Source organism: Rhodothermales bacterium (assembly GCA_017643395.1).
GTDB lineage: Bacteria > Bacteroidota > Rhodothermia > Rhodothermales > UBA10348 > JABDJZ01.
Genome location: JAEPNP010000001.1, coordinates 1 through 57,671, shown reverse-complemented (window position 1 = coordinate 57,671; position 57,671 = coordinate 1). Strand labels below are relative to the sequence as shown.

42 protein-coding genes (1 of these 42 running past the window's edge) are annotated in these 57,671 nt (G+C 64.0%); 9 read left to right on the top strand and 33 right to left on the bottom strand.

The genetic code is table 11. The features are described 5' to 3' along the window. From JJ896_00210 to JJ896_00185, 6 genes are all read right to left on the bottom strand, one after another. Positions 1 to 951, bottom strand: partial view of a DUF1501 domain-containing protein gene (locus tag JJ896_00210; protein ID MBO6778049.1) — the 5' portion only. 654 nt of this gene lie to the left of the window's left edge; the window shows 951 of its 1,605 coding nt (coding positions 1-951); the start codon lies at positions 949 to 951; its stop codon lies off the left edge, out of view. 1 nt (position 952) lies between these two features. Then, the gene (locus JJ896_00205; GenBank protein MBO6778048.1) at positions 953 to 2,617 is read right to left on the bottom strand and encodes a DUF1800 domain-containing protein; all 1,665 of its coding nucleotides are present in this window, start codon (positions 2,615 to 2,617) and stop codon (positions 953 to 955) included. A gap of 1 nt (position 2,618) precedes the next feature. Beyond that, a complete protein-coding gene (locus JJ896_00200) occupies positions 2,619 to 3,506 on the bottom strand; it encodes a FecR domain-containing protein (GenBank protein MBO6778047.1) in 888 nt (295 codons plus the stop codon). After that, complete coding sequence (locus JJ896_00195) at positions 3,503 to 4,066, bottom strand: sigma-70 family RNA polymerase sigma factor (protein MBO6778046.1); 564 nt, start codon at positions 4,064 to 4,066, stop codon at positions 3,503 to 3,505. The genes JJ896_00200 and JJ896_00195 overlap by 4 nt, the downstream gene beginning before the upstream one ends. Positions 4,067 to 4,102: 36 nt before the next feature. Further along, on the bottom strand, positions 4,103 to 6,949 hold the full coding sequence (locus tag JJ896_00190; GenBank protein MBO6778045.1) for a carboxypeptidase-like regulatory domain-containing protein: 2,847 nt from the start codon (positions 6,947 to 6,949) through the stop codon (positions 4,103 to 4,105). 83 nt (positions 6,950 to 7,032) lie between these two features. Further along, entirely contained in the window at positions 7,033 to 7,956 is a 924-nt protein-coding gene (locus tag JJ896_00185; protein ID MBO6778044.1) for a hypothetical protein, read from the bottom strand. A gap of 148 nt (positions 7,957 to 8,104) precedes the next feature. Between JJ896_00185 and JJ896_00180 the strand changes: the two genes are divergently transcribed. Next, a complete protein-coding gene (locus JJ896_00180; protein ID MBO6778043.1) occupies positions 8,105 to 9,595 on the top strand; it encodes a deoxyribodipyrimidine photo-lyase in 1,491 nt (496 codons plus the stop codon). Here the strand turns inward: JJ896_00180 and JJ896_00175 are convergent, their stop codons facing one another. Genes JJ896_00175 through JJ896_00165 form a run of 3 tightly spaced genes read right to left on the bottom strand, consistent with a single transcriptional unit; the run spans position 9,596 to position 14,645 of the window. Next, complete coding sequence (locus JJ896_00175; protein ID MBO6778042.1) at positions 9,596 to 10,975, bottom strand: hypothetical protein; 1,380 nt, start codon at positions 10,973 to 10,975, stop codon at positions 9,596 to 9,598. Continuing rightward, complete coding sequence (locus JJ896_00170; GenBank protein ID MBO6778041.1) at positions 10,972 to 13,005, bottom strand: cation:proton antiporter; 2,034 nt, start codon at positions 13,003 to 13,005, stop codon at positions 10,972 to 10,974. The genes JJ896_00175 and JJ896_00170 overlap by 4 nt, the downstream gene beginning before the upstream one ends. After that, positions 13,005 to 14,645: an FAD-dependent oxidoreductase gene (locus tag JJ896_00165; protein ID MBO6778040.1), complete on the bottom strand. Its 1,641-nt coding sequence runs from the start codon at positions 14,643 to 14,645 to the stop codon at positions 13,005 to 13,007. The genes JJ896_00170 and JJ896_00165 overlap by 1 nt, the downstream gene beginning before the upstream one ends. A gap of 131 nt (positions 14,646 to 14,776) precedes the next feature. Here JJ896_00165 and JJ896_00160 point away from each other — a divergent pair, with 131 nt between their 5' ends. Together JJ896_00160 and JJ896_00155 are read left to right on the top strand one after the other, a co-directional pair. Then, a complete protein-coding gene (locus JJ896_00160) occupies positions 14,777 to 15,805 on the top strand; it encodes a T9SS type A sorting domain-containing protein (protein MBO6778039.1) in 1,029 nt (342 codons plus the stop codon). A 117-nt stretch (positions 15,806 to 15,922) separates the two neighbouring features. Then, positions 15,923 to 16,837, top strand: coding sequence for a serine hydrolase (locus tag JJ896_00155; protein ID MBO6778038.1), 915 nt, complete (start codon positions 15,923 to 15,925; stop codon positions 16,835 to 16,837). 22 nt (positions 16,838 to 16,859) lie between these two features. Here the strand turns inward: JJ896_00155 and JJ896_00150 are convergent, their stop codons facing one another. Together JJ896_00150 and JJ896_00145 are read right to left on the bottom strand one after the other, a co-directional pair. Continuing rightward, a complete protein-coding gene (locus JJ896_00150; GenBank protein MBO6778037.1) occupies positions 16,860 to 18,095 on the bottom strand; it encodes a hypothetical protein in 1,236 nt (411 codons plus the stop codon). Continuing rightward, positions 18,092 to 20,989, bottom strand: a complete 2,898-nt coding sequence (locus tag JJ896_00145; protein MBO6778036.1) for a hypothetical protein — start codon at positions 20,987 to 20,989, stop codon at positions 18,092 to 18,094. Before JJ896_00145 ends, JJ896_00150 begins: the two co-directional genes overlap by 4 nt. Positions 20,990 to 21,061: 72 nt before the next feature. On the opposite strand from JJ896_00145, the gene JJ896_00140 reads away from it, so the two are divergent. Then, entirely contained in the window at positions 21,062 to 22,579 is a 1,518-nt protein-coding gene (locus JJ896_00140) for an MFS transporter (GenBank protein MBO6778035.1), read from the top strand. Positions 22,580 to 22,592: 13 nt separating this feature from the next. Here JJ896_00140 and JJ896_00135 read toward each other — a convergent pair whose 3' ends face one another. The 3 genes from JJ896_00135 to JJ896_00125 all read right to left on the bottom strand — a co-directional run bounded on the left by JJ896_00135 (position 22,593) and on the right by JJ896_00125 (position 28,396). Further along, the gene (locus JJ896_00135) at positions 22,593 to 25,691 is read right to left on the bottom strand and encodes a hypothetical protein (protein ID MBO6778034.1); all 3,099 of its coding nucleotides are present in this window, start codon (positions 25,689 to 25,691) and stop codon (positions 22,593 to 22,595) included. A gap of 734 nt (positions 25,692 to 26,425) precedes the next feature. Next, the gene (locus tag JJ896_00130; GenBank protein ID MBO6778033.1) at positions 26,426 to 27,085 is read right to left on the bottom strand and encodes an OmpA family protein; all 660 of its coding nucleotides are present in this window, start codon (positions 27,083 to 27,085) and stop codon (positions 26,426 to 26,428) included. Between the two features lie 360 nt (positions 27,086 to 27,445). Then, entirely contained in the window at positions 27,446 to 28,396 is a 951-nt protein-coding gene (locus tag JJ896_00125) for a hypothetical protein (GenBank protein ID MBO6778032.1), read from the bottom strand. Positions 28,397 to 28,479: 83 nt separating this feature from the next. Between JJ896_00125 and JJ896_00120 the strand changes: the two genes are divergently transcribed. After that, positions 28,480 to 29,661 carry a hypothetical protein gene (locus JJ896_00120; protein MBO6778031.1) on the top strand — a complete coding sequence of 394 codons (1,182 nt, stop codon included), beginning with the start codon at positions 28,480 to 28,482 and terminating at the stop codon, positions 29,659 to 29,661. A gap of 161 nt (positions 29,662 to 29,822) precedes the next feature. On the opposite strand, the gene JJ896_00115 is transcribed toward JJ896_00120, so the two are convergent. The 15 genes from JJ896_00115 to clpX all read right to left on the bottom strand — a co-directional run bounded on the left by JJ896_00115 (position 29,823) and on the right by clpX (position 49,360). After that, entirely contained in the window at positions 29,823 to 30,527 is a 705-nt protein-coding gene (locus JJ896_00115; protein ID MBO6778030.1) for an SDR family oxidoreductase, read from the bottom strand. Beyond that, entirely contained in the window at positions 30,524 to 31,894 is a 1,371-nt protein-coding gene (locus JJ896_00110; GenBank protein MBO6778029.1) for a dipeptidase, read from the bottom strand. Before JJ896_00110 ends, JJ896_00115 begins: the two co-directional genes overlap by 4 nt. 50 nt (positions 31,895 to 31,944) lie before the next feature. Further along, positions 31,945 to 32,589, bottom strand: a complete 645-nt coding sequence (locus tag JJ896_00105; GenBank protein MBO6778028.1) for a hypothetical protein — start codon at positions 32,587 to 32,589, stop codon at positions 31,945 to 31,947. After that, a complete protein-coding gene (locus JJ896_00100) occupies positions 32,586 to 33,164 on the bottom strand; it encodes a hypothetical protein (GenBank protein ID MBO6778027.1) in 579 nt (192 codons plus the stop codon). Before JJ896_00100 ends, JJ896_00105 begins: the two co-directional genes overlap by 4 nt. Next, the gene (locus JJ896_00095; protein ID MBO6778026.1) at positions 33,161 to 33,889 is read right to left on the bottom strand and encodes a class I SAM-dependent methyltransferase; all 729 of its coding nucleotides are present in this window, start codon (positions 33,887 to 33,889) and stop codon (positions 33,161 to 33,163) included. The genes JJ896_00100 and JJ896_00095 overlap by 4 nt, the downstream gene beginning before the upstream one ends. Then, positions 33,889 to 35,130 (bottom strand): 4-hydroxy-3-methylbut-2-enyl diphosphate reductase, encoded by a 1,242-nt coding sequence (locus JJ896_00090; GenBank protein MBO6778025.1) that lies wholly within the window; start codon positions 35,128 to 35,130, stop codon positions 33,889 to 33,891. The genes JJ896_00095 and JJ896_00090 overlap by 1 nt, the downstream gene beginning before the upstream one ends. 12 nt (positions 35,131 to 35,142) lie before the next feature. Beyond that, on the bottom strand, positions 35,143 to 36,273 hold the full coding sequence (tgt, locus tag JJ896_00085) for a tRNA guanosine(34) transglycosylase Tgt (protein ID MBO6778024.1): 1,131 nt from the start codon (positions 36,271 to 36,273) through the stop codon (positions 35,143 to 35,145). Between the two features lies 1 nt (position 36,274). Further along, positions 36,275 to 36,859: a hypothetical protein gene (locus JJ896_00080; protein MBO6778023.1), complete on the bottom strand. Its 585-nt coding sequence runs from the start codon at positions 36,857 to 36,859 to the stop codon at positions 36,275 to 36,277. Continuing rightward, positions 36,856 to 37,929, bottom strand: coding sequence for an MCE family protein (locus tag JJ896_00075; protein ID MBO6778022.1), 1,074 nt, complete (start codon positions 37,927 to 37,929; stop codon positions 36,856 to 36,858). Before JJ896_00075 ends, JJ896_00080 begins: the two co-directional genes overlap by 4 nt. 33 nt (positions 37,930 to 37,962) lie before the next feature. Continuing rightward, positions 37,963 to 38,703 (bottom strand): ATP-binding cassette domain-containing protein, encoded by a 741-nt coding sequence (locus JJ896_00070; GenBank protein ID MBO6778021.1) that lies wholly within the window; start codon positions 38,701 to 38,703, stop codon positions 37,963 to 37,965. After that, the gene (locus JJ896_00065; GenBank protein ID MBO6778020.1) at positions 38,700 to 39,506 is read right to left on the bottom strand and encodes an ABC transporter permease; all 807 of its coding nucleotides are present in this window, start codon (positions 39,504 to 39,506) and stop codon (positions 38,700 to 38,702) included. Before JJ896_00065 ends, JJ896_00070 begins: the two co-directional genes overlap by 4 nt. A gap of 25 nt (positions 39,507 to 39,531) precedes the next feature. After that, positions 39,532 to 44,496, bottom strand: coding sequence for a translocation/assembly module TamB (locus JJ896_00060; protein ID MBO6778019.1), 4,965 nt, complete (start codon positions 44,494 to 44,496; stop codon positions 39,532 to 39,534). Beyond that, complete coding sequence (locus tag JJ896_00055) at positions 44,496 to 46,640, bottom strand: BamA/TamA family outer membrane protein (protein MBO6778018.1); 2,145 nt, start codon at positions 46,638 to 46,640, stop codon at positions 44,496 to 44,498. The genes JJ896_00060 and JJ896_00055 overlap by 1 nt, the downstream gene beginning before the upstream one ends. Continuing rightward, on the bottom strand, positions 46,624 to 47,571 hold the full coding sequence (locus tag JJ896_00050; protein MBO6778017.1) for a YihY/virulence factor BrkB family protein: 948 nt from the start codon (positions 47,569 to 47,571) through the stop codon (positions 46,624 to 46,626). The genes JJ896_00055 and JJ896_00050 overlap by 17 nt, the downstream gene beginning before the upstream one ends. Positions 47,572 to 48,085: 514 nt before the next feature. Beyond that, the gene (clpX, locus tag JJ896_00045) at positions 48,086 to 49,360 is read right to left on the bottom strand and encodes an ATP-dependent Clp protease ATP-binding subunit ClpX (GenBank protein ID MBO6778016.1); all 1,275 of its coding nucleotides are present in this window, start codon (positions 49,358 to 49,360) and stop codon (positions 48,086 to 48,088) included. A gap of 197 nt (positions 49,361 to 49,557) precedes the next feature. Here clpX and JJ896_00040 point away from each other — a divergent pair, with 197 nt between their 5' ends. Genes JJ896_00040 through JJ896_00030 form a run of 3 tightly spaced genes read left to right on the top strand, consistent with a single transcriptional unit; the run spans position 49,558 to position 51,843 of the window. Then, positions 49,558 to 50,496 carry an RsmB/NOP family class I SAM-dependent RNA methyltransferase gene (locus JJ896_00040; GenBank protein MBO6778015.1) on the top strand — a complete coding sequence of 313 codons (939 nt, stop codon included), beginning with the start codon at positions 49,558 to 49,560 and terminating at the stop codon, positions 50,494 to 50,496. A gap of 40 nt (positions 50,497 to 50,536) precedes the next feature. Next, complete coding sequence (locus tag JJ896_00035) at positions 50,537 to 51,154, top strand: methyltransferase domain-containing protein (GenBank protein ID MBO6778014.1); 618 nt, start codon at positions 50,537 to 50,539, stop codon at positions 51,152 to 51,154. Continuing rightward, the gene (locus tag JJ896_00030; protein ID MBO6778013.1) at positions 51,151 to 51,843 is read left to right on the top strand and encodes an NAD(P)H-binding protein; all 693 of its coding nucleotides are present in this window, start codon (positions 51,151 to 51,153) and stop codon (positions 51,841 to 51,843) included. Before JJ896_00035 ends, JJ896_00030 begins: the two co-directional genes overlap by 4 nt. Before the next feature lie 2 nt (positions 51,844 to 51,845). On the opposite strand, the gene JJ896_00025 is transcribed toward JJ896_00030, so the two are convergent. From JJ896_00025 to JJ896_00015, 3 genes are read right to left on the bottom strand one after another with little or no spacing between them, the layout of a single operon-like run. Next, complete coding sequence (locus JJ896_00025) at positions 51,846 to 52,679, bottom strand: EcsC family protein (GenBank protein MBO6778012.1); 834 nt, start codon at positions 52,677 to 52,679, stop codon at positions 51,846 to 51,848. Between the two features lie 36 nt (positions 52,680 to 52,715). Continuing rightward, positions 52,716 to 54,611 (bottom strand): hypothetical protein, encoded by a 1,896-nt coding sequence (locus JJ896_00020; protein ID MBO6778011.1) that lies wholly within the window; start codon positions 54,609 to 54,611, stop codon positions 52,716 to 52,718. 1 nt (position 54,612) lies between these two features. Then, positions 54,613 to 55,257, bottom strand: coding sequence for a deoxynucleoside kinase (locus JJ896_00015; GenBank protein ID MBO6778010.1), 645 nt, complete (start codon positions 55,255 to 55,257; stop codon positions 54,613 to 54,615). 190 nt (positions 55,258 to 55,447) lie between these two features. Here JJ896_00015 and JJ896_00010 point away from each other — a divergent pair, with 190 nt between their 5' ends. Further along, on the top strand, positions 55,448 to 56,350 hold the full coding sequence (locus JJ896_00010; GenBank protein ID MBO6778009.1) for a c-type cytochrome: 903 nt from the start codon (positions 55,448 to 55,450) through the stop codon (positions 56,348 to 56,350). Positions 56,351 to 56,987: 637 nt separating this feature from the next. Here JJ896_00010 and JJ896_00005 read toward each other — a convergent pair. Then, positions 56,988 to 57,671: transposase (locus JJ896_00005; protein MBO6778008.1), on the bottom strand; the 684-nt coding region annotated here is incomplete at its 5' end.

Sequence of the window (57,671 nt, the reverse complement as noted above, 5' to 3'; positions counted from 1 at the left end):
ATACGCATGTGCTTCGGCCTGTTCGGAATGGGTGTCGAAGCCATCCAGCGACACGTGGTACACACGACTGTCCAGGCCTCCTCGAATCAGGCGCGCCACCGCGGCCAGTTGTTCGCTCAGCTCATCGTCCTGAAACGTTTCGCGATTGCTCCCCGCCTGGCCAGCCGCGCGAATCGCATCGGCATAGCGAAACGAGCTGTTGGCGACTGTGCGCAGAAACGCCATCTCCTCGCCGTACGTGGTGCCGGGTAGCGTCGTCACGTCAAACGGGTTGCCCCCGGAGAATTGATCCAGCCCTTCCACGCCCGCTATGCGCATGCCCAGGTTCGCCTCCCGGCCACGAAACATCATGGCCGCGCCGCCCAGTTGCACAGCCACAGGAGATTGTGGCAACGCCTGGACAAAGTCCGGATGCAGGGTTTCCATGGCCCGGCCGCCCCATCCCGAACGGTCGTACTCGCTGGAATCGCTCGCGGAGACCCAAATGTCCGTCGAGCGGAAGTGGGACAGGTCAGGCTCGGGATATCCCACTCCACGGACGATGGCCAGATCGCCATTCTGAAACCGGGAGGCCAGTTTGCTCATGGCCGGATGCAGGCCGACATCGTCCGCAATCCGAAGGACATCAGAATCGCGCATCCGCAAGCCCGGCCTTGCGCGATGATAGGCGTCGTCCCTGAACGGCACGACGGTATTCAGGCCATCATTGCCACCCTCGAGCTGCACCAGCACGAGGATGCGGTCGGTGTTCGAACCCGCCAGGGCTTGAAGAAACGGCGTGTGACCCATCGCCCTCATGGGCAGTGATCCGGACACCAGGGTGCCTCCCGCAGTGGCAATGCCGAGCGTCGACAGGAATCGACGACGAGTCCAGGCCTCATGGTCGGCGGCATGGGCGGCACCGTGCTGAACGCGGCTGCCGAGTCTGCTGTGATCGTCTGAACGGCACATATCAGGTCAACTGGAATTCCGGAAGCCGGGTGAGATAGGCCACGAAGTCGCGCATGACGTACGGGGCTTCCTGGCGATGGGGGGTCCACTCGTACCAGGGCAAGCCGGCAAGGAATCGCCGGACCAGGGCCTGCTCCGGCGCACTCCACTGCAGTACTTCCGGCGGGATGGGAAACTGAGCTAGATTGCCTCCGAACGCATGGCCGCCGTCATCCACGGAGAGTTCCTCGGGCGAGACGGGGAGCAGGTGTCTGGTGAGTTCCAGCGGTAGCCGGAATGCAGCCAGCGGGTCATTCACGTCCGCAAGCTCGGTGGCCAGCGCTACCACCAGGTCATCGTGTTCCTCTTCCCCGTGGTAGGCCAGGTAGCCGGTCACTTCCCAGCGACCAGGCAGGGTGGTTGTATCTATCCAGGCCCGCTGCCCGGGCCATCCGGCGACATTGGGAGGAGAAAGGATCCACTGGTCCAGTTCCACCGGCACCCAATACAGCTCTGGCGCGAGCTCGTCGTCCATAACGAGCCCGAACTCCGAGACGAACCCCGCCATGAGGGTGATGGGGTCCTTGATGCGGGCCCCGATGAGGTCCGGCGAAAAGAAATGCTCACTGCTCAGGAGCGTCTCCAGGACCGGGCGGATATCCCACTCCGAGGCCTGCAGCAATGCGCTCAGTTCCTGGACGACGACCGGGTTCGGTACTTCAAAGACCACATCCCGGTAGAGCTTGTCTGCTACAAACCGTGCAATCTCCCGGGGCCTCTCCTGAAACAGCAGGTCGACGGCACCCGCGTAGTCGAAGGTCCCCGTGCGTCCAAGGATCGTCTTCGTTCCGGCGTCGTGGAGCTCCGGCTCGTACACCACCTCCAGGGTATCCCAATCCACGGTCCACCCCGTCAGGGCACGGGCCAACTCCGCCACGTCGTTTTCGGTGTAGTTGGCCTGGCCCGAGGCGTCCCGGGCACCCATGGTGAACAGCTCCATCAGCTCCCGGGCATAGTTCTCATTCGGCGCCTCGTTCTCATTCAGCGCGCCGTCGAGGTAGATCAGCATGGCCGGATCCAGTCCGACTTCGTTGACCAGCGTGCGGAAGTTGCCCAGGGCGTGCCGCTCAAGCAGATTCCAGTTGCGCCAGCCGAACTCGGCCAGGCCGTAGGATTCGAAGCTCGTGACAAAGTGGTTGTGCCAAGCAAGCGTCAAGCGCTGCCGGAGGCCACCCTCGGCCATGGACACAGCAATTTGCGGCCCGAGGCCGTCGAGAAGCCACTGCTCGTTCAGTTCAAAGTAGGCCTCGAACTCGGCATCCGATGCCGACTCCGGTGGGGGAAGAGTGCCCACCCACGCTGGTTCGGGCAACGGCGCCGCTGAGCTCGCTTCCTGCACCAGGATCTGCGCCGCCTCCGCGGCAGGAAGGCCGGTAAAGCGCCGCACGTCCGCCAGTCTGGCTCCGAAGCCGGCGCGTCTCAGCAAGTGGCGGGCTTCTGCTTCCGTCAGCGGGGCAAGGCGGCGGCTCAAGCCGGCTCCCCGACCTCGGGTCTCTCTAGCGGGGAATGCTCCGTTTACGGGCGATGGGCCTCGCGGCGGGGCCGCTCTGCGGGTGCGAAATCGCGCATGCAGGTCCGCCGGTGATGGTACCGAGCGCTTGCGGGCGGGCAGGGAAGGTCGCTTCATGTCAGGGTAGGACAAGTCTGTATCCGCCGGCCACGGCTTCGTACTGTACTCCGAGGGCAACCGTGAGGTCATCCAGGACGGCCTCGGGACTGGCGGGGGCCGTGAGCAGCAATGTCATGCGACGGTCCGACACGGCGACTGGGATCTGGACGCGGATTCCAAACCGCCGCTCCAGGTCTGCCAGAATGGTGCTTACCCAGACATCCCGGTATCGAAAGTCCCCATTCCTCCATGCCGGAGCGTCCAGGGCGGCCTGGACCGGAAGGGGAGTCGGCCCGGAATCGGTGATCCTGGAGGCCTCTCCAGGCGCCAATTCCAGCGTTTCCGGGCTATCGAGTGCCCGGAAGGCCACTCGGCCCTCAACCAGCGAGACGGTCGTGCCGCCGTCCCGCTCATCGCCCCAGGCACGCACGGAGAATTCCGTACCGAGCACCTCAACTTCGGCGTCGTGGGTTCGCACGATGAACCGGGCGTTGGAGGAGGTGACCGAGAAGAACGCTTCGCCGCTGAGACGTACGGTTCGGGTACCGAGGAAGACGCGGTTGTGGCGGAGGGTGGACCCGCTGTTGAGCAGCACGGTCGATCCGTCCGCGAGCTCCACCGTGCGCATTTCAGCTGCGGGTGCGGTCACGGAGACCGGGACAAAAAAGAAGAGGAGCGTAGCGGCCAGCGCCAGGGCAGCAGTCGCACTGCCTGCCCAAACCAGCCGCATCCGGGGTCCGCGACGAGTGTGGGCCTCCAGCGCTCGCCACACGTCCTCGCCATGCTCGCCTTCTCCGGCGGTGCCCAGCGTGGCCATGTCCCAGACTTCACGCAGAGCCTCACGGTCTTGGGCAGGTACCTGCGACAGTACGCGATCCAGGTTCGGATGATTGTTTTCTGGTGTCATGTGGCCTCCTGGCGGTAGTTCGTCAGCCGCTCTCTGAGGAATTGAAGGGTGCGCAGGATGTGGGCGTCCACGGTCTTTTCCGTCACTCCCAGCACCCGTGCAATCTGGCGGTGGGTCAGGCCATGGTCCCGACTCAGCAGAAAGGCCTCCTTTCGTCTGGGAGGCAGCTCATCCATCCAGCGCTGGAAGAACTGCTGCATTTCCCGGCCCTGCGCGGGGTCGAACACTGGCGCCGCCGACTCTGCGACGACGGTCAGTTCGGCGGACGGCCTGCGGCGCCGAATCAGGCTGATGGTGCGGTTGCGGACCATGGTGTAAAGGAGCGCCTCGGCCGAGCCGGTGGACCGGAGCCGACGACGGGTGTCCCACAGTTTCATGAAGACGTCCTGCAGCACATCGAGCGCGAGGCTCCGATCTCCGCACATCGATGTGGCATATCCGGTCAGCTTGGCCTGGTACCGGCGAAACAGTGTTTCGAAGGCATCGCGGTCTCCTCGGGAGACGGCCTGCAGTAGCTGGTTGGAGTCCGAATCGGAGATCATGGATTCAGGCGTGTTCATGACCAACACGCAGGAGCCGTTGCACACACCACACTGCTACCAGGAAAAAGTGACAGTGAGCAGAGGCTGCCGCGGGATCATGGTGCGGGCTTTTCTCGCGGTTTGCAGCTGAAACGGCTGCGTGCCGGATCGCCAGGACTCCAGGTTCTCCTCGGACCAGTCGGTGTCATCGGCCAGTGACCAGCCGGAGATGTTCTCCCGCCCGAGGGCGTTGACCAGCTGGAGGTGCACAGACAGCGAGCCGCGGTCGAGTCCTTTTCTGAAACCGACCCCCAGGTCGAGTTGGGCAAGCGTAGGCAGGCGATGGGTATCAGGACGCCTGAAGTTGATGCCCGCCACCTCAGCCAGGTCGGGGTGCACGCCAAAGAAGTCGTAGTAGGCGCGCCGGTACCCCCAACTGCGTCCCTCCTCGACAACTAGCTTCGCAGACAGTGACCAGGCGCCTGATAGCACCTGCTGCCCAAAAAGCACAAAGCGGTGCGGTACGTTCCATGGTGTCGCGATCAGGGCGCCCTCAAAACGTCCGGCAATACGGCGGAGGCTGCGTGCGTGGTCGTAGCGCGCATCCAGCCGGGTGCGGGCTCGGTCCAGGGATGCGCGAATCGACACGCCGGACGCGGCGCCGTTCGCGGAGCGCAGAAAGCCCGACGCCGCCTCGGGATCACTGTCCTCGCCCTGAATTATGGACGCGTAGTCCACGACCAGGGTGTGGGGGATGGCCTTGTGGTAGGCCTCGATGCCCAGGGACAGAGCCGGGCCTGGTCTGAACAGGATGTCTCCGACCAAATGCCAGGCTTTGGGGGGGCGGTTCTCGCCCCGAAGTGGCAGCCACACCCGATACCCTGGTACCAGCGCATTGAACTGGTACGTTCCGACGTCCAGCTGCTGCGAGAACTGGCGGTAGAGTCCACCGCCCACCTGTACGGCAAGCTGCCGGCTCCCCCGAAGGCGAGCGTCGTGCCGCACACTGATGCGCGGTTCAACGAAGATGTCGTCATAGTGGGCCAGTGCGGTCAATCGGGCGCCGGTCTCGACCACCGTGCGCCTGCCAAGTTCGATCCGGTGGGTAACGAACGCCGCTGCCCGCATGGCGGGATCGCTGGCAAGGAACAGCTGCTGCAGGTCCCATCCCTCCGCAAATCGGGGCAAGGTGACCTGGAATTCGCTTACGGTCTGCACAATTTCTACGCCTCCAGCCAGCGTCTGCCGGGCGCCCGCCGCGAGGTCGAATCGCGCGGCGGCTCCGCGCTCCTCCATGCGGTTGCGATCTTCCGTCTCGAGGTCCGAAAGCCAGTCCAGCACGTCGTCGGCAGACTCGTCCTCGCTCAATACCTCCTCATCGGTGAGGTCAATGAGGGCGAGCTCGTAGTCAATGGGATGCTCAAGCAGGTAGCGACTCCACCAGCCCTGGATCGAGAACAGGGCGCGCGAGCCCAGCACCGACTCGAATCGGGACTGCAGTACGTCGTTGTTCCACCGGTAGGCCTCTCTGCCGAACGAGTCGCCCAGTTCGCTGAAATCAACGGGGAGGAGGTCCGTTTCGCCTCCGAACTCCAGGCTGCGGCCCATGTCCGATCGACCGCGATACCCGGACACGTGGAGACTGGAGACGGGCGATGGGCGCATGCGGACGGAGGCATGGAAATCGCTGAATCCGATGTCGAAAGATTCGGATTTCACTTCGAACAATTCCTTGTCTTCCGAATCGCCCTCTTCCTCGAACTCTGCCAGCAGATCCTCGAAATCCTGCTCCCAGAACTGCAGGAAGGGTGCCTCGAACAGGAAGTCGTCGGGCTGACTCCAGACCTCGATCTGGTCCAGAAACACCGCCGGAGACCAGCGCTGCAGCAGGCTCCGGCGGCCGGACGCCATGAGTGCCAGGTCGCGCCCCTTCCAGCGCACATTCTGGCTGACCCGACCGGAAAACGCCACCGGATCCCATTGAACATGAAGGACCTCGTCCGAGGGGGCGGCCTCATGGGAAGCCTCCAGCACACCGGAAAGATGGCTGCCACCGTCGACCCCGAACCCGGCCCTTCGAATAACGATGCGGTCCAGCGCCAGGGGACTGAACGGGCTGATCAGGCCTCCCAGCTTCAGCGGCACAAATACCGTCGCACCGTCGAGGCGGAATTGGTGCTCTCCGGAATCTCCGCCCTGAAGGTGCACGCCGACCAGCGCATCCCCGGTACGTACGCCGGCGAGCAGCCCTACTCGTTCGAGCGGGTCAACCTGCGGGATCGGCTCCTCATTCAGTCCGGACTCGGTACCAAACGGGATGCGTCGCCGCATCCCGTCCACCACCACCGGCTCAATCCGGACCGGTGCCGGGTTCAGGCGGAGCGCGGCCTCGGCGCGCTCCGCCTTGCGCACCGACACGAGCATGGCACGGTCCTCGTACCCCACGTAGGAGGCAGACACCCGATAGTCGCCGTCGAGCACGTCTCCGAAGACGAACCGCCCGCTCTCGTTGCTGACGGCCCCGATGTCGGGCCCGGACAGAAACACATGAGCGTACGGAAGGGGCGCCCCGGAATCGGCATCAACCACAATGCCCACCAGCGTGCCGAGCGCATCCGGGAGCTGGGCCGCCTTGATCAGCACGTAGGTGCCGGACGAGAGCACAATGAAGTCCAGACCGGTGCCTCGCAGCACGCACTGCAGGACTTCGCCTACCAGAGCGTCAAGGATTCCGCAGGACACCCGCTTCCCTGCGACAAGGTCTGAGGTGAACGCCAGGTCGATCCCGGAGGTCGCGGCTACCTGGCTGAGTGCTTCTTCCAGCGGCACGGCGGTCAGCCGGAAGCTGTACCGCTGCTCCTGGCCCTGGGCCGGCGTGGGCCGGACCAGGGCCAGGAGCAGCAGAACGGTGGCGAGTCTCATCATTCCAGGGGGCTGCAGACCCAACGACGGAAGGGAGGGGCGGATTCGCCCCTCCCTTCCTGGTCGACACCTGGCAGTCGGAGTCAGTCCTCCCACGTCTCCAGCGACACATTGACAAACGCCCCATCGATTGTCAGCTGCCGATCGACCACGTACTGCCCGGTCAGTTCGTCGAACTTCATCTCCAGACGCTCCCAGATTTCTTCGAGCGCCTCTTCCCAATCATCATCGCGCTCCTCAAGCAGTGCCTTCACTTCCTCCGGAGTCATGGCCAGTTCTTCAACAATTACGGCGTCGAGTGCGGCCTCCAGTTCGGCCATCTGGGCTGCGGTCATGCACAGGCATTTGCTTGCACCCAGCTGAAAGGTGCCCGAAAGCACTCCATTTTCGAGTGAGGTAAGCGTCAGCGAACCGGTGGAGATTCCGTACTCCTCGAAGCCGCCGTCGCCGGTTTCGCGGAAGTAGTCGGCCCAGGCCTCGATGAGGCCATCGTCGGAGTCGTCTCCGTCATCGGAATCGTCCCCATCGTTGGAATCACCGCTGCCATCGGAATCGCCGTCGTCGTCGCCGAATTCAAACTCGCTGATGGCATAGGTGCCCAGTGCTGGGTTGCCCGAGATGCCCTCGATGGCAAGGATGACGGCCTCCTCGGGTTTGGTGGAATCGCCCACAACGCCGTCGGGGATGAGTTCGAGAAGCAGGATCTGTCCGTCATCGTCGGACATGCAGTCTTCCAGGTAGCCGCCGTCGTCATCGTCCATGTCATCGTCGTCGTCCTCGAACATGCCCTCATCGCAGCCGAGCGACGCCAGGAAGGCGGATCCGCCCCAGTCCCCGGAGCCACTGACCACGGAGCCCGAAAGGCGGGCCGAGAGCGCACCGGACAGCTGGGCTTCGAACGTACCACTGCCGGAGGAGCGGTCATCGGAGGAGAGGGAATCGCTGTCGCAGCCAGCAAGAAGTACAAGGGCTGCCAGCAGGGGTATACAGTGCAAGAGTCGGTTCATGGATGCGAGTCTGTTCGGTTGGTTTGCAGGGGACACGCTGCGCGCATCCCAAACACCACAGGCTCCCCCGATTTTTTCGCTCGTCGCTCCGTAACGCGCGCTGTCGATGGGGTATCGACAGCGCTGCCGGGCCCCACTACCCTCCGGCATGATCGACATCGTCTGGTTCAAGCGAGACCTGCGCGTGCGGGACCACCGGCCACTCGTTGAGGCGGCAGCCTCCGGGCGCCCGTTGCTGTGCCTATATGTCTACGAGCCCGGCGTGCTGCGATCAGACGGGTTCGACCCCAGCCATCTGGTCTTTATCAACGAGTGCCTACAGCAGCTGGCGGCAAGGCTGAACAATCTGGGGAATCGCCTGGTCACGACCGTGGGAGAGATGTCGGAGGTGCTGCCCGCACTCCACGCACAGGTCGGCATCCATACCATCTGGAGCCACGAAGAAACGGGCAACCGCGTGACATATGATCGCGATCTGGGTGTGGCAGCCTGGGCGCGGACGGAAGGCGTTCAATTCCGGGAGATTCCCAATCACGGCGTCTTTCGGCCCCTGAAGACTCGCGACGGTTGGGCCGCCCGCTGGAGAAAGCGCATGAACCAGCCGATCACGGCCACGCCGACCGTCCTTCCAGCGAGCCCGGCGATTCGCAGCGCAGGTATCCTTGGCCCACCCGCGCTCGGTCTTCCCGCATCCACCAAGCACACCGTGCAGAAGGGCGGAGAGTCCCTCGCCCAGGAGACCCTTCATGATTTCCTGAGACGCCGGGGTGTGAACTACCGGAAGGATATGTCCAGTCCGGTGGAGGGCTGGACCGGGTGTAGCCGAGTCAGCCCGTATCTGGCGTGGGGTGCCATTTCAGTGCGCGACGTGTTTCAGCAGACGCGTGGCAGGGTACTGGAGCTGAAGGACGATCCCGAAAGGGATTCGCGATGGCTTTCGAGTCTCTCCAGCTTCGAGAAGCGACTGCGCTGGCATTGCCACTTCATACAGAAGTTGGAGGACGAGCCCGCCATCGAGTTCGAGAACATGAACCGGAGCTTCGACGGCATGCGGGAGGACGAATTCCGGGACGACTGGTTTGCAGCCTGGTGCGCCGGACGGACAGGCTATCCGATGGTGGATGCCTGCATGCGTGCGCTGCTCGCCACCGGGTGGATCAACTTCCGCATGCGAGCGATGCTGGTAAGCTTTGCATCCAATCACCTTTGGCTCCACTGGAGACCCACCTCGGTCTTCCTGGCGCAGCACTTCCTGGATTTCGAGCCGGGCATTCACTTCAGCCAGTTCCAGATGCAGTCGGGCACCACCGGCATCAACACCGTGCGCATTTACTCTCCGACCAAACAGGCCAAGGATCAGGACCCGGAAGGCCTATTCATCAGAGAGTGGGTGCCGGAGCTGCGCAAGGTGCCCACCGGCTGGATCGCCGAACCCTGGACGATGCCGCCGCTGGTGCAGCAGGAGGCCGGGTGCGTGATCGGACGGGACTATCCCGCGCCGATCGTGGAGCACGGTCCGGCGTACCGGGAGGCCCGCACACGGGTATGGGGCTGGAAAGCGAAACCGGAGGTCCGGGAAGAGTCGCAGCGGGTATACGAGCGGCACGGCAGTCGGCGGAGGCCAGTCGCGAGGCGCTAGTCAGCCCGCGCTTTCCGGCAGCACCACCGCGAACGAGGTTCGCCCCGGCTCCGACTCTACGTTGATCTGCCCCCTGTGCTGCTTGGTCACAATGCGGTGGGAGATCTCGAGCCCGAGTCCCGTACCCTCGCCGACCGCCTTGGTCGTATAGAAGGGGTCGAAGATGCGTGGCAGCACATCATCCGGGATGCCGGATCCGTTGTCGGTGATGCGCACTTCCACGAAGCCGCCAAATCGCCGCCCTTCCAGGGTCAGCGTACCGCCCTGCCCCATCGCGTCCAGGGCGTTGTCGATGAGGTTCGTCCAAACCTGATTCATTTCGCCGGGGTAGGCGGGCACGGCGGGCAGATCACCCAGCCGGTCTTCGACAATGACTTCCTGCTTTCGGATGCGGTGCCCCAGCATGGTCAGTGTGTTGCGCACGCCGTCCTGCAGACGCACCGGCTCGGCGTCCAGGGAACGGTCCATGTGCGAATAGGACTTCACTGAAGAGACCAGCTCCGAGATGCGTTCGGCTGAGGCATGGATCTCCTGGAGCAGCTTGGCCGCGGCCAGACTGTGTTCAATCCAGGCGATGACGTCCTGCAAGGCCGCACCGGGCACGTCGGCCACGGCCCGGTCCATGTCCGGAACCGTCATGCCGGCTTCGGCCAGGGTAGGTGCCAGCTTCCAGGCTTCCGGGATGTCACGATCCTCCAGCCAGTCCAGCAATTCGTCTTCGCGATCCCCCAGCTCCAGCGCGGAAAGGTGGCGCTCCACGTGCAGGCTGCAATAGCCGCTCTCCGGATCCACTTTGTTGGGGTCCAGGCCGTGTCGTGCCAGACGCGCAACCACACTGGGCAGACGGTCCAATCGGACACGGAGGTCGTCTGCGGCTCTTCGTGCAGCGGCTGCGGGGTTGTTGAGCTCATGCGCGAGTCCAGCCGAGAGCTTGCCGAGCGCCAGCATTTTCTCGCGTTCCTGATCCGCCCGGGCGGAGACGCGCACGCGGTCCGACATCACCCCAATGAGACGCTGCCCCAGCACGGGGATGCGGTACAGCATTTCGGGGAAGTGATCCTTGTGGAGCAGGCCCATGCGCGTGGGCATGGTCGCCAGTCCGCGCCCCTCAAACGTCTTCATACGGGAGTAGGGCAGGATGCCGCTCACGCTACCGGGGCCAAATGTGTCGAAGAGTCGCCAGCTGCCGCCCCGTTTGATGGATATCTGCATCCCGCCCGAGAGGATGACCATCATGTGCTCGGCGGGGTCGCCCGGTTCGAAAGGCTGCTCTTCCGCCTGCAGCTCCATGAGCTCGAAGTGCTCAGCCAGCCATTCCAGATCCTCGTGCGAGAGGTCTTCGAAGACCTCAACGACCTTCAGTTCTTCTGCGGAGATCATTTCAGCAACAGTCCGTGCTCGAAGCACCAGCCCCACTTCTCGCCGGGCTCCATCGAGCGCATGACCGGGTGGCCGGTCTCATGGAAGTGGGCCGAAGCGTGCTTGTTTTTGGATGAGTCGCAGCACCCGACATGGCCGCAGGTCATGCAGACCCGGAGATGCACCCAGGTGTCGCCCATACGCTGACACTCGGTGCACACGCCCGGACTGTTGGGCACGACGGCCAGCGGATGATCAGCGTGATCACAGGCCACGCCCTTCACGTTCAGCACGACGACATCGCTCGGCTTGTTGTCTGCCAGCAGGCCGGCGTAATCCTTGCCCCGGATATCCTCTGCGCGCCGATCAATTTCGTCTGCCGGGAGACCGCGGTCCTTCAGGAGTTGGCACATGAGCTGCACAATGCTCTCCAATTCGTCGGCGATGACGCAGTCCACCCCATCGGCATGCAAACCCGGGATTTCCGAAACGTGGCGGGTGCGCACCACGATGTGAAGATCCTCTCCGCCAATCGTTCGGGCCACCATCGCCACCCGGTGCGCCATCGCCGGATGGTCGTCGGCAATGATCAGCGTGCGCGCCTTTTCTATCCCGGCCAGTTCGAGTGTGTGCTGCCGGGCGTAGTCGCCTCGGAGAACCGGCACGCCCATCGACTCCGCCTCGTTGGCACCTTCCGGACTCAGCGTCAGTACCACGAAGGGCACCTCCTGCTGGTCCAGGCTGCGAACCAGCTTGCGGGCACCGTTTCCGAATCCCGCAATGATGACATGGCCGTCCAACTCTGGGAGTGGCCCATGCTGATGCACCTCGTCCATCTCCTGCGGGGAATCCCCGTCGGGTGCCTCCAGGCGCTTCCGGATCCGCGCGCCGAGCGAGTTGAGCGCGGGCGTGGCAATCATGACCAGCACGGTGGCGGCGATAAAGGTCTGCGAGCCCGTGCCTTCCATCCCGGCAGGAAAGAGTCCGGCCTCCCGCCCCGAGCGTTCAAGCACGAACGAAAATTCCCCGATCTGAGCCAGCATGAGCGATGCGCCTGCGACCACTGGAAGCGAGTACCCAAGCGAGCGCACGGCGATGCCGGTGGTGATGATCTTGATGATGAGCACCGCCATCACCACGCCAAGCACCAGCGGCAGGTTGGCAATCAGGAAGGACAGATCCAGCAGCATGCCGACCGATACAAAGAACGTGGCGCTGAACAGGATCTGCAGCGGCATGATCTCGCCCATGGCATGCTCGCTGAACTTGCTTTCACTGACCACCAGACCCGCCAGGAAGGCACCCAGCGACAGACTCACGCCGGCCAGGCTGGTCAAATAGGCCGTGCCAAAGCAGATGCCGATCACCGTCAACAGAAACAGCTCCGGCGAGCATGTGCGTGCGACGGCCTCCAGGAACAGTGGCATGACCCGACGTGCGACGAGCAGCACGAGCACGATGATGCCGATGGCCTTGCCGAGCGCGCCGAGGATCTGAAGGGTGGAGCCCCCGGTGCCTGAGAGCAGTGGCACCAGCAGGACCATCAGGATGATCGCTAGGTCCTGAAAAATCAGCAGGCCCAGACCAACCTGACCGTGCTCGGTATCAATCTCACCCGAGTCACCAAGCAACTTGAGCACGATGGCGGTCGACGACAGCGCGACCAGAAACCCCGTAAACAATCCGGCCTGCCAGGAGACGCCGAAAGCCATCAGCAGACCGGTCGTAATGCCGGCAGCAAGGCCCACCTGCAGGCCACCGCCGGCGAAGATCAGTCGCTGGATGCGGGCCAGCTTTTCCAGGCTGAACTCGATGCCGATGGTGAAGAGCAGCAGCAGCACGCCTACCTCTGCGGCGGCATCCACGACCTCCTGGTCCTGGACAAGTCCAAGCGCCATGGGACCAATCACAACGCCCGTGATGAGGAAGCCCACGATGGGCACAATGCCCAGGCGGTAGCACACGTAGGCAATTCCGGCGCTGCAGAGGATGAGCAGCGCGACTTCCACGAAGAAGGGCGGGGCGGCCCCCGCGGCGAGGATGAACTTCATCAGAGGGCGGCCAGGTGGCGATGAACGAAATGCACGGACACGGAGCCTTCGCCTACGGCACTGGCAACGCGTTTGACGGATTCATGGCGCACGTCGCCGGCCGCAAAGACGCCCGGCACGTTGGTTTCCAGCAGATAGGGATCCCGCTCCAGCGGCCAGTCCTGCAGGTGCTCTTCGCGTAGATCCGGCCCGGTGAGGATAAAGCCGTGGTCATCACACGCGATGACGTCGCCCAACCATTCCGTGTGAGGACGCGCGCCAATAAATACGAAGAGGTACGAGGCGTCCTCGGTGCGGGCTTCGCCAGTCTCGCTGTTCTGCATGCGAAGGCGTTCCAGGTGGTGGTCACCTTCGCAGCCGATGACCGAGGTGTGCAGCCGAACCTCGATGTTGTCGGTGGAATGGATGCGGTCCACGAGGTACTGACTCATCTTTGCCTCGAGTGAGTCGCCGCGCACCAGCATGACCACGCGGGCAGCCTTCTCGGCAAAGCGCATGGCGGCCTGCCCGGCCGAGTTGCCGGCTCCGACGGTGTACACTACCTGGTTGGCGCAGTTGTCTACCTCCGTCAGTGCTGCGCCGTAGTACACGCCCCGGTCTGTGAGTGCATCGGCTCCATCGGCCGGCAATCGACGCCAGGAAACGCCCATCGCCAGCAGCAGGGCATGGCACGAGAGTCGGGACCCGTCTTCCATCTCCAGGTGGCGATAGGGGCCGTCCACCGTGAGCGCCGAGACGGTGCGCGGGCTGAGGATCTCCACGTTGAACTTCTCGGCCTGCGCCACCGCGCGGCCGGTCAGTTCGCTGCCCGAAAGTCCATTCGGAAAGCCGAGATAGTTCTCGATCAGACTGCTCGTGCCGGCCTGCCCGCCGGGAGCCGACTGCTCAATCAGGACGGTGGTAAGTCCCTCCGAACCCCCGTACACGGCGGTGGCCAGCCCGGCAGGTCCGCCACCCACCACGGCGAGGTCGTAGAATTCGCCCTGGGCGCTGGTACGCTTGCCGAGGCGCTCGGCAATCTCGCGTTCGGACGGGTTGCTCACCCTGTCGCCGCCCTCGAAGATGACCAGGGGTAGTTCGGCCTCCCGGCGCAGGCTGCGCGCTTCGTCGGAGGCTTCCACGTCCAGGAAGGAATACGGGATCAGGTTGCGCGCCAGGTAGTCCCGAATCTGGTGGCTCCGTGCCGACCAGCGATCCGCCACGACCCGCAGTCCGTCAAATCCGGGTCGCCACAGGTGTCTCCAGTCGCGCAGGAGTCCATCGACCACCGGATAGAGTTTGTCCTCCGGCGGATCCCACGGCTTCACAAAGTAGTGGTCCAGATTAACCAGGTTGATCGCATCGATGGCCGCCTCGGTGTCGCTGTAAGCCGTCAACAGGGTGCGTTTGGCTTGCGGATACAGCGTCTTCGCCTTTTCCAGAAACGCGACGCCGTCCATGCCGGGCATGCGCTGGTCGGATATGATCAGGGCCACGTGCTCACCGGCCTGCTGCAACGCGTCGAGCAGTTCCAGACCCTCCGGGCCGGAGGAGGCCCGCCTGATGCGGAAGTGTTCGCCGTACTCGCTGCGCACATCACGAACGATGGCAGAGAGCACCTGGGGGTCGTCATCAACGACCACGATGAGAGGTTTGCTCATGCAACAGAATACACGTTCACGACAACCGGATCTCGCCACTGACCGGCCGGGTAGCGGCACATTGTGCCATCGGCCGGGTCGAGGCCCGCGACCCGCAGGAAACACACGCGCCGCGAAGCGTTGGTGTCTTCATGCGCGTTTTGTTACTGCTGCTGGCGTTGGCAATCTCCGGACACGGCGATCCGCCGTTTTCGGGCACCGTCTGGGTAGACCCCGACATTGTGACTGCCGCCGACCCCACGGCCTTTGAGTCGGTGAGCTACTCAGGCCGGGGCATGCGCACGATTTACGATCGTCGACCCGCCGCCTGGATTCAGGTCAACGCGTACCTGTTTGAGGTTGCGTTTTCGGATGGGACTACGGCGGAGTTCATCGTCAACCCGGAGTTTGGCAGCGAGTCCGCGGCGCGCGTGCACGTGGATGCCTACGCACCCCCCATCGGCCGTCTGTCCACCTACCTCAGGAAGGATATGCGGGAGGTGTGGATCAACGGAGGTGATGCGGCTTTTGGCGGCGGCAACAATTCCATCCTCATACACACCGAATACGGGCAGCGCACGCTAAGGAACGGCTTTATTGAGGAGGTACTGATTCACGAGGCCGGGCACACCTCCATGGATGCCGAACACGCCCAGGCGGAAGCATGGCTCGCGGCTCAGGCAGCCGATGGAGACTTCATCTCCACGTATGCTCGCGACAATTCGATTCGCGAGGACATTGCCGAATCGATCCTTCCCTACTTCGCATACAGGTACCGGTCTGATCGCATCACGGATCTGGTGAGGCAGCAGATCGAGTCCGCGATTCCGAACCGGATAGCCTATCTGGACGGTCTCGGTCTGGACTGGTCCCCCATGCTGGGGTCAGGCACCGGCGTGGACGCTGTCGAGACGCCTGGCCCGCTTGCCCTGAAGGAGATCTACCCGAACCCCGCCACGCATCATGTCGACGTGCAGGTCGAAATGCAAAGCGCTGCCGCGGTCTCCGTGCAGGTGTTCGACCTCGCAGGGAGATTGGTGCTCGAACGGGCGATGGGCTCCCAGGCAGCAGGCACGGTTGATCTCTCACTGGATGTGCGCAGCCTTCCCGCCGGTCTCTACGTGGTCAGCGTGGCTGCGGATGGGCGTCGGGTAGCTCGGATCCTGGCTGTAACGCGATAGGCCGCATAGACTTCGCGTCCGGTGGGGAATATTTTTGACGCGCCTCGAAATTGTGGATCCGAACCGGGATCGTGCGTTTACGGCCGGTTAATCGCTTGCGCTTCGGCGCTCACCCCTATGCGCCTTCTCAAAGGCATCTTCTTCGCCGCACTTCTGATCGCGGCACTACCTGCTTCGGCTCAGCCGAGGCTTCCTGTCGTCGTCGACGACGAGGCATGGCACCCGTTGCGCGAATCTGTCGATCCCGTCCTTCAGGGCCGACTTGAGGCCGCGCTCCAGCGCAACCGTCGCTGGACGAACCTCATCAACAATGAGCGCATGGCCGTCGGTCTGGTCGACATCACCGATCCGGCAAACCCCCGGTTTGCCCGTGTGAACGGCAATTCGATGATCTATGCAGCCAGCCTGCCCAAGATCGCCATTCTGCTAGCCGCCGAGCAGGCCATCGAAGACGGACTCATCGAATTGACGCCGGAGGTGGACCAGGACATGCATGCCATGATCCGGCGCTCCAGCAACACCGCCGCAACGGCCATGATTGATCGCGTAGGTCTGGAGTACATCGAGCAGGTGCTGTCGGACGACCGGTACATGCTCTACGATCCTGAATACGGTGGCGGCTTGTGGGTGGGCAAGGCCTACGCCAAGTCCGGTGAGCGCATTCCGGACCCCATCGCCGGCCTGTCGCATGGCGCGACGGTGAGTCAGGTCAGCCGCTTCTACTACTTGGCCGCAACCGGGCGACTGGTATCCCCGCAGCGCTCCCGCCACATGCTGGACGTGCTGGTGGATCCCGGCATCAACCACAAGTTTGTCTACGCGGTAAGCGATCGCGCTCCCCGGGCCAGAATGTTTCGTAAGTCCGGTACCTGGCGCAACTGGCACGCCGACTCGATCCTGGTGTGGGGTGACGGCTGGCGCCGGTACATCCTCGTCAGTCTGGTCGAGGATGCCAACGGAGAAAAGATCCTTCGGGATCTCGTTCCGGTGGTCGAGCGCGTGCTGAAGCCGGAGCCTACATCGGCGCGCTAGAAGTCCGCGGGCGTTGTGGTCCCTAGCCCTGCTGCGCCGGACGTGCCATGATGCGTTCGATGCGCTCGGCGAGTGCCTGATGATCCGCAGCGGAGTTTTTGCGCAACACGTTGGACATAAGTGCGACCAGGTACACCCGCCCATCCGTGGTTTCCACGGTCGCGACCGAGTTCATGTAGTTGTTCACGTTGCCCAGGTACTTGCCGCAGGAATAGCCCTCTTCCGACTGACACCGGTACAGAGATCCTGACTTGAAGTACACCGCGGCGCTGGACAGTCCCGGCGCCGAGGCATATCGGATTCGTCGCTGCGTCTGGTACATCAGCCGCTTCATCTCCAGAGAGGACCACTCGTCCACCATGGTGCCCTCCTCGATGCGGAGGAGAAACTTCATGAGGCCGATTGCGGAGCCCGTGCTCCTGGTGCCCGGAACTACCCTTCGGGCGCCGCTGGTGAACATGGTGCCGAGCCGCCACTCTTCCTCCGATATGCCGGCTGTCCGCAGCGGGTCATTGACCACGGAAACGGCCATGGCAGTCTTCTCCGCGGCCGACGTGTCCTTCCAGAACGCCGCTTCATCGGTCGGAGACGGAGGGTAGTCTGCGCCGAAGGCCCGCATCAGCATAGCCTCCTTCCAGATCACCGACGCCGCAGCATTGCTACTGGCCGATATGGCGTGGTCCACCCATTCGAACAGGGTGAACTCGTCCGTCGGTACCACAGCCCGACTCTGGTAAGCCCTCGTTTCCAGATTGAAGATGGGCACGGCGTGGGAGTTCGGGATGACCCAGAAGTCACCTGAAAGGCTGCGATCCCGCAGAACCCGCCGTCGGGCCTCGTAGTCGGTGGGGTAGATGCGCTCCAACTCGGCGAAGAGCCCGGCCATAATGGCCAGTTTACCCACGCTGCCTGGCTGGTACGGCGCGGCCGCCTTGTTGACAGCGAGCCTCGGTTCTCTTCCAGGCGTCACGTCCAGAAGCGCCAGCCCGTACGACGGATCAAGGCCCGCAAACAGGGCCGTGATCTGGCGCTGCAGCTCCGGATCCGGTGGCGGCAATTCGCCGACAGCATCGCCTACCCGATGCAACTCGATATCCCCCCATGCCTTACGCGCACCAGGAGGCGGCGGCGTGCCCGGCATCTCACCCGCAGCAATCAGGCGAAGCCGCTCCAGACGTCGGATGCCGGAGTACTCATACCCGTCGATAGGGTAGGGCGCGCTGCCCAGGAGGATCAGCAGAACGAAGAAAACTCTCATCGGGCGTTCGGGCGTCGACGGTTCGGCTGCCTGGCCGGTCCGTCCATGTTCTGGAGATAGGTGGTGGAGCCGGCAGCCCGGTTTTCCACGAACGGGCGCATCTGGAACAGCCAGAGCGCATCGCCCAGAAATCCGAGTTCCACATCCCACGGCCCCGCCGACTGCATGCCGGGCATCTCAGGCAACCTGGTGCGCACCTCGGTGGACAGGCGGCGCAGTTCGGCGAGGTCGCGCTCTGAGAGAATGCGGCGCTCGTACGATGTGCGGCGCTGCACCGTGCCGCCTGTCGCAGGAAGAGCCCGGAATGCCGGTTCGCGGGCGGGAGAGAGGAGAGTCACCTGCTGTGGCGCCATCAGCCAGGTCTCGGCGGCCTGCCCATCGACCGCGCCTCCGACCCCCCGGCTGAACGCGAGTGTGACGTCCTCCGAGCGGCCGGACGAGATTCCGGTCGTGATCATGACCCCGGACCGGTCAACGGGCACGCTTTGCAGAATCAGGATGGACGGGTAGACATCTTCCGGATTCAGCAGGTATTTCTGACGCCATCGGTAACTGCGCTCGCGGTACGGGCTGGCCCAGACGCGGCGGATGCCCTGCAGCACATCTTCTTCCCGGATCACGTTGGGCACCGTCAGGTTGAGGCCCGCGCCCGAGAAGTCGGCCAGGTCCTCCATGTTGGTGTCGCTGCGAATGAAGGTCGCAAGGGTGCCGAGTGGGGAGCTGAACGACCTGCGATACGCGGCGTCAACCTGGTCTCTGAAGCCGGGCAGGAAAGGCATGGACTCAATCGCGGCACGCAGCACGGTGAGTTTGTCGAGCAGCACGTCCTCAACTGCCGCCACCGATTGGCCCTGCCGGATGCCTGCGTCCGCCTCCGCGAAGGCGGCGCGCAGATACTCCCAGTACGATCCGTCGGTGTCGGGCATGGGCTGGGCCATATGTGCTCGGAACACGCCGAACGGTACAATGAAGCCCGGAGCAACATGGCCGGGAAACATGTCGGACAGCTGACCGAGATTGGCGGCCTTGGGCCCGCAAAGGCGTCCAGAGTCCGAAGCGCGGAGTGCAAACAGGTCTGTGAGCTCCATGTGATCCAGGTCCAGCCGGGCTGTCGGCACGCGCACCCGTTCGTCGGACCGCTCCTTGGTCTCGACGAGGTCGCGCTCTTCCTGCGTCATTTCCTCGCCCGGCTTGATCAGCACCGAGCCGCCTGGAGACACGGCGTAGAACACACGCTCTCCGTGGTGGGCTTTGAGCAGCGTGACCACCTCCGGAGTGACGACGGCGTTCGGAATGCCCAGGTTGCGCGCCAGCAGCTGCACGTGCGACACCGCGTTGCCCTCGGAAACGGTCGCGATGCCGGCAACCGGCTTCATCTCGGCAGGCGGGCGGTCCATCACATAGATGCGGTCGGCCACGAGGTCGATGTGCTCTGCATCTCCAGACACCACCTCCAGTACCGCATGGGCAAAACCGGGGTTGAGCCCGCGCACGCCGCCGCCCCCGGCCAGCCCCATGATGCGCGTATTGGAGCCCGTCATGCGGGCGTGGACATCGGCCAGTTGGCTGACCGTGGAGCCGAGCGGGAGCATGATTGAGGCACGCAGGACATCGTCCACAAAGGCGTTGGCCAGCGGCTCAAACGGGGCGTAGAGGCGCATGGTGCTGCCGTATGTGGCCATGGCAAGTCCGATGCTCCACTCGACGGTGCTGCGTGCGGCGTCCAGCGTGGCCTTCAAAGCCTCTGCATCAGTCGCATCCTCCGCAAACCGCGGCTCAAGCTCCGCCCACTCCCAGGATTCCACGTAGCCGGCACCGTATGCCGCCCTGGAGAGCAAAAGCGCGCGCCGGGCCTGCGCGTCCGTGCCGCTTACCGGGTCATTGGAGACCACCCAGAACAGGGCGTCTTCCACGGCCAGCGAAAGATCGAGCAGGAGCAGCCTCGAGGCCCCGCTTGAGACCGCGTGGGTGCGTTCCCGAATCGCCACAAGGAGAGCTGCGCCCTGTTCTGTGGACGCCTCCCAGTTGCCGGCATCCAGACTTGCGGCGAAGCTCTCGAGTCCCGCTTTGACGGGCGATGAGGCCGCGACTCGCGACGACAAGCTGCGCACGGCCTCGGAGGGAGTGGTGCCGTACAACGTGGTAAGGTCAGCGATGAGTCGGCGCGCCTCGGCAACATTGCCGGCGCCCATTCGGGCCTCATGGTCCGCGAGGAACGCCTGCACAGCAGGAAGATCGGAGGCGTCGGGCTGTCCGTGAATCTTGATGCGAAGGTTCAGAAACGCCGGGTAGGCGTCGCTCAGGGTCTTTGCCAGGGCCCGGACCCGATCGACCACTCTTTCCCCGGCCGCATGTGGGATAGTGCGAACCTGTCGTCGAAGCCAGAAGAAGTGCCGGTCGACCAGGGAGTCGGCCGCAAGGACAGACGTCAGGTAGTCGCGGCCCCAGGCCTCCTCATCCTCGGCCTGGATGGCGCCCCGGTAAAACCTGGCCCGCTCCAGAATCCAGCCGTTGTCATTCAGCTGGAGGAAGCGCTCGAGTTCGTACTGACGGGCCCTGCTGAAACCGTTCGCGGCGTCCAGGAAGTCGTCATGCTCGGTGCCCGCGAGAATCTGAGCCAGCCAGATACCGTTTCTCGCTCGAATCTGAAGCGCTTGCTCGCTGTGGATGGCGTGCTGGATGCCGCCTGGCTGGCCGCAGCGCTGCTGGGCCGGTATGACTCTGCCGTCAGGGCAGAACCAGCGGATACCCGCGAAGGGGCCCCGCTCTGCAGCTCGCATGGAGGTGATGGCGGAGCGGAGCTCGTCGGCCGAGTAGGGCTGGGCAACGGCGGCCATCGGCGCCAGTCCCAGTAGGGCCGCCGCGAACGCGGCGGCGCAGGAGGATTTCGTCACGTGAGATACGGTGGCGGTTAGCTGGGAGCGGCCTAGTTTGGGCGGCGCCTGCCCACCTTCTCTAACACCGTCTTGCTACTTCGTTCCCTCGCAAGGAGATGGCCGCCCTCGGACGTTCCGCTCACTGGCGACCAGGTGCAGCGCGGATTGCGGAACGTGGTGCGGGACGGTATGGCCAGCCAGGCGCTCGCCAGCTTCACCGGGAGCACCTTTCTGGTGGCCTACGCGCTGCAGTTTGGTGCGTCGAACGCCCTGATCGGGCTTCTTGCTGCGCTCCCGCACCTTTCGCAGCTGGCGCAGCTGCCTGCCATACTGCTTGTGCGCCGAGTCGGAAACCGGCGGGCGATTTCCGTGATAGCGTCGGCCGTTGGTCGCTTTTCATGGTTGGCCATCGCCCTGTTTCCGCTGGTGCTGCCGGCGGACGCCACGCTCGTGGTGCTGACCCTGGGTCTGCTGCTGGCCAGTGTGATGGGCGCGATATCCAATACCGGCTGGAACTCGTGGATTCATGAGCTGGTGCCCTCGGACCAACTGGGCACGTTCTTCGGAAAGCGCTTCAGCCTGGCCGCCGCGACGGGTGTGGTGGTGAGCCTGGTGGCCGCCTGGTTTATCGACAACGTGGCGCCTGATCTATTCGCGGACCCGCGGTACGGCTACTCGGTCACATTCGGGGTAGGCTTTGTGTGCGGGCTGCTGGGCGTCCTGTTTGTCGCCCGCATCCCGGAGCCGCGGCTGCGGGCTGGCGATGAGTCCCTGGCCGATCTGATCAGGGCTCCGTTCCGGGACACCAATTTCCGCAACCTGGTGCGCTTCCTGGCGGCCTGGAGTTTCGCGCTCTATCTGGCGACGCCCTTTTTCTCAGCCTACATGCTCACACGCCTTGAGATGGAGTTGTCGTGGGTGATCGGCCTGGTCGTGCTGGGCCGCATCGTAAACATTGTCTTTCTGAGGCTCTGGGGCAGTTTTTCGGATGCCCTGTCCCACAAGTCGGTATTGTCCGTCGCAGCCCCGCTCTGCCTGATCTGCATTCTCGGATGGACCTTCACCACGCTTCCGGATACGCACGCGTTCACCTTCCCGCTGCTCGTCCTGCTGCACGTGTTGATGGGCATCGCGATGGCGGGAATTACGCTGGCCACCGGCAACATCAGCCTGAAACTGGCACCAAAGGGAGAGGGGACCAACTATCTGGCGGTCTCCAACTTTGTGGTGGCTGTCGCGGCCGGACTGGCCCCGTTGATCGGTGGCCTAATGGCAGACTTTTTTGTGGATCAGCAGCTCTCCTGGGCCGTCACCTGGACACGGGCCGGGGAGGCGGTGTCGGGCGATGTGCTGAATCTGCGTCAGTGGGATTTTGTGTTTCTGGCCTCGTTCGTAGCCGGGCTGTATTCCCTGCACCGGCTTTCGTTTGTGCGCGAGCAAGGCACCGTCGAGGAGAAAGTCGTGATCTACGAGCTGGCGTCCGCGATCGGGCGCGAACTCCGGGAATTCTCGACCGTGGCGGCCGTGCGTCACTTTACGCCCATCCTCCGTCTGTCGCGAGACGAGGAATCTGATGCGCCCGGCGTCGGGCCGCCAGCAGGGGACTGACGACGGCCCTGGGCTATCGCGTTTCGCGCTTCAGGGTGCTACGGCCGGGACGGGCCGACTTCGGTGGACGGGGTCCGGCGGGCGGCGCCAGCGGCTGTTCGATCACCCGTGCCAGGCGCACGGTGAACTGGCTGCCTTCTCCCAGCGTGCTTTCGACTTCAATGGTACCCCCCATCAGGTCCACCAGCCGACGAGTGATGGACAGGCCGAGGCCGTTGCCTTCGTGGGTGCGGTTTGCGCCCGTCGAGGCTTGCTGGAAGGGCTCGAACAGCTGTGGAAGAAATTCTTCCGAGATCCCGATGCCGGTGTCGCGCACGGTCAACATCACGTACTGCTCGTCATTCTCGATGCGCACACTGACCTCGCCGTCCTCGGTGAACTTGACCGCGTTGTACACCAGGATATCCAGAATGCGAGCCAGGTGGTCGGGATGGGAATAAGCCTGTGCACCCCCCGATTGATCGGTGTAGGTAAGCGCAAGTGATTTTTCCAGCGCTGCCGACTGCATGGCGTCGATGGCGGCGCGGACCTCATCGCCCACTACGACCGGGCTCAGGTCAATGCGCAGTCGGTCATTCTTAAGCTGGGCCAGTTCCAGGACAGAGTTGAGCGTGCGCTGCAGACGCGATGCGCTCGCACCGATGTGATCGATGAACTCGAGGTGCGGGCCTTCCAGTTCTTCTCTCAATACCGAGGTGAACCCGAGGATGCCGGCGATCGGAGTCCGGATCTCGTGACTCATGTTGGAGAGAAACTCGTTCTTGATGCGATCGGCTTCTTCGAGTTCGCGGATGTGGTTCTCCAGCCACTCATTCTGTGCACGAACCCGGCCGAGTTTCCACTGCAGCACACCGCGGGCCACGAAGGCGAGGAACGCCGCGGCCATCAGGATGAACCACCAGCGTTGCCAGTAGGGCGGCGCCACACTGAGAAAGAGGGAGGCTGGTTCGGACCACTCGCCGCGATATTTGCGGGCCTGGACTTCGACTTCGTAAGAGCCTGGATTCAGGTTGTTGAACGTGAGTTCGGGTGCTGTGAGCGAGCGCCAGGGGGCCGGAGGCGGGGTAGCGGCAAAGAACGAGGGCAGGACGTTGTTGGCCCGCGCCGTGAGGCGAAAGCGTACGTCGATCTGGGCCCTGTTGACCTGGCTGAGTACGTGCACAGGCAGATGAATCTGTCCCTGGTTACCCGTCGCTGACAGTGAGCCGGTCACCGGATCACCTTGCTCGTTGCGCAAGGCACCGAGCTCCACGGTAGGAGCACTGCCGCGGGAGGGATCCCAGCGGGGGTTGTAGTGGCTCAGGCCACCGATGGCGCCCAGCCAGAGCGTGCCATCGGCATCCGCGAGGAAGGATCCTGCGTTTGCTTCCGAGCCGACAAACCCGTCCTCTTGAGTCAGCGATACGAAGCGCTCGCCGTCCCAGCGATCGACGCCCGCAGAAGTACCGACCCAGACGTGGTTTCTGTGGTCCACGCCCACCGAGTAGACCGCATCGCTCGAGAGTCCATCGGCTGAGGTATAGGTGGTGAAGTTGACCCCGTCAAAGCGGGTTACCCCGCGGGAAGAGTGGTAGCCAAACCAGATCGACCCGTCGTGGTCCTCCGCCAGGAAGTAGGGCTCGTTGGCGGGCATGCCGTCGGCCTGGGTATAGGTGTGCCAGGCGTTTCCGTCCCAGCGGGACATTCCATTGTCCCCGGAGGCCCACAACTCTCCGGTCGCCGAGACAAGCATGCGGGAGTTCGAAAAACGCTGTCCCGGCACATTGACTCGCTCAAAGACGTCGGCCTCCTCCGCCGATTCGCGCAGCAGTCCTCCTGTCCGGGTGGAGATCCAAAGTCGGTCATCCTGATCCTCCACAATCCAGAAGACTTCGCCGAAGGGCTGAATCTGCGGGAGGACCTCGAAAGTATGGTCGCCGGTACGCTTGGCCAGGCCGCCGATGGACCCCACCCACATGGTGCCTGCGCGGTCCACCATGACCGTGCGAACGAAAGCGCCGGCGAGCCCGTCGACTGACGTGTAGGTGCGCCACTCATCCCCGTCGAAGCGGCTGAGACCGGACGTGGTGCCGACCCAAAGGTCTCCCTCGGGGCCACGGCTGATTTGCCAGACCGTGTTGCTGCCCAACCCCTCCGTCTGCGTGTAGTTGGTAAAGGCACGTCCGATGAACTTGGCAATGCCGCCGATGCCCCCGACCCAGAGCAGTCCCTCGCGATCCTGGAAGACGGAAATCACCGTGAGAATGGGCACTCCCGACTGCACACTGTACTCGGTCAGACCGTTCGGGCGCACATGGGCCACGCCGCGGTTGGTGCGTACCCAGGCCGTTCCGTCATCGCAGGCGGCCACATTCAGGATTGTTAGCCCGGCAGGGGCATCGATCTGATGTGTGGGGCGGCCCTCCTGCACGGCGTGGATTGTGCGACCCGTGCTGAACCAGACCGTGCCATCAACTCCTGCATCAAGGCCGAGAACGGCTCGCCCTCCTGCACGATCTTCGGCGACCGGCAGAAATCGGGATCCGTCATGGACCCATACTCCATTTGTCGTGCCGATGTAGAGCAGTCCGTCGGGGGCGCGGGCAAAGGAGACGACGGCCCCCGCTGCGGCGAGTTCGGAATTGTCGCCAAACGTGGTCCAGGTATCCCCGTCCCAGCGAGAGAGGCCAGCGGCCGTGGCGACCCAAAGTCCGCCCTTGCCGTCCGACGCGACGTTCGTTACGACTTTTTCCGGCAGTCCCTGCTCCACGCCCACGTGGCTGAAGCCGTCCTTCTCGGTCCAGCGACTCAGACCGTTGTTGGTACCGACCCAGATGACCCCGTACTCGTCTTCCGTGATGTCGTTTATCCAATCGTTCTCCAGTCCCTGGCGCACGCCGAAGACCGTGAAGTCCGCACCGTCGAAGCGATTGAGGCCGGCGCGCGTCCCCACCCACAAGTAGCCCCGGGAGTCCTGAAAGAACGCCTGGGCGGTCTGCTGGGACAGCCCTTCGTTGGCGCCGTAGAGCTGCCAGTGCGACTGCTGCGCGGCAGCCGGCGCGACGGTCAGCAGGGCGGAAAGAAATCCCGCCGCCAGTCCAAGTCTGCCGGGAGTTTGGGGGAAGAAAGCCATGCCCGGGCGGTGGACAAAGGCCGTGCCGAGGCGCGGGCAGGGTAGGAGGAAAGGACCTTTGGGGGGGCTTGGGCTGCCGGCGGGGCGCGTGGGCGCGGCTGCTTGCGGGGTGCGGTGTGGGCGGCCGCCGGCGGGGTGCGTTGGCCGCGGCCGCCGGCGGTCACGCCGCAACGGCCGCCCCGCCGGTCCCGGACGTGGAATTCGGCCCCCGTATTCCACGAGCCCGACCAGTCGCGGGGCCCTCAAGTGTAATACGCCTTCGTATTCGACTTGGCGCCGCGAGAGCGGGTAGGCGGGGTGGAAACGGGCCGCGGAATTCCATGTAGCTCCCCGGGCCTGGCGCCGATCGGCACTGGAACTTGCGCCAAACAAACACGCGCCCCGCCGGCAGAGTGTGCTGGCCGCGGCCGCCGGCGGTAACGCCGCTACGGCCGCCGGCGGTCACGCGACGACGGCCGCGCCGCCGGTCCCGGACGTGGAATTCGGCCCCCGTATTCCACCAGCCCGGCCAGTCGCGGCGCCCTCAAGTGTAATACGCCTTCGTATTCGACTTGGCGCCGCGAGAGCGGGTAGGCGAGGTGGAAACGGGCCGCGGAATTCCATGTAGCGCCCCGGGCCTGGCACCGATCGGCACTGGAACTTGCGCCAAACAAACACGCGCCCCGCCGGCAGATGCCGACGGGACGCGTGCCCTGGTCAGACGTGAGTGTCTGAGCTTCGGTCAGGCCGGACCACTAGGAGCCGGACTGCGAAGCGAGCTGCTCCTTGTATTCGTCAGTGGCGTAGATCGCTACTTCCACACGACGGTTCTGAGCCCGACCCTCAACGGTCTCGTTGGATGCGATGGGCTGGGTTTCTCCATAAGCAGAGATTGAGATGCGTGCCGCATCGACGCCCTGCTCCGCCAGAAACAGCGCGGCGCTCTGGGCGCGGTCCTCGGACAGGTCGAGGTTGTATGCCTCCGGGCCGGTGGAATCGGTGTGGCCGGCAATGACGACCTCGGTGCCTTCATACTCGTTCAGGCTGTTTGCGAGGTCGGCAAGGTTCACCCGGGACTGGGCCGACAGGTCATCGGAGTCCACGGCGAAGAGGATGGCGGAGTCGAACGTCACGAGAATGCCTTCTCCCACGCGCTCAACGCTGGCGCCCTCCAGGTCTTCTTCGAGTTCCTCGGCCTGCTTGTCCATCTGGGCCCCGATGATGGCTCCGACGGTGCCGCCGGCTGCTGCTCCGACGATGACGCCCGTCACCGGCTTGTCGGCGGATTTCTTGCCGATGAGACCTCCGATGGCCGCCCCTGCGGCGGCTCCGATGGCGCCGCCTTTTTCGGCGTTATTCAGGCTCGAACAGCCTGTAAGTGTTAGCGCGACAAGCGCTACAAGAATCTTTTTCATGACCAGTATTTGATTAGTGAATCAGCATTTCTGCCGGCAAATCTGATGCTTTCATTGCTGAGTGAGGGTGGTCTGTTCCGGCCATAGTGGCCGAAAATCGCGTGTTTCATCATTCCTCCATGTTCTGTCAGAGGGGTCCTACAGCGGGGCGTAGGAGCGTGGCGGGACATGGTGTAGGAGATCGGCCAGACGGGTCTTTTCCCGGCGCACCGAGCCGGGCGGAGGCCTCCAGCTGGCGGGCGTAGCCGGGGCCGGCAGCCTGCAGCCGGAGCGCGGAGCTCAGAGCCCAGCCTGATGCCAGCGCGCGGCCCCGGAGCCCTGCCCCGCGCGGCCCCCGGACCCCCGCCCCGCGCAGCCCATTCAGAATTCGCGCGACAGCCGGCTCATGATCTCCGGTGTCACCGTCACCCCGGAGAGCCGGAGCGCATCCAGCACAGCTCCTCCCACTGGCGGGAGCACCCTTTCGGGAAACGTCGCTCCCGGCACTGCGCGGACGATGGCCTCCTGCAATCCGGCCCGGAATCCTTCGGCTCTGGCCAGTCCGCCGCTGAGCACCACGGCCGGCTCCGCCAGAGCAGATCGCGAGGCTGCGACACGCACCATGTCCGCAAGCCGCTGCCAGGCCGCCGTTATGATGCCGGAGGCGGCCGCATCGTCCGCGGCCAGCCGCACGATCCGCGGACACAGCCGCGCGAGTTCAAACGCTCGCGGCTGCTCCGAGTACAGGCGCACCACAAGTTCCTCCGCGTCGCGCACTCCGAGGAACTCGAGGACCACATCGCACAGAGCCGTACGGTCGGCCCGACCGTCCAATTGCCGCACGGCCATGCGCAAGGCGCGGTGAGCCACCCAGTAGGCACTTCCCGAGTCCCCGGCCAGCGCACCCTTTCCGCCTACGATCGAACCTTCCCGCTTCCCGTCGCCGGCGTAGGCGGCGCTTCCTGTGCCGGCCACGAGAACCACGCCCGGTTGGCCGGCCAGTCCGCCGCAATGGGCCACGTGCAGGTCATGTGTGACGCGCACCTCCGCCGCCAGGGAGAGCTCCTGCGATACCTCGTGAATCATACCACGGTATTCATCGCCCAGGAGGCCGGCGATGCCGAGCACGGCAGCGCCGGCCTGCCTCCGGTCCATGCGTGCCGTCATCCATGCGGCCGTCACGGCCGCATGGATGGCGGTGGCGGTCTGTTCACGGCCCACCGACAACGGGTTGGAAGGTCCGGCCGCCCCACGACCCAGAACCGCGCCGTCCGGGCCAGCCAGCACCGCCCGCGTAGAGCTTCCGCCGCCATCGATACCAAGTACAACCATGCCCAAGCCTTTGAGGAGCGGCGCAGAATACGAAACCCGTACAAGGTCCGTCGGTACGGCCAGCGCACTTCAACGCCCCCACCATGAGACACACCCTGTCGGTGCTCACCGCCGCGCTGATTCTGTCGGCCTGCGAGATCACCTCCTCCGGAATTGACGACGAGCCCATCGTAGAGGAGGGGATTCAGCTCCCCGCTCACACCGGCGCGTTCAGGGTGGGCACCTCGTCCTTCAGTGTCGTGGACGCGGATCGGGACGACGAGTACACGCCGGAGGCCGATATGCGCGAGCTCAACGTCAAGATCTGGTATCCCGCCGACCAGGAAGGCCTTGGCACCGAGATCTACATGCATCCGACCGTTGTGGAGCTCCTCGCCGTGACGCAGGACTACATGCCGCCCGAGGACATGATCGATGCGCTGGGCAGCGCAGCCACACGTGCCACGGTTGGCGCACCCATTACATCGACCATCGCCCAGCTGCCGGTGGTGTTCTGGTCTCACGGCCTGGGTGGAGTCAACACGCTGTACACCACCTTCGCGGGCGAACTGGCGAGCCACGGCTTCCTGGTGGTTGGTATCGACCACACCTACGGAGCATTTGCAACGGTCTTCCCGGACGGCACCATCCAGGGCATTCGGACCGGCGCGAACGCACCTCCTTTTCCGGAGGTGGTGAACATCTGGGCGAAAGACATGGCCTCAGTCCTCGACCATCTGGAGACGCTCAACGCCAACGACCCGGACGGTCTGCTCACGGGCCGGATCGACCTTACGCGGGTCGGGGCCACCGGACATTCCACCGGCGGATCGGCCGCAGCCGAGGTTCTGACCTTCGACGACCGATTCAGCGCGGCGGTCACGCTCGACGCGCCCCAGGTCGGCGCCGCCGCCGAGGGCGTGGGGGTGGACGACCCCATCCTGCTGTTCTTCGCTGACCCTTCGGATTACGCGGGCACCCTGGTTGCGGATCGACTGAGGGCCCAGGGGTACTCAGCCTCAGTTGCAGGGATGAATCACTACAGCTTTACCGACCTGCCCATTCTCCTGGAACTGGCCGGCGTGCCCGATGCGGATCGGCAGGCAAGCAGGCGCCCACCGGGCACGTTGGATCCCGCGCGCAACAACGAAATCATCAATGCCTGGTCATTGGCGTTCTTTGACCGATACCTGCGTGGCGGAGCCGGGGCGCTGCTGGAATCCGGTGCCGGCTATCCGGAGGTGACGCTGCAGGCGATTGGCCAGGTAGGAGCGCCGTTGCCGTAGCACCCTCCGGCCGAGACGCCCGGCGGCCGCAACCCAAAGCGCCCGACCGAGACGCCCGGCGGCCGCAACCCAAAGTGCCCGGCCGCCAGCCCGGCGATGCAACCCAGGGCGCCCGGCCGCCATCCCGGCGTTCCAACCCACCCCGTCAAAGCCCGGGAAACTCAGATCTCCTGCCCCAGGGGGTGCAGCTGCACCTCGTCCAGCACCAGATTGCCCGGCTGCTGCACCATCTGAAGCAGCACCGTGGCCACATCTTCGGGCTTCATGGACCAGTGGTGGTCCCGACTCCCCGGTGACGTTCCGCCGAAGTGCGTGTCGATGATGCCCGGCAACACCACGGACACCTTGACGTCGTGCTCACGTAACTCCCGATACAGGGATCCGGTGAAGCCGACTACGGCATGTTTGGCCGCCACGTAGGCAGCCATGTTGGCGATGGGTCGCCGGCCGATGTCGGACGCAATATTGATGATGTACCCGCTCTTGCGGGCGATCATGAGCGGCGCGACGGCGTGGCATGCGTAGACCGTACCCTTCAGATTGACGTCCAGGACGTCGTCGAGCTCATCGCCCGTCCACTCAACAAACGGCTTGTAGTAACTGAAGCCTGCATTGTTGATCAGGACGTCGATGGCCCCCAGGTTGTGCTCGACCTCGGCGACAAACGTGTGTACGGCATTCCTGTCCCGGATGTCGAACACTCCCCGGGTGGCGACGCCTCCGATGTCGTGAATGTCGCGCACCACCTCGTCGAGGTCTCCTTCCGTGCGGCCGCAGACCGCCACCTGGTACCCCGCTTCGGCAAACTGCAGGGCCGCGTGGCGACCCAGACCGCGACTGCCCCCGGTAATCAGCGCTGTTTTCAAGCCGCTCCTCCGTACAGGCTCATGAAACGGATAATCGACTGGATGCCTTCCTGAAATCGGTCCAGTCCGAAGCACTCGTTCGGAGAGTGAATCGCGTCCGTGTCCAGGCCGAAACCCATGAGAATGGTATCCAGGCCGAGCTCCTTCTTGAAATCGGCTACCACCGGGATGCTGCCGCCTCCGCGTACCAGGAAGGGCTCCTGGCCGTATACCGCCTCCATGGCGGATTTGGCCGCCGTCATGGCGGGGCTGTCCGTATCCACAAGCACACCGTGACCGCCGTGCAGATCGCGGAAGGTCAGCTTCATGGTAGGCGGAACGTGCTTCTCAAAGTGCCGGCGGATTTTGTCGGTGATCTCTCCCGGCTCCTGGCCTGGCACCAGGCGCATCGAAATCTTGGCACTGGCGTGGGCGGGCAGCACCGTTTTGGCACCCTCGGCGGTGTAGCCCCCCCAGATGCCGTTGCAGTCCAGCGTTGGTCGAGCCGTAGCGGCCTCAAGCGGGGAGTAGCCCTCCTCCGTGCGCATGGTGCTGACGCCGACTTCGTGTGCCCACGCGTCCGCGTCGAAGGGCAGCGATGCCAGGGTAGCGCGTTCGGTCTCCGTCAGGGGAATGACGTTGTCGTAGAACCCGTCGATCGTAACCCGGTGCTTCTCGTCGTGCAGGCCGTCAATCATTGAGGCCAGCGCGTTGATGGGGTTCTCGACGGCGCCTCCGTAGATGCCGGAGTGCAGGTCACGATCGGGCCCGGTGAGCGTGACCTCCACATAGGCCAGCCCACGCAGGCCATAGGTGATCGACGGCACGCCCGGTCCGAACAGGGCCGTGTCCGATACCAGCACCACGTCGGCCTGCAATTCCTTGCGATGGGCGCTGATGAACGCGGGCAGGTTCGCGGATCCATTCTCCTCTTCGCCCTCGATCATGTACTTCAGATTCACCGGAAGTGGTGTGCCCGTGCGCACGTAAGCCTCCAGCGCCTTGAGATGCATGAACAGCTGGCCCTTGTCGTCACAGGTGCCTCTGCCGAAAATCAGATTGTCCTTGATGACCGGCTCAAACGGTGGAGAATCCCACAACTCAAGCGGGTCGGCCGGCTGTACATCGTAGTGGCCGTAGACCAGCACCGTCGGCAGGCCCGGGTCGCTGATATGCTCGGCGAAGACGACTGGGTGCCCTTCCGTCTCCACGGTACGCGCGGAAGTCACGCCGAGCGCGTGGAAATGAGCGACCAGCCAGTCGGCGGCACGGCGCACTTCGCCTTTAAATGATGGATCCGTGCTGACGGACGGGATCCGGAGAAGCTCCTGGAGCTCGCCCACGAAGGTCTCCTGGTTTTCGTGGGCGTAGGCAAGGGCGTTGTCCATAGAATGCAGTCAATTGAGCGCCGTGGCGGCAATCTACGGGGCACGCCGGGTCAGAATTCGCTTTCGTCCCGCCATCGCAAAAGCTTCCAATTCGCGGTGGAGTCCGCGCGGCCCAGCAGGAAGTTGACATTGCCGTCGCCCCGAAAGACATCACCCTGCTCCAGGGTAATGGTCAGGTTGAAAGAACGGACGATGCGCTCCTGCCGACCCGGATCGAACACATCCCTGGAGAGGATCTGATTCCACTGCAGGCGAATCAGACTCGCGTTCGCAAACAGGCGCCGGGTGGTCTCCAGGTCCTCGACAAAGCCCCACTCCCGGTCTACCTGAGCGTCGAAGTCGCGCCATACGAATACGAAAGACGAATCGAGCAGCGGTTCGTAGAGGGAGAGATCCCGTAGTTCGTATGCGTTCTGGAAGTTGGTGAAGAAGCCGTCTACGGTGGTCGGATCGCCGAGGAGGTCTCCAAAGGCCGAGCCTTCCTCGAGGGCGGGTGCGAACGGATTGCAGCCCGCCAGGACTAGCAGAAGGGGGAGCAGCGCCCGTGCCTCGGGACGCGGCCCGGGGCTCGCATGCCCGCGGAACCGGCGCCGCCGGCCGGCAGCTGCAGCGCGTCGAGATGGACAGCGCCGGCCCCGGCGACATCGTCGCGATCCAGGCGGCCGGGAGCCCATCGCATGCCGCAACCACGTCATTTCACAAACTCCGCCTTGAGGTCACTCCAGGTCGGGGAGGCACCGAGCTCCTGATCGGTCCACTCAGCAAGCTCCCAGAGGCCGTCCGCGCGTTGCCGCATGATCCAGATCAGCCGACCCTGAAGGCGAGTGGGTACGTCGGGTCGCCGGTGATTCGCCGTCAATACATAGGTCGCGTCCAGTTGAAACGTGGTCACGTCCACCACCGTGAGCGAGCGGTCGTTCAGCACCAGGGCATGCCCCACGTTGTCTTGCGCGGCTGCGACCAGGGTGGAGAAATACTGCTCCTCCTGGGATCGCCCCCAACCGGTCCAGATGGCGTCTCGCGCCTCAGCCGTGGCCGTCGGGCGGTACACCAGCTCGGTGGCCAGCGACCGGCGGTAGTTCAGCGTGTTCAGCTCCGCCACGGCGTTGACCAGGTTGTCGATCACCTGCTCCGGCGCGTCGGGCTGACTGAACGTGCCGGACTGCGTCTCCGGATCCTCAGGCTCCCGGGCCGTGAAGAGGCTGCACCCGGCCAGTAGCACCAGGAACGGCAGCACAAGCCGGCCGGATGCGCGCCCAAGCCCGATCATGCCCGCTGCGCGAGATGGATCAACCGGGGCAATCCCGGTGCAAACGGATCCCCGTCATAGTTTCCTAGCACGTCGACGACCTCCAGTCCCGCAGCGTCATACAGGCGCTCAAAATCGGATCGACCCAGGAGCGCCACACTCTCCTCAAAGGCGTGTGAACCTTCCTCGGTCTGGAACTGGATGCGCTTGCGAATCCGCCCATCCTGAATGCGTCGGGACTGACGCACTTCCCACTGGCCGACGGTCCGCACATCGGCTGCTACCAGGTGACTGCGCACGTATTCAGCATTCAGGAAATCCTGTACCAGCCAGCCGTCACGATCCAGGCTGCCGGCCATGGCGTCGATCGCGGCCTGGTGCTCGCGATCATCCTCGAAGTAGCCGAACGCCGTAAACAGATTCACGACGAGGTCGAAGGCCTCCGGCACGGGTTTGCGCATGTCGCCTCTCAGGAAACGTACCTGAACGCCGGCCTCCTGTGCCCTTTGCTCGGCTTTCTCCAGCGAGCGCTCTGAGAGATCCAGGCCGGTCACTTCAAATCCGCGCCGCGCGAATTCTACCGCATGCCTTCCGCGACCACAGCCTACGTCCAATACCCTGGACCCGGCCTCCACACCTGTGCGGTCGATGATCAGGCTGACCAGTCGGCGCGCCTCATCCTCGTTTCGGTTCTGGTAGAGCAGCTCGTACTCGTCCGTGTCAAACCACTGCTCGTACCAGGCCATCACGCAGCAGGGCTATGCTCTGCCAGCAGAGGCGCAAGCGCTTCCTCCGTCGTGACGGAGTCGGGGTACCAGCCGACGATTTTCCGGATGATGCCGTCAATCAGCACGTCCGGACACGAAGCTCCGGCGGTGACCAGCACGTCCAGCGGTCGCTTGTCGGGCAGCCAGTCCGCGGTTTCCAGGTGTTGCTTGGCAGGGTAGTCGAAATGCCGGATCCGGTCGCGATCCAGCGCGTCCGCATCGCCCACGAAGTAGGTGGGCATGCGCTGCTCGCAGAGTTCGACGAGATGGCTGGTATTGGACGAGTTGAACCCGCCCACGACCACGGCGACGTCAGCACCGTCCGCAATGAGCGCTTTGGTGGCGTCCTGATTCTCGTTGGTCGCGTAGCAGAGCGTATCGCTGGTGTCGGCGAAATGGTCGGCCAGCGCGGCCTCTCCATAACGTCGGATCATGGCGTCCCGAAGGAGCGCGGCGATCGCAGCAGTTTCGGTGGCCAACATGGTCGTCTGGTTGACCACACCGATGCGCCTCAAGTCCTGTTGGGGGTCGAAGCCTTCCGAGTAGCGCTCCGGAAACACTTCGGAAAACGTTGCGGGATCTCGTTCCCCGAGCACGAATTCCGCCAGCGTCTGCGCCTCCTTCAGGTCGCGAACCACCACCACAGGCGCCGACTCCTTGGCATGTGAAAACGTGGCGCGAGTCTCCTCATGGTAGCGTTTGCCGTGCACCACAATGGAGTAGTCCTTGCGTCCGATCTGTGAGGAGCGCTTCCAAACCTTCTCCACAAACGGACACGTTGTGTCGTAGGAGGCCAGATCCACCCCGCGCGCTTCCAGCGCAGCCTTCACCTCCAGGGAGGCACCGAAGGCAGGGATAATGACCACATCCTGGCTGCCCAGGGTGTCAAACGGGATCAGCTGCTCGCCGGTTGTCGAGCGCAGGAATTCGATCCCCCGAGACCGCAGGTCATCATTGACGTGGGGGTTGTGGATCATCTCCGAGAGCAGAAAAATCCGCTTGCCGGGATTCTCGCTGAGCGCTCGGTACGCGATCTCTATGGCGTTCTCGACGCCATAGCAGAAGCCGAAGTGCCGCGCCAGTTTTATGCGCACGGGGCCAAAGTCCAGCACGCTGGGCGCCAGATCCCGCTTCCGCGGGTCCGCCAGCCGGCGGGCCTGCTTTACCGCCGAGACAATGGGGGAGCGATAGAACTCCGGAACGTCAAAACTTCTCGCCATGGGAGATCCAACCTACAGGCGGGCCGTCAGATCCGGCAGCACGTCGTTCATCCACGCCGCGTAGCGATCCTCCAGGATGGCCTGTCTGGCCTCCCGCATCACCCAATGGTAGAGCGCCAGATTCTGCATGGTCGTGATCCGAATGCCCAGGATCTCGCCGCTCTGGATGAGATGGCGCGTGTAGGCCTTTGTGAAAGCCTGTGATGCGTAGTGATCCAGGCCCGCATCGACTGGCTCAAAGCAGTCTTTCCACTTGGCGTTACGCATGTTCATGATGCCGCGCGTGGTGAAGACGCTCCCGTTCCGGCCGTTTCGCGTGGGCATGACGCAGTCGAACATGTCGACGCCGCGTGCCACATTTTCGATGAGGTTCTCCGGCGTGCCGACCCCCATCAGGTAGCGGGGCTTCCCAGTCGGCAGCACTTCGTTGACGACCTCGACCATGTCGTACATCTGTTCCGAGGGCTCGCCCACGGAGAGTCCGCCGATGGCATACCCGGGGAAGCCGATTTCCAGCAGCTGCTCGGCCGACTTGCGCCTCAGATCCGGATAGACCACGCCCTGTACGATGCCGAAAAGCGCCTGGGAGTGCCCGTAGAGCGGCTCCTGTGCCTCAAAGTGGTCCTTGCAGCGCCGGGCCCATCGGATGGTCAGGTCATTGGACTCATCCGCATAGGTATGCGTGGCGTCGCCAGGCGGGCACTCGTCGAGCACCATGATGATGTCCGCCCCAATCGCCCGCTGGATGTCCATCACGGCCTCGGGCGAGAACATGTGATAGGAGCCGTCCAGATGGCTCTGGAATCGCACCCCTTCTTCCGTCAGCTTGCGGATGTCCGAGAGCGAGAATACCTGGTATCCCCCCGAGTCGGTAAGGATCGGCCGGTCCCAGTTCTGGAAGCGATGAAGCCCGCCGGCCTGTTGCAGGATGTCCGTGCCGGGACGCAGGTAAAGGTGATACGTGTTGCCAAGGATGATCTGCGCCTGGATATCCTGTTCCAACTCCCGGGGCGAAACGCCCTTGACCGATCCCACGGTGCCCACGGGCATAAACACCGGCGTCTCGATGACCCCGTGATCCGTCTCCAGCCGACCGGCACGTGCCCCCGTACCGGCATCCTCATGCTCAAGCACAAACCGCATATCAGGCCACCTGAAGGGCCTGCCGGCCGGTGGCGACACGTGCTTCCAGGCGCTCCATGAACAGCGGCTGTTCTTCGGGACGGATCCCCAGAATGACTACGCGGCCGTCCTCGAGCCGGAGCAGAATGACGTGGGCATGGCGGCGGGATACAACGCTGGTCGTCCCCGCAAAGCGGCGGTAGTGGGACCACCATGTTTCCCGGGCGATGCGCTCCGCGCGCTGCACGTGCGCCCAGTCAATGCGCTCGAGCTGCCGGTTTCTGCGCCGTACTTCCATGCCGCCGTCGTCCAGGGTGACCCGGTGCGCCGGTTGCACGCCGGCCCCGATCAGCATCAGCACGACAGCAAATCCACAGCTTTGCAGCACCCAGAAGCGGTCTGCCGCGGCGGCCTCGGGCGGGCCGTCGAGGTTGATCCACGCCCAGGAAACAGCCACCACGCCGACAAACACGGCAAGTGCCCCCACCGCGGCGACGTAGTACAGAGCCTCGGCTCGCGAAGCATCATGCACCCGGGCGCGAACGGCGCGTCCAAGCAAAGAGTACCGGGGGTTGAACCTGCCCGGAATGTCGAAGCGGTCCGTCACTGGCCTCCCTGAGCGCCGACGGCCGACAGCGAGTCCAGTCGACTCTGGCGGGATTCCAGGCGCTCCTCCCAGAGCATGAGCTCCCGTTCCCGCTCCTGGATCTGGCGATAACTCTCGGAAATGGCGCGTTCCCGGATCTCGAAGGGGGCCTGTTCCAGGTGGCCTCGCTCCTCGAAGTAGCGCTTGAACAACCAGTTGTGTTTGGCGGCTTCCATGAGCTCGGCAAACCGGTACGTCCCGAGTGCCCCCCAGCTGGCAGCATTTTCGGCCATTTCGGAGATGGTCTGCAGCTCTTCCGCAATGGCCTGAAGCGTATCGGCGGAAGCCAGGAAGGAGTCGTAGATGGCCGGGTCGTTCAGCAGTCGCGCCAGGGTGCCGTCGCCGGTCTCGACTTTCTGCAGCACTGCTTCGAGCGAAAGCGCCGCGCGGTCCGCCACATCCACGAGCAGGTTCGCGGTGGCGTCACCCGTCGCGGCCAGGCTGCTCATGGCATTCCGCGTCTCGTTGGCTGTCGCCACCATCTCGTCATAGAGGCTGGGGTCGTACACGATCTTTCCGAGCGTGCCCTCGCCTTTCTGGATGTCGAGCATGATTTGCTCAAAGGACCGCGCCACTTGTTCGAAGCCGCGCACTGAAGCGATGGCCTTGTCGCTGATCTCGAACAGATCAAACGGGTCGACCCCGATCAGGAAGTCGTTTTCCCGCACCGTCTCGCCGGGCTCTGGCGAGGCGACCAGCACGATGATCTGGTCGCCGACCAGCCCATCGGACTTGATCTGGGCCTGGGTCGTGGTCCGGATGAGGTGGGAAGCCCGATCCGTGATCGCCATCGTGACCACAATCGGCTGTGCTGGCTCCGGTGGCAGCTGCACTGCCGAGACACGCCCAACCGCGATGCCCTGGTAAGCGACCGTCGCGCCCGGCTGTAGTCCGGCTACACGCGAATAGCGAGCCCGGACGTTGATCGTGTCCGCGAACAGGAACGTGCGGTTGCCGATGGCGAAGATCGCCAGGAGCAGAATCAGGGCACCAACCAGAATGAAGGTGCCGAGCCGGATGTTACGCGTCATGGTGGGTCAATGGGCGTGCGGGACAAACCCGTCCTATCCAAAAAAGGTTCGGAGTTCGGGCTTGTCGGAGCGGCGCACTTCATCCAGTGTGCCGTGCTCCAGAATGGAACCCTCATGCAGGAAATTGACGTAGTCTGCAGCGATTTCGGCGCACAGGAGGTCGTGGGTAATCGCGATGCTCGTCATGTCGAGTTCCTCGCGGAGTCGCACGATCAGATCCGACACCATGCGCACGGATATCGGGTCCAGGCCGGTCGTGGGCTCATCGAAAAGCATGATGTCCGGATTCAGGGCAATGGCGCGCGCGAGGGCGATGCGCTTCTTCTGGCCGCCGGACAGGTCTGCGGGCCAGGCATACATCTTGTCCACGAGGCCGACCCAGGTGAGCAATTCTTCGATTCGGTCCGCACGCTCGGCGGGAGTCATGGACGTGTGCCGATCCAGCACGAAGTCGAAGTTTTCCGCCACTGACATCGAGTCAAAGAGTGCCCCTCCCTGAAACAGGTAGCCGATGGATAGCCGCACCTCATCGAGCTCTTCCCCGTCCAGGAGATCCATGCGTTTGTCGCGCACCCAGATCTCGCCACGGTCCGGCTTCAGAAGCTGCACGATATGCTTGATGAGCACGCTCTTGCCGGTGCCGGAGCCGCCCATCACGGCAACCGTCTGTCCGTGAGGCACGTCCATTGTCACGCCGCGCAGCACCACGTTCTCACCGAAGGCTTTGTGCACATCGATCATGCGCACCACGGGACCGTTGGTCTCGGCGCTCATGAAGCGACGTCCCCGAAAAGCAGGAGGGAGATGCGCACCACAATCACATCCGCGAGGATGATCAGTACGGACGACGCCACGACCGCCTGCATGGCCGCCTGACCCACCGCGCGCGTGCCACCACGAACGTGGAAGCCGAGGAAGCACGAGACCAGGCCCACCAGTCCGCCGAAAATGGAGGTCTTCATGGTGTCCACGAACAGGTCCGAAAAGCGAATGGTCGTGAACGCGGTGTCTATGAACAGGCGCCAGTCCGTGCCCGCAGCCAGGAGCGACTCGATATACCCCCCGAATAGTGCCAGTGCGTCCGTCCAGATGGTGAGCACCGGAAACATGATCACACACGCCAGGACTCGGGTGGTGACCAGATAGTTGAGGGGCCTGAGGGCCATCACCTCGATGGCGTCAATCTGTTCAGTGACCCGCATGGATCCGATCTCCGCACCGATTCCGGCGCCCAATCGTCCCGCCAGAACCAGGGACGTCAGCACCGGCCCGATTTCCTTGATCACAGACAGGGCCAGCATGTTGGGAAGCATGGCCTCAGCGCCAAACTGGACCAGCGTGCCGCGGCTTTGCATGGCGAGCACGGCCCCGATGGCCAGGCCCGTCGTACCGGTCAACAGGAAGGAGCGCGTGCCGACCTCGTCCATCTGTCGGAGGAGTTCACGCACTTCCCAGGGCCGGCGGAATCCGTCCTTGAGAAACGTGCCGATAAACGCACCGAATTCGCCGACGCGTTCCAGGAAATGCGCCAGATGCTCCCGGCGGTCCTGGGGTCGTATGGTGAGACGCAGTGCCATCAGGCCTGCAATGTCTTGAGGATGATCAGAATGCGCGCTCCCACCGGAGATTGACCCGGAGTACGGTGCCGCGGCTCAGCAGCGAGATGAGTATGCTTCGAACGAGTTCGTATTCCAGGGTGACTTCTGTGGCGTCGGAAGAGGATCCCGTACCGGATGTGAGGGAGATGGGCTGACTGACCGAGACAAAGAAGCGCGGAGACACATATTTGCCTGCCGTCAGCATGAGCCCTGCAGATTCGTCCTGCTCGATCTCAACGACATCCAGACCAAGGTTGGAGCCGGCGAGATTCTCCACCAGACCCGTAATCGGTCCGACGGCAAGCCCCGCAGCCGACCTAAGGTAGTTCTCGGACGAGGTGCCTCCGAATTGCAGACTCTCACTGGCGGGGCGGCCGGTCGCGATGTAGGAGACAATATCCGACAGTTCCATGGGGGGATCGGACTGGAAACTCACGGTCAGGTCCTGCGGAGAGCCCGAAGCCTGCAGCCGAATCGTCACTTCATTGCTGTTGCTGCCCCTGGAACGCACGTTGTAGACGGCCGCCAGGTTCATGTCGGGTTCGTCCGCCGGGCCGTTGAAGGTCAGCGTGCCGTTCTCGATTTCAAACCGCCGGCCAAACTGCTCGATGCGACTGCGCTCCGGCAGTACCTCGATCGTTCCGAAAACCCGCGGGTCGCTGAAGGGAGCCTTCGACACGTCCAGGCTGCCGGTGAATTGGATGTCCATGGCGGGATTCGCCGACGAACGCAGCCAGGTGTTGCGGGTGAGGTCCACGCGCAGGTCCTGGATGCGCATGGCCTCGTAGAAGTCAAACTGGGTGGTGTCTGATGCGCTCAGCCGAATCCCGAATCGCTGCTCCAGGGTGAGGAGGTCCTCGGTCGTCAATGTGACCGGTTCGAAGGCATCGGCAGAGGTCTCATCCGTGAGTCGGAATTCGCCCTGAACCACACGGACCTGCCCGCCGAGCACCGGGGTCTGCGTGTTGCCTCGAAGTGAGAGATCCGCCCCGACGATGGCGCGATACTCGGGGGACTCGATGGCGAGGAACTCCGCGGCTTCTATGGCCAGATTGAAATCTCCAAGCGAGAGGTCCTGGAGGGCCACGGTGCCGGACGCCGTCGCGAAGCCCGATCCGGACCGCACGCTGGCCGAATCCACCTGGACCGCATCGTCCTGGAAACTGAGGTAGACGTTGGCTCTGTCGTAGACGAGGCCGCTACGCTGCGTTCCCAGCGCGGGCATGCCGACGCGGCCGTCCTCGAGCGCCGCGCCTCCAGCCAGCCTGGGCTGCCCGAAGGTGCCGCGAATGAGCACGTTGCCGGTCAGGCGGCCGCCCAGATCATCCACGAGCGTCGGGTCAATGAAGGGTTGCAACCAGCCGATCGGCAGGTCTTCTGCCTGGATGCGAAGGCTGACGGGCTGGGCCGACAGGTCGATGTCGGAGAGGGAGAACGGCACAAATCCGCGGACAACCGCATCGGAGCCCGTCACGTGAACCAGCCGGCCGTCTATGTTCAGCATGCGGTCGCGAAGGGCGATGCGCGCATCGATCGATCCCACATCCGTGCTGCGATGGCGAAGTCCGCCGGATATCGTGCCGCTCACCGAACGCGGGGAGCCGTCTCCCTGCGAAGTGAGGCTCAGGGTTGCGTCCAGGTCGCCCCCGAAGCCTGCATACCCAAACAGCTCGGCGATCGCGTCGAGCCTGACATTCGAGGCTGTGAAGTACATCTCGTCGCCGCTTTCCGTGCCGGCATATCCCCCGACGGCGATGCGCTGGGAGTCGGCCTCCACCACAAGACCGGACAACTCGACCCCGTCCTCCAACACGACGTCCGCAGGGGCAGCCAGGCTCCAGGAGGCGCCGGGCAGGTCCGCCTGCAGCGTTTCGATGTGGAAGCGGTCGAAGGAGGTGTTGGCCCCAGCCTGAACGGTCAGCCTCTGCGATGCATCCAGGCCGAGTCCTGCGGCCAGGGACAACGAATCGTCGGCAAGGGTCAGATCGAGCGATGCGGTCTCCGCCGATATTGACGGAAGAGAGAGCTGATTGGCGGTGACCGAAACGTTGGCGGCCTGCGGCTTCAGTTCTGCGCCAAGCTCTGCGGAGCCCACCAGGCGGGTTCGGGAAAGGTTCAGCTCGCCCACCCGCAAGCCTCGAGCTGTCCCTTCAGCGGAAACCTGGAACTGCCCCGGGCGACCGGAACCACGAACCGAGAGGTCGACACCAACCGTTGCGATCTGCTGGCCGAACAGCGCTGTGATGGGGGATACGTCGCCGCCGCGGGCCGTGGCCTGCAGCGTGTATCGCTCATCCGCCGCATCGGCTCCGACGGGTAGTCGGCCTTCAATGGTGGCGCGAAACGGGGTCCCCCGCAGCCTGAGGTTTTCGACCGCGAGCACGCCGTCCTGCCAACGCAGTTGGCCGCGGGCCGAATCGATCCGCACATCGTCATACTCCCACTCGAGGGACGTGATCTGGCCGTTCACGCTGCGGGACGGCGAGGTGAGCCTTGTGCCGGCGAGCGTCATCGATGTCGACAGGCTCGATGTCAGGGAGTCGAGGCCGGCCAGTCGAAGAGCATCGACGTCGGCTACGTCCAGGCGCCCGGTGAACTGATCGTCCGCGCCGTCCAGGGTGCCGGCGGCAGTGATGGATCCCGTGCCCACTCCGAGTCGAAGGTCAACCCTGGACGAATCCGGGCCGTGCCGCACGGTCGCCCGGCCGTCGCCAATCCGGACCCCGTTGACGGAACCTTCGCCGAGGAGGAGCTCGGCCTGTATTGCGGAGTCCCGCAGGGTCCCCCGCGCACTGCCGGACAGGCTGGTTATGGGTGCCTCGGGAATCAGGCGTTGCAGGTTGATGCCGGCGAACTGCAGCGAGTCCAACGCAACGGTACCGGTCCCGGGAGCGCCCGATCCACGCCAGGAGATGCCACCGTCTCCCAGTCCGATCTCACCCGTTGTGGCAAGCGAGTCGCCGCGGAGCCGAAGGTCGGCGTCGGCCGAAGTGATCCACTGGTCGTTGACGCGCGAACTGTCGAGCGCCACCGCCAGATCGGTCTCGACGGGTCCAAACCTGCCGGAGACAGATCCCGTGGCATTGGTGCGCAGGGCCTCCAGGTCCGCCGCGTACGAAGCATCCAGGTTCGAGAAGCTTGTCTGCCGGATCGTGCCTTCGGCGCCCGTTCCGGCGAGATCAAACCGGGCGCTGCCGCCACCGCTCCAGAGGCTGCCGACTGCCTGCCAACGTGCCCCTTCGCCGGACACGTCTGCGACCAGCGAATCGAGCCGATACGAGTCGTACCGCGTGTCACCCAGGGCGGCTTGCGCCGCGTACCGGGCCGCTTGTCCGCGGGCGGTAACGGTGCCGTTCACCACGCTCTCGGTGGTGTCTCCGAGGACACGCATGAGCGGCAGGTCGGTCATCGAGAGTCGCTCGAGGGTCCATGACCCGGAAGCAGTGTTGTAGCGTCCCGACCCGGTCAGGCCGCCCTCACATGCGCTGAGTTCAATTCGGGCATTCAGCCGGTTCGCCAGTGCGCCGGCGTCCACATCCCCGGAGACTGCACAAGGCCCCAATTGTGTGTCGGCCAGGGTCGCATCGAGTGTCCACGAATCACCCGTGAGTCGGCCGTTCAGGGAAGCGCGCGCATTCACCAGGCCGGAGAGTCCATCGTCCGTGAACGCGGCCGGATCCCAGCCCGAAAGGGTCGCCCGAAGTTGGGCCGGCAGCCCCTCAGCAAAGGGCTCCATGGTGCCGGAAACTTCCGTGTAGCCGCCATTGATGGTGCCCGTCAGGTCTAGCCGCACGACCCCATTCCGCCAGACCTGATCCACATCCAGGTCTTGCAGCACCGCGGTGCCCCATCGGAAGGACGGCGCCTCCAGTGACGCCGATCCGGTTAGGGAAGACCAGTTCTCGCCGGCGAGGTCGGCCTCCGCGCGCAGTTCCAGTGGGGCGGCATCGTTCACGGCGGGCAAGAGCCTTTCCAGCTCCAGGTTCGTGATGGCGGCCGACCCCGTGAGCGCGGCCGGTCCCGGCTCGGGAAGGGAAGCGGTCACGTCCGCCTGAATGGACCCTCCCGCGAGGCTGCCATCCAGCACCAGGTTGTGGCTCCGGCCCCTTGAGTTCAGTCGGGCAACGAGTTCGATCAGTTCTCCACCGGCCAGGGCGGGGTAGAGCGGCCTGATGTCGTCCGTGTGCAGTGGTGTGGCAAAGAGCGTGAATGCGGAGGAGTCGGGCGCCCAGGAGTCACCCCCAATGCGGCCGGAAGCCCGCACCAGCGAGCGGCTGGTGCCGAGAAAGAGCGTGTCCAGGCGCACCCGAGATCCTTCAATCGCGGCTTCCACCCAGAGCTCGCCGGGCACGCCGGAGACCGGGTCACGCAGCCTGGCGGACAGAGAGTCGATGCGCAGGCGCAGCTCCGGACGCGTACCCAGCGCCTGCAGGTCCAGGTACAGGTTGTCCGCCGCCCAGGTCCCGACGCTGTCGTCCACCACAATGGAGGTTCGACTCAGCCGCAGTCGGTCCAGCCGTACGTCGGCGCTGGTTGTGTCCCCCCCGGCAAAAGGAGCCAGGAGATCGATGGCTCCCGTGGTGTCCGTGGCCGCTGTCGCAGACAGGCCGGCAATATCCAGGTCGTAGAGGCGAATCTTGCCAAGCAGGGCCGGCAGCAGGCCAAAGGTCACCCGCACGCTGTCCGCGCTCACCCGCACGCTGCCATCGGGGCGCGTCAGCCGCAGGTCAGTCACGCCAAGCGTGCGTACGATGGATCCATGAACGGCGTCTACCGTGAGCTGGGCGTCCTCGTACGGATTCACTGCCGAGAGCACTTTCTTGACCACCCACGACTTGACGGGCGGAGCCTGGACAAGGCCGACCGCGAGCAGGATGAGCAGGAGGACCGCACCCACGGTACGCCCGCTCCACTTGGCCGTCCGGCGGGCGTACCGCCGCGCTCTTCCCGGTGTGCGTTGCTCCGTCATCAGAACGCCCGGGTGATGGACAGGTGCACGTTGAGACGACGCCACTGCCGCTCATTCGGTTCGGGGGCAAGGCCGCGATTGAACAGCACCCTGTCGGCAGGCTTCTGCAGGTCCGTCTGGTTCGGATTCAGCTTGTAGGCGAGGTCCAGCCGCACGGCGCCGACCGGGGTCTGCAGTCGCAGTCCTGTGCCGGCCGCCCATCGCAGGTCAGACAGGCTCGGAAAGGCGCCGTCGCGTACCAGCGGCTGGCGATTGGCATCCAGCAGTATGCGACCGTCCGCATCGCGGGCGACGCGTGAAGGAAGGCCGCCGAAATCCACGAAGGTTGCCGCCCGCCAACTCGAGCCCAGCAGAGGAGCCGGGAAGATGAATTCGATGGAGCCGGCAAGCTTGCCGAGACCTCCGACCGCCTCGAATCGGGCGTTCTGTACATCGAACGTACCGTCCGCGTTGGCGATGACGGTATCGGCACGGGCTATTTGGGGACCGATGGCGTTGAGACCCCAGCCCCGCACGTCGTTCGCCCCGCCGGCGTAATAGCGGATGTCGTCAAACCGGAACTCGGTATCGGGGTCGTTCTGGTCGCGACTGGGGCCGGTCGGTACAAGCCTGCCGACACGCAGGGTAACCGCGATACTGCTTCGGCGCGTGATCGGGATGTATCCGAATGCGTCCAGCGATCCGCGATGGTAGGCGATGTCGTTGGGCAACAACGTGCCCGCCAGTTCGGCGGATGGGCGCACAATCCAGCCGCGCCGAGGATTCAGGTAGTTGTTGAGTCTGCCGGCCGTCACGGAAGTCGCAACCACATCGCGCGAGAAGATGCCCAACCGGCCCAGCGATGTGTTCTGATCCAGTGGCTCGGCCTGAGAAATCCTGTACTGGAGCGTTACCGCCCGGAACGGCAGCACCGTGTACAGGAGTGACGGAGTGACGCCCACGCGGCGATAGTGCGTGTCCTGGTTCTGGTCGTCGAGCACGCTGCCGTCCACACCGACCGTCAGGGACAGATTGCGCCGGAAGAAGAAGGGCTGACTGACCGATACGCCGGCCGTGTACTCTTCGACGGGAATGCGCTCTGCCGGCGGTGTGGCCAGTCGGCCCGTCTGTGCTGATCCCGAAATCGAGAACTGCCGCGCATCGCCCAGGAAATTCCGGTGGCGCAGCGTTGTACCCGCCTCGAGACCGTCCTCACGGGAGTAGCCCGTCTGGATCTCGAGGTACCGCGGACGCGCCTCACGCAGTCGAACCAGCACCGTGACGGTGGAGTCACGTGTCTGGTCCGGTACCTCAACCAGGGCAACCCGGAAGAGATTGAGGCCGAACAGGCTGCGCTGTCCTGCCACAAGATCATTCTCCGAGAACGTATCCCCTGGTGAAAAGGGCAGCTCCCGGGTCACTACATGCCGGTCCACGGACTCGATACCCTCGACCCGGATGGAATCGATGACAGTTGGTGGCCCCAGATTCGCGCGCAACGAGAGATTGACCTGGCTGGCGGTTGAGTCCACCTGCAAGTCGGTAGCCACATCGGCAAACGCAAAGCCACGGTTGCGCCAGAACGAGCGTACGCGAGACTCCAGCTGCAGGCGCTGGAATTCAGTGAAGCGGTCGCCGATTTGCAGGGGTGCGCGCTCCAGGAGGTTCTGCCATGCTGAGGAGTCGGTGCGGGCGATGTCGTGCGAGGTGCGAATGTCCTTGCTCGCCACGGCAAGCGGTGGGCCCTCGTCCACGTTGATGATGACCCGGATCCGGTTGGTTTCATCCCGGAATTGCGAGGCCGGGTAGTCGATTCGGGGCCGGAGGAAGCCGTTGCGCTCGTAGTAGCGGCGCAGGCGGGCCATGTCCCGCTGCAGTTCGACAGGGTCGAATCGGTGGAAGTCGGGCTCGATGAAGGGGAGGAAGGAGAACCGCCGCTTCAGCCTGTCGCCGAAGGAGGGACCCTGCGTGACGATTTGCGCCGCGAGCTGGTCCTCATCCATGACATGCCGCCCCAGGAATCGGAAGTCCACGGATCGGACGCGGGTGTCCTGATCCACCAGACGCAAAGCGTCCTGAGCCTGGGCTGCCTGCGGAGTGCCCAGCGTCAGCCACAAACCAAGGATCAGTAGTGCAGTGCCCGTCGGCTTACAGATCCCGCGCATGGGTGACCATTTCGGAGGAGGCAGATTCTACAACGATTTCGGGGGCAGCGAGTCCTTCAGGCCCTTCCCGGTGCAGGCGCTCGTAGAGCAGGGCAACCAGAGCACCGAGGCTCATCACGAGCCCGGAATAATAGGCCCACAGGACCACGAGAATGATGAGCAGGAAGGTGTCGTCCAGCGCCGCCCTCCAGCCGCCGTCGAAGCCGAAGTTCGCGGCATAGACAGTGACTCCGGTCTTGGCGGCTTCCCAGAGTAGCGCTGCCGTGACTGCGCCGGCGAGCGCCGCCCGTTTGGGTGGGCGGGGTTTCGGGATGAACCAGTAGAGCTGAAAGAACATCGCCACCGAGAGCAGCACCGGCAGGGCGTACAGGGCGCCCTGGGCAAGTGCCCCCCAAAGCTCGGCGATGAACGTGCCGTCTACGCCGAGTTGGTCCGGGGCGGACCTGCCGGCCGTCTGCACGAAGATGGTGACGGCCACGGAAGCCAGCAGCAGGAATCCGGTCTGCAGCGCCATCTGCAGGTCAAACAGATAGCCGCGCAGGATGGATCGCTGCTCGTGCCAGTCCTCGTTGAAGATGTGGTCGAGCACAACGCGGAGCGTCGTGAACAGCGTCACGGATGTGATGACGATGCCAATGCCGCCGATGATGGTGAATCGGCCCGAGGACTCTTCCAGTGTGGCCAGGAAAGCAACCAGCTCATCGGCCCCGTAGGAAGGGAAGAGGTCGCGCACCGCCCGCTCGATGTAGAAGAACGGTCGGTCCGCCTGCAGGAAGAGCCCGACCAGGCCCGTTCCGAGCAGGAGAAAGGGCACCAGGGCGATCAACACCTTGAAGCCAACGGCCTGCGCCCACAGGAAAACCGGCTTGTCCCGCAGTTCGCGGACCAAACCGGTCAGATAGTAGCGCAGATATAGGCTGTGACCCTCCATTCAACTCTGGAAACGCGGTGGAGGACGGGCTTGGTCCGTGGGCATCCGGCAACTCCCCGAGAATACGACGGGGGTGGCAGCGGTTTCTCGTGGTGGGGCTGGCGGGTTTCTGCCCGCCCGCGGGGGGGGGGGGCGGCTTTCTGATCGCCCCGGCCGCGATGAGGTCGGCGGCGCCCGGGGCGGTGCAGCACGTCCCGGTCCGACTGGCCGGGCGATGGGGTCGTCTCACGCCCGGGGCCGACAACGAAAAACGCCCCCATATTCCACATCGCGGCGGAAGCGAACTGGCGGCGGAGTGGGAAATCGGTCCCGTTTTACATGTTTGCGTTCACTTTTTGGCCTCCGAGGTGGAATACCGCCCCCCGATTACACTCGCGGCCGAATTTGCAGGCTCCGCGGCGGCCGGGACGATGCCGCGGCCGCCCCCGCCGAGCCGCAACGCCACACCCCCACAAAAAAAAGGCCCCGCCGGCAATCCGACGGGGCCCTTCAGGCTTGAAAGCTCAACAGCAGGTCAGGCCGAAGCTTTGCGCTTCTCGAAGACGGGCTCGTCCTGCTTGTGCACGGTGCCTTCCGTGATTCGGCACACGGCGACGTCCTGCATGGAGTGGATGTCGAACATGATCTCCAACATCGTGTCCTCCAGCACACTGCGAAGACCGCGGGCACCCGTGCCGAGTGCTTTGGCCTTGGCCACGATGGCTTTGACCGCATCGTCCTCGAACACCAGGTCCACACCATCCATGGCGAAGAGCTTCTGGTACTGCTTGATGAGGGCGTTCTTGGGCCGCAGCAGGATGTCTACCATCGCCTCCTCGGAGAGCGCATTCAGTGCGGACACCACGGGGAGCCGACCGGCGAGTTCGGGAATGATCCCAAAGCGCAGCAGATCGTCTGGCTCGACGTACTGGAAGATGTTCGGATCATTCTTGTCGTACTTCTTGCCAGCCTCGGCCATGAAGCCGATGGTGCTGGTGGAAATCCGATGTGCGACGATCTCTCCGAGTCCATCGAACGCGCCTCCGACAATGAACAGAATGTTCGAGGTGTCGATGTTGATGAGGCTCTGCTCCGGATGCTTGCGGCCGCCCTTGGGCGGGACGCCGGCCACCGTGCCTTCGAGAATCTTCAGCAATGCCTGCTGAACACCCTCTCCTGAGACGTCGCGCGTGATCGAAGCATTGTCGCTCTTGCGGGCGATCTTGTCGATCTCGTCGATATAGATGATGCCGCGCTCCGCTCGCTCGACGTTGAAGTCGGCTGCGTGCAGGAGGTGGGCCAGAATACTCTCCACGTCTTCCCCCACGTAGCCGGCCTCCGTAAGGGCCGTGGCGTCTGAGATAGAGAACGGAACGTCGAGAATGCGGGCCAGCGTACGCGCCAACAGGGTTTTGCCGGTGCCGGTGGGTCCGATCAGCAGGATGTTGGACTTCTCCAGTTCGACATCTTCGAAGTCGGGGTAGAACCCGTCTCCCTCAACACGTTTGTAGTGGTTGTAAACCGCTACGGAGAGGGCCTTCTTGGCGCGCTGTTGACCGATGACGTACTCATCGAGCGCTTCCTTGATTTCGAGAGGTGAGAGTCGGCGTCCAGCCGATGGCCTACGAGCAGGCGCTGCAGACGGTGCAGGCTTGTGGGTAGTGAGGTCGCTCCGCACGATGCCGGCGGCATCGTTGATACAACGGTCACAGATGTAAACATCCGGCCCCGCCACCATAGAGGTGACCTCGTGGGCTGTGCGACCGCAGAAGGAACAGCGGATGACGTCTTCGCCGCGTCGATTCGCCATAGTTAAAGTTCACACGTTAAGGTTGCCAGAACGCGTGGCCCACAGTGTGAATGAGAGCCAGCATGGTACATATATCGTTCCTCAGGGACAACACTTAACCGGGTGACCCCCTTGAAAACCATAGTCTCAAAATGAGGCGGAAACATGGGCTGGAATCGCGGTTTTGCTGGCAAAACAGCCGTAAAAAAGTTCATCGCATGACCCCTGAATCCGGGTTTCCGGAGGCCTTCGTGCGCCGCCTTGATACCATCCTTCCCCCCGGGATTCTACGAGGGACCGTGGCCGCAATGGCAGGCCCCCAGGCGGTGGGCTTCCGTGTCAACAGCCTTAAGGCCACGGTGGACAAGGTGCTGGCGGGCCTGCCTGTAGACGCCGAACCCTTGCCCTGGTTGCCGGGCGCGTTTGTCGTGCCGGCGGGCCACCGGCAGCCCTTGCTGGACAGCGACGCATTCGCCACCGGTGCGATCTGGATCCAGAATCCGTCCAGCATGATCCCACCCGTGGTCCTCGCGCCGGAGGCCGGTGAGTCGGTGCTCGACCTGGCAGCTGCGCCTGGCTCCAAGACCCTGCAGATTGCATGTGCGATGGGCCCCGGAGCCGATATCGCCGCGGTGGAAGTCGCGCGGCCGCGATTCTACAGGCTGAAACGGAACCTGAGGGCCCAGGGGGCGGCTTGGGTAAAGACGTTTCACCGGGACGGCGTCACGGTGCCGCGTTACCGCGCGGACCATTTTGATCGCGTGCTGATCGACGCTCCGTGTTCGACCGAAGCACAAATGCGCCCCGACGATCCCGCGTCATTCGCCCATTGGAGCGAGAAAAAGGTGCGCACCATGGCCGGCAAGCAGCGCCGGCTCTTGGAGGCCGCGGTGCGATGCGCGAGACCTGGTGGCGTGATTGTCTACAGTACGTGTTCGTTTGCGCCCGAGGAGAACGAGATGGTGGTGCAGCATGTGCTCGAATGCTTCGGCGATGAGGTTGCCATCGAGCCCATCGCCCTGGACATCCCAGGTCGGCTTCCAGGACTCCCCGGCTGGAAGGATGCCGAGTTTGACGGATCCCTCAGTCGGGCGATGCGCGTGCTGCCGGACGGCGTGTATGAGGCGTTCTTTGTCTGCCGACTGCGAAAGCGGTGAGGGGCGAGGAACCTGTCGACACAAGCGGGGTGGTGCCAGCATGACGCAGGACACTCGGGAATCCCATTGGAACCGCATCTTTGACGAAACGGAGTCGACTCGGCTCGGCTGGTTCGAAGAGGACACGTCGCCGACGTGGGCCATGCTGGACCAGATCGGAGACTTGGGTGATGCTACGGTCCTGCTGCCCGGAGCCGGAACGAGCCAACTGGCGCAGGAGATGGAGTCGCGAGGAGCGCGCCTGATTCTGAATGACATCAGCGGATCTGCGCTGGACCGGCTGCGCAACGTGCTCTTGGGGACCCACCGCTGGTTGAACCAGGACATCGCCCAGCCCCTTCCTGATGACATCGTCGATGTGGACCTCTGGGCGGATCGGGCGGTGCTGCATTTCCTGACCGAGCAGGCGGCCATCAAGGCGTATTTCGACAACGTGCGCAGGGTGGTGCGATCGGGCGGCCATGTCCTGCTGGCGGAGTTCGCTCGGGATGGCGCGACTCGATGCGCCGGGCTACCCGTCTACCGATGGGACGTCGATGAAATGGGGTCTCGATTCGGCCCCACCTTCAGGTTGGTGGATTACCGGCATCACACCTATTACAACCCGAACGGGGATCCACGACCGTACGTCTACGGTCTCTTCCAGCGCGCGACATGAAAGCGTTCGTAGCTGGGGCGACAGGGTACACGGGGCGAAACGTGGTGGCGTCTCTCCGCGACCGCGACGTCCACACCGTGGCCCACGTTCGGCCGGGATCGCGCAGCGCGGAGGAACTGCTCCCCGAGTTCGATGAGGCGGGCGCGCAGGTCTCCCGCGCGGAATGGAGTCCAGAGGCCATGCGAGCGGCCTTGGGCGAGGCGGAGCCGGATCTGGTGTTTGCATTGCTTGGCACCACGTCCAAACGTGGCAAGCGGGATGGGAGCACCTACGAATCCGTGGACTATGGCCTCACCGTGATGCTGATCGAAGCCTGCGAGGCCCTCGATCACGCACCGCAGTTTGTGTATCTGAGTTCGGCCGGCGCCGGAGGGGATCGTCTCAACGACTACCTGCAGGCCAGAGCGCGTGTCGAGGAGCGTTTGGCACGCAGTCCCCTGAACGCGCTGATAGCCCGTCCTTCCTTCATCACGGGAGAGGACAGGCCGGAGGATCGGCCGGCTGAACGCATCGGAGCCCTGGTGGTGGACAGTTTGTTGGGTGGCCTGGCGGCCTTGGGATGGACCGGACCACGCGATCGCTACGCCTCCATGACCGGTCCGGAGCTTGGAGAGGCGCTGGTCAGGCTGGCACTCGACGGAAGATCGGCGGTGTTTGAAGCGGACGCGATCCGTGCAACCCTGGACTAGGTCTACGCCGCCAGCACCTCCGGCCCGTACTTCTCGACCAGAAACCGCTCGCGGTAAAGGTGGAAGGCCGCATCGCACACTTTTCGGGTGTACAACACATTCAGGCCGGCCCCGACAGCCGCTCCAGCCACGGGCACAACCTGGCTCAGCTTGCGCCCCGTGAGGTTCATTCCAATGGCACGGGCGATGCGCTCAACAGCCTCATTGAAGCCCATCTGCTCGATGGCGCTGACGCCGGTTGACGTGGCGACTTTTTTCACGACCCGATAAGCGGGCTCGACGGCAAGTTCTTTTGCCGTGTCGGAACTCGAAGCCACATAGTCCAGGATCTGAAGTGCGTAGAGTCGCTCTTGCTGGGTCTTGATGTCGAAGCCGCAGTAGGTCGCATACTCGCCGGCCGCGCGAAGATTCAGGGCGACCAGCGCCACGATGTCCGGCACAATTCCGGCGAACCCGGCGAATCCGGTGGCCGCACCTTCCGCCCCAGCCAGGGAGACATACTTGGCCCTGAGCCCGTTCGTGGCCGAGTCCACGGCTTCCAGGTCCAGCTGCTTGATGTCGTTCAGGGTCGCTACCGGCGTACCATAGCGCGCATATTCCTTCAGAATGCCATCCTGCCAGACGGAGTCGTGGCTGATTTCATTGGTGAGGTCCAGCAGTCCCGTGACAATGTTGTCGATGGTCCACTCGACGCCGGGGACCTTCTTGGCAAGATCCGTCGCGCTGCTCCACGCGTCGCTCATCCGGCCGCGCACCTTGGCCATGAATCCGGTAGAGGGCTGTTTCCAGTCTGCGATCTCGCGGACTACCTGTTGTTCGTATGCGGAAGGCTGCATGGGCGCCTTATACGACCATTTCTCCGAAGGTTGTGCTCAATTCAGAATGGGCCAGAAGACCGAGAATCGCAGTCGCTGCTCCGGGTACGGGTAGTCCGGCACAAACTGGTTGCCCGGCGTGATCACGGTCCCGCTCATGAAGTTCTCCAGGGACACAGTGATGGTTGCTTCGCGGATGTGAGCAATGATTACGAAGTCCAGCACCATGGACTGTTCGATGGCACGGGAGTCAGCCTGCGGCAGCACCAGCAGGCCGGTGTCGGGGTGCAGACGCATGCCGGTGTGCTCGGTCCACCCGCGCCCCTGGATAAAGAAGTCGCCGTCCAGATCTCCCTGGAAGAAGAGTCCTTTGAAGCCCAGGGCAGCCTTCGCAAAGTACTTGGGCACAGCTTCCTCCAGCAGGGGATCGACAGTCGGCGCCACTCCGGAGAACGTGCTGCCCGTGGCCTCGGCCCAGAGATAGAATCCGCGCCGAGTGAACTCGCGCAGACCCAGGCGGGCCGTGGCGCTGGTCCTGGTGTACAGGCCTGAATAGTTGAAGACAGTGATCGTATCGGCTTGCGCATCGCCCATACGCAGCAGGCCATCGGTGTTGCGCGTGGCTGCCACGGATGCCATCAGGTGGAGCCAACCAGGGCGTAGGGAAACACCGATCTCATCGACCGCCTGACGGCCCGAAACCGAGGCCTCGAAGGGGGTCACGGTGCCCCCGAATCCGTGCACGTCCATGGCGGAATGCAGCGAGACCCCGTTGCGACTGTGGATGAACGGCCGAACCACACCCGATTGCCACTGGAGGTCGGCCGCAAAGACCGGCTCTGCGCGCACCCCTTCTTCCAGGTTGCCGTCGCGCCACCCCGTGTCGAACGTGAGCAGTCCCGCAGACCAGGACAGGCGGCCCGCTCCGATTCGATGACGTCCCGAAAGAGAGCTCATCACTTCCAGGCGGCTGTCGGGTTGGCGCAGCCAGCCTTCGCGATTTGGATACGTGTCCAGGTGCCCTGCGGCCCCAATGGCAAAGCGCCCGAACAGGCTCTGCGAGATCTCGGCACCAAAGCGGGACACACGCACCGCGGCGGTGTCGGCGTTCGCGCGGTCCCGGAATGTGAGGGTGGAGACAGTCCAATACGGGCGCAGGGTCAGACCAAGTCGCGGCAACGCAGCCTCAGCCCAGAGGTCGTTGCGGGAGAGCTGACGCTGGTCATTGGAGTTTCGCGTGGAGGCGCCCAGTCGCTCGTAGATGGACCGGTAGCCGAAGCTCTCGAAGGGCACGACGCCACCATGAGCACCAACCCGATGACGATTGAACATCTGGCCCAGCTCCAGGCGGAAGCGATCGCTCTCGCGTTTGACACGGAACAGCGTTTGTCGTTTTCGGCTGAGCTTGCTGCCTTCGTACTCCCCACGCGCGCCCGCGCCGGCGTAGCCGAAGAGGTACTGAATCCGGCCCGCCGTGCCTGCCCGCCGGGTTTGGGCGTGTACGACGGAAACCTGTTGCAGGCCCGTATTCGTCGAGCGATACACCATTTCGGTGATCGGCTGCAGTTCCTGGTACGGCGCGAGTGCGCCACGCATGCCCTCCGGACGACCGATGACCAGGCCTTCTCGATCCAGCGAGAGCAGCTTGTCGTAGGGCAACAGCTCGTACAGCGGGCGCCCGGTCACCGGGTCGTTGAAGCTGATGCTGCCCAGCTGGAGTCCCACCTGCATCGGGTCCAGTCCGTAGGGACTCCAGGCATCAGGCCATCCGGGGGTCCCGAAATCATAGGTCCAGGCACCTCGCTCGAGGCCAAGGCGTGCCGGAGTGTCTAGGTAGGGCAACCTGGGCGGCCGCGTAATCGGCTCGTGATCCAGGGAGTCGGCCTGTTGCGCGGAAACGGGCGCGGGGCCCATCGCCAGAATCCATATGAGGAGGGCCGGCAGCGCGCGCACGCTACTCGGGGAAAAGACCGAACAGGCGGCTCTCGATCCGCGATATGATTTCGCGCTGGTCTTCTTCGACATGGACGAAATCCAGCTCATCCACATCGATGATGAGCTTCGGACCCAGGTCGTAGCGGTCTACCCAGTTCTCGTAGTGCTTGTTCAACCGCTCGAGGTATTCGATGCGGATGGTCGTCTCGTAGGCCCGGCCGCGGCTCTGGATGTGTCGCACCAGGGTAGGTACCGAAGCGCGCAGGTAGACCAGCAGGTCCGGCGCCTTCAGGTACGACGTCATGATCTTGAACAGCTCCGTGTAGTTCTCGAAGTCGCGCGTGGCCATGAGCCCCATCTCATACAGGTTGCGCGCAAAGATTTCGGCGTCCTCATAGATGGAGCGGTCCTGAATAATCGAATGCGGAACTCCCTCGATGCGCCGCTGATGGTTGAACCGGCTCGAGAGGAAGAAGACCTGCAGATTGAAGGACCAACGCTGCATGTCCTCGTAGAAATCACTCAGGTATGGGTTGTCGTCCACCCGCTCGAACATCGCCTCCCACTTGAAATAGCCCGACAGGAGCCGGGTCAGGCTGCTTTTGCCGGCGCCGATGTTTCCGGCGACGGAGACGTACTTCTTGGTGTTTTCCAGAGGGGACATGGGCTGGGGTTAGGGCGCCCGAAAGTACGGCCTGAGGCGGGTCGAAGGGAGGGAAGGTTGTTGAAGACCTCCTCGCGCCGACGAGCGACCACGTAGAGCCGCCTTCTCCGATCCCCCGCAGGGGCGATGGGCGGATTGACCCCAAACCAGCCGTGTGCTAGATAGAGGGTTCCCCTGACAGCCCAGAACCATGAAACGCTTCCTCAAATGGGCCGGCGCCTCGGTGCTCGGTCTGGTCGTGATTCTGGTGGCCTTCGTCGGCTACCAGATCTACTCGTTCAACAGCTACATGGAGTCACCGGTTGAGGCACCGGCGGTGGACCTTGTGGCAGTGGCGGATTCCGCAGTCCTTGCGCGAGGCGCACACATTGCCAATTCGTATGGTGGCTGCGCCGGCTGCCACGGGCCCGATCTGTCCGGCGGGATGGTGGAGGACATGGGACCGCTCGGTGTGATGATTCCCTCCAACCTGACCACCGGCCAGGGTGGCGTCGGGAGTGAGTACTCAGATGCCGAATTGGCCCGCGCCATTCGGTACGGAGTGCGCAAGGACGGTCATTCCCTGTTGTTCATGCCGTCCGAAGAGCACGTGTGGTGGTCCGATGCGGACCTCCAGGCCGTGGTTTCCTACGTACGCAGTCTCCCACCGGTGGACGCGCAGCGCGAGCCCTCTCAGGTAGGCACGCTCGGCAAACTGATCACGAAGTTCGGCATGATGGAATTGCGCAGTGCAGCCCAGGCCGCGCACCTGGATATGGGAACTGCCCCCGATCCGGAGCCCACGGCACGGTACGGGGCCTTTCTGGCGCTTTCATGCAAAGGGTGCCATGGCCAGGGTTTGGCTGGCGGTCCGATTCCCGGCGCGCCGCCGGATATGGCTGTGCCCACCAACCTCACTCCCCATGATACCGGACTTGGCACCTGGACCTACGACGACTTTGTTCATGCCATGAACACCGGGCTGAGGCCCGACGGCAGTCAGATCGACCCCTTCATGCCGACCGAAGGCTACGCCCGCATGTCGGACCTCGAAAAGACCGCGATGTGGGAGTATCTGCGCTCGCTTCCGGCGACGGAGTTCGGCAGGCGCTGAGTTCGGGCCGGGGCGGAATCGACGCGCACCTGCTCCGCGGCGCTTGGCGTGGTGTGATGCGGGGGTGCTATTTCGCCCTGGCGCCGGCGCGCCGGCCCGCCGCCATCGCGCCCCGCGGGCCGATGTCGCAGGCCCCGATGGCCCCAGCGCCGCGCCCGTTCGCCGCGCCCCGCCTCGCCGGTGCCGCGCCCAGCCGCGCCGCCTCAGCGCCCCGCGAGGCCCAGAACGCGCCCCAGCGCTCGGTAGGTGTAATTGGGGGGTGCTATTCCACGTCGGCGCGGTTTCAGCGCTCGGCGTAGTGTAATGCGGGGGTGCTATTCCACTGCGGGGCGATTTCAGCGCTCCGCCAGGTGTAATCCGGGGGCGCAATTCCACTTTCGGGGACAGCGGCGCCCCGCCGCGCCGGCCCGTGTCGATGGCGCAGCCGCGCCCCAGCGCCCAGCCAGGCCCCGAACGCGCCGCAGCGCTCGACCAGGTGTATTTGGGGGGTGCTATTCCACGTCGGGGTGGTCCCAGCGCCGGGCGTGGTGTAATCCGGGGGTGCTATTCCACGTCGGCGTGGCTCCAGCGCTCGCCGTAGTGTAATCCGGGGGTGCCATTCCACTCCGCGTGGTCCCAGCGCGGCGAAGAGTCAATCCTAGTTGAAACTTTCGTCAGCGAGGGGCTCGTTTTCGGCGGGTGTTTCTGAGTTTGGGATCTGTTGTTGGAGGGCTGCTCTAAGCAGGTCGAGGCTTTGCCAGCCCTCGATTCGGTTCATCTTTTTCTCTACCTGCAGCAAGCCCATCGCCACCCACCGCTGACGCTGATCCGAGCTCATCCAGTTCTTGACGCGTCCGATGTACTTGGTGAGTTGGCTGTTGAGATTCTCGATGCCGTTGGTGGTCTTGAGGCTCTTGCCCACCTCGGCGAAGACTCCCAGGCGATGGAGCGTCAGCGTCTCTTCCAGCCCTTCCATCAGGCTGCGGGCGGCCGAACGGTTGAGCCCCTCTAGTTCGGTATGGATGGCCATCAAGGCTTCTTTGGCCGCCGGGTAGTCGGTCTTGCGATAGGCCGCTCCCAGACGGCGGCGGTAGATGTCTTGATCCTTTTTGGCCAAGTAGCCGACCACGTTCTCCCGCTTGTGCCACTGGCAGCGCTGAACCTGTGCATGGACGCCGAAGGTCTTCTGAACGGCCTTGTAGAGCCCCTTGGCCCCATCGATCACGCAGAGCAGGCCCTCCTCGAACCGCAAGCCGCGTCCGATCAGGTCGCGGAAGAGGCCCTGGATGGCGATCGCGTTCTCGGTGGTCGACTCAATGAAGCCCAGCGGCTGCTTCCGCCC

Bases quoted from the DNA above. Each gene is read 5' to 3' on its own strand.
- JJ896_00205 (MBO6778048.1), bottom strand. From the start codon at position 2,617: ATGAAGCGACCTTCCCTGCCCGCCCGCAAGCGCTCGGTACCATCACCG.
- JJ896_00200 (MBO6778047.1), bottom strand. From the start codon at position 3,506: ATGACACCAGAAAACAATCATCCGAACCTGGATCGCGTACTGTCGCAG.
- JJ896_00195 (MBO6778046.1), bottom strand. From the start codon at position 4,066: ATGAACACGCCTGAATCCATGATCTCCGATTCGGACTCCAACCAGCTA.
- JJ896_00190 (MBO6778045.1), bottom strand. From the start codon at position 6,949: ATGAGACTCGCCACCGTTCTGCTGCTCCTGGCCCTGGTCCGGCCCACG.
- JJ896_00185 (MBO6778044.1), bottom strand. From the start codon at position 7,956: ATGAACCGACTCTTGCACTGTATACCCCTGCTGGCAGCCCTTGTACTT.
- JJ896_00180 (MBO6778043.1), top strand. From the start codon at position 8,105: ATGATCGACATCGTCTGGTTCAAGCGAGACCTGCGCGTGCGGGACCAC.
- JJ896_00175 (MBO6778042.1), bottom strand. From the start codon at position 10,975: ATGATCTCCGCAGAAGAACTGAAGGTCGTTGAGGTCTTCGAAGACCTC.
- JJ896_00170 (MBO6778041.1), bottom strand. From the start codon at position 13,005: ATGAAGTTCATCCTCGCCGCGGGGGCCGCCCCGCCCTTCTTCGTGGAA.
- JJ896_00165 (MBO6778040.1), bottom strand. From the start codon at position 14,645: ATGAGCAAACCTCTCATCGTGGTCGTTGATGACGACCCCCAGGTGCTC.
- JJ896_00160 (MBO6778039.1), top strand. From the start codon at position 14,777: ATGCGCGTTTTGTTACTGCTGCTGGCGTTGGCAATCTCCGGACACGGC.
- JJ896_00155 (MBO6778038.1), top strand. From the start codon at position 15,923: ATGCGCCTTCTCAAAGGCATCTTCTTCGCCGCACTTCTGATCGCGGCA.
- JJ896_00150 (MBO6778037.1), bottom strand. From the start codon at position 18,095: ATGAGAGTTTTCTTCGTTCTGCTGATCCTCCTGGGCAGCGCGCCCTAC.
- JJ896_00135 (MBO6778034.1), bottom strand. From the start codon at position 25,691: ATGGCTTTCTTCCCCCAAACTCCCGGCAGACTTGGACTGGCGGCGGGA.
- JJ896_00130 (MBO6778033.1), bottom strand. From the start codon at position 27,085: ATGAAAAAGATTCTTGTAGCGCTTGTCGCGCTAACACTTACAGGCTGT.
- JJ896_00125 (MBO6778032.1), bottom strand. From the start codon at position 28,396: ATGGTTGTACTTGGTATCGATGGCGGCGGAAGCTCTACGCGGGCGGTG.
- JJ896_00120 (MBO6778031.1), top strand. From the start codon at position 28,480: ATGAGACACACCCTGTCGGTGCTCACCGCCGCGCTGATTCTGTCGGCC.
- JJ896_00110 (MBO6778029.1), bottom strand. From the start codon at position 31,894: ATGGACAACGCCCTTGCCTACGCCCACGAAAACCAGGAGACCTTCGTG.
- JJ896_00105 (MBO6778028.1), bottom strand. From the start codon at position 32,589: ATGACGTGGTTGCGGCATGCGATGGGCTCCCGGCCGCCTGGATCGCGA.
- JJ896_00100 (MBO6778027.1), bottom strand. From the start codon at position 33,164: ATGATCGGGCTTGGGCGCGCATCCGGCCGGCTTGTGCTGCCGTTCCTG.
- JJ896_00095 (MBO6778026.1), bottom strand. From the start codon at position 33,889: ATGGCCTGGTACGAGCAGTGGTTTGACACGGACGAGTACGAGCTGCTC.
- JJ896_00090 (MBO6778025.1), bottom strand. From the start codon at position 35,130: ATGGCGAGAAGTTTTGACGTTCCGGAGTTCTATCGCTCCCCCATTGTC.
- tgt (MBO6778024.1), bottom strand. From the start codon at position 36,273: ATGCGGTTTGTGCTTGAGCATGAGGATGCCGGTACGGGGGCACGTGCC.
- JJ896_00075 (MBO6778022.1), bottom strand. From the start codon at position 37,929: ATGACGCGTAACATCCGGCTCGGCACCTTCATTCTGGTTGGTGCCCTG.
- JJ896_00070 (MBO6778021.1), bottom strand. From the start codon at position 38,703: ATGAGCGCCGAGACCAACGGTCCCGTGGTGCGCATGATCGATGTGCAC.
- JJ896_00065 (MBO6778020.1), bottom strand. From the start codon at position 39,506: ATGGCACTGCGTCTCACCATACGACCCCAGGACCGCCGGGAGCATCTG.
- JJ896_00060 (MBO6778019.1), bottom strand. From the start codon at position 44,496: ATGACGGAGCAACGCACACCGGGAAGAGCGCGGCGGTACGCCCGCCGG.
- JJ896_00055 (MBO6778018.1), bottom strand. From the start codon at position 46,640: ATGCGCGGGATCTGTAAGCCGACGGGCACTGCACTACTGATCCTTGGT.
- JJ896_00050 (MBO6778017.1), bottom strand. From the start codon at position 47,571: ATGGAGGGTCACAGCCTATATCTGCGCTACTATCTGACCGGTTTGGTC.
- clpX (MBO6778016.1), bottom strand. From the start codon at position 49,360: ATGGCGAATCGACGCGGCGAAGACGTCATCCGCTGTTCCTTCTGCGGT.
- JJ896_00040 (MBO6778015.1), top strand. From the start codon at position 49,558: ATGACCCCTGAATCCGGGTTTCCGGAGGCCTTCGTGCGCCGCCTTGAT.
- JJ896_00035 (MBO6778014.1), top strand. From the start codon at position 50,537: ATGACGCAGGACACTCGGGAATCCCATTGGAACCGCATCTTTGACGAA.
- JJ896_00030 (MBO6778013.1), top strand. From the start codon at position 51,151: ATGAAAGCGTTCGTAGCTGGGGCGACAGGGTACACGGGGCGAAACGTG.
- JJ896_00025 (MBO6778012.1), bottom strand. From the start codon at position 52,679: ATGCAGCCTTCCGCATACGAACAACAGGTAGTCCGCGAGATCGCAGAC.
- JJ896_00015 (MBO6778010.1), bottom strand. From the start codon at position 55,257: ATGTCCCCTCTGGAAAACACCAAGAAGTACGTCTCCGTCGCCGGAAAC.
- JJ896_00010 (MBO6778009.1), top strand. From the start codon at position 55,448: ATGAAACGCTTCCTCAAATGGGCCGGCGCCTCGGTGCTCGGTCTGGTC.